The organism is Pontixanthobacter gangjinensis (assembly GCF_009827545.1).
GTDB lineage: Bacteria > Pseudomonadota > Alphaproteobacteria > Sphingomonadales > Sphingomonadaceae > Pontixanthobacter > Pontixanthobacter gangjinensis.
Genome location: NZ_WTYS01000001.1, coordinates 285,416 through 342,618, shown reverse-complemented (window position 1 = coordinate 342,618; position 57,203 = coordinate 285,416). Strand labels below are relative to the sequence as shown.

57 protein-coding genes and 1 tRNA gene (2 of these 58 running past the window's edge) are annotated in these 57,203 nt (G+C 55.2%); 42 read left to right on the top strand and 16 right to left on the bottom strand.

What is annotated here, in order from left to right; translation table 11 throughout:
- From GRI36_RS01660 to GRI36_RS01640, 5 genes are all read left to right on the top strand, one after another.
- Positions 1–1,283, top strand: partial view of a cytochrome b gene (locus GRI36_RS01660; RefSeq protein ID WP_160596886.1) — the 3' portion only. The gene continues 10 nt to the left of window position 1, outside the view; the window shows 1,283 of its 1,293 coding nt (coding positions 11–1,293); its start codon lies off the left edge, out of view; the stop codon is at positions 1,281–1,283.
- Between the two features lie 22 nt (positions 1,284–1,305).
- Complete coding sequence (locus tag GRI36_RS01655) at positions 1,306–2,163, top strand: cytochrome c1 (RefSeq protein WP_160596885.1); 858 nt, start codon at positions 1,306–1,308, stop codon at positions 2,161–2,163.
- Between the two features lie 93 nt (positions 2,164–2,256).
- Positions 2,257–2,793 (top strand): adenine phosphoribosyltransferase, encoded by a 537-nt coding sequence (locus GRI36_RS01650; protein WP_160598987.1) that lies wholly within the window; start codon positions 2,257–2,259, stop codon positions 2,791–2,793.
- A gap of 86 nt (positions 2,794–2,879) precedes the next feature.
- Positions 2,880–4,748: a cation:proton antiporter gene (locus GRI36_RS01645; RefSeq protein WP_160596884.1), complete on the top strand. Its 1,869-nt coding sequence runs from the start codon at positions 2,880–2,882 to the stop codon at positions 4,746–4,748.
- 7 nt (positions 4,749–4,755) lie between these two features.
- Positions 4,756–5,373: an OmpA family protein gene (locus GRI36_RS01640; protein ID WP_160596883.1), complete on the top strand. Its 618-nt coding sequence runs from the start codon at positions 4,756–4,758 to the stop codon at positions 5,371–5,373.
- On the opposite strand, the gene GRI36_RS01635 is transcribed toward GRI36_RS01640, so the two are convergent.
- From GRI36_RS01635 to cysD, 3 genes are read right to left on the bottom strand one after another with little or no spacing between them, the layout of a single operon-like run.
- Entirely contained in the window at positions 5,370–6,107 is a 738-nt protein-coding gene (locus GRI36_RS01635) for a 3'(2'),5'-bisphosphate nucleotidase CysQ (RefSeq protein ID WP_407985650.1), read from the bottom strand. The two genes, GRI36_RS01640 and GRI36_RS01635, sit on opposite strands and share 4 nt — an antisense overlap.
- A gap of 14 nt (positions 6,108–6,121) precedes the next feature.
- A complete protein-coding gene (gene cysN / locus GRI36_RS01630; RefSeq protein ID WP_160596881.1) occupies positions 6,122–8,035 on the bottom strand; it encodes a sulfate adenylyltransferase subunit CysN in 1,914 nt (637 codons plus the stop codon).
- Positions 8,035–8,946: a sulfate adenylyltransferase subunit CysD gene (cysD, locus tag GRI36_RS01625; protein WP_202392091.1), complete on the bottom strand. Its 912-nt coding sequence runs from the start codon at positions 8,944–8,946 to the stop codon at positions 8,035–8,037. The genes cysN and cysD overlap by 1 nt, the downstream gene beginning before the upstream one ends.
- A gap of 188 nt (positions 8,947–9,134) precedes the next feature.
- On the opposite strand from cysD, the gene GRI36_RS01620 reads away from it, so the two are divergent.
- Together GRI36_RS01620 and GRI36_RS01615 are read left to right on the top strand one after the other, a co-directional pair.
- Positions 9,135–9,208, top strand: a tRNA-Gly gene (locus GRI36_RS01620).
- A gap of 209 nt (positions 9,209–9,417) precedes the next feature.
- Positions 9,418–10,650, top strand: coding sequence for a tyrosine-type recombinase/integrase (locus GRI36_RS01615; RefSeq protein ID WP_160596879.1), 1,233 nt, complete (start codon positions 9,418–9,420; stop codon positions 10,648–10,650).
- Positions 10,651–10,743: 93 nt separating this feature from the next.
- Here the strand turns inward: GRI36_RS01615 and GRI36_RS13680 are convergent, their stop codons facing one another.
- Positions 10,744–11,145, bottom strand: coding sequence for a hypothetical protein (locus tag GRI36_RS13680; protein ID WP_202392090.1), 402 nt, complete (start codon positions 11,143–11,145; stop codon positions 10,744–10,746).
- On the opposite strand from GRI36_RS13680, the gene GRI36_RS01610 reads away from it, so the two are divergent.
- The 7 genes from GRI36_RS01610 (at position 11,137) to GRI36_RS01580 (ending at position 18,651) form a co-directional block, all read left to right on the top strand.
- Positions 11,137–13,947 (top strand): type ISP restriction/modification enzyme, encoded by a 2,811-nt coding sequence (locus GRI36_RS01610; RefSeq protein WP_202392089.1) that lies wholly within the window; start codon positions 11,137–11,139, stop codon positions 13,945–13,947. The genes GRI36_RS13680 and GRI36_RS01610 overlap by 9 nt on opposite strands.
- Positions 13,948–14,143: 196 nt before the next feature.
- On the top strand, positions 14,144–14,710 hold the full coding sequence (locus GRI36_RS01605) for a hypothetical protein (protein ID WP_160596877.1): 567 nt from the start codon (positions 14,144–14,146) through the stop codon (positions 14,708–14,710).
- Positions 14,711–14,782: 72 nt separating this feature from the next.
- Positions 14,783–14,971: a helix-turn-helix domain-containing protein gene (locus GRI36_RS14060; RefSeq protein WP_160596876.1), complete on the top strand. Its 189-nt coding sequence runs from the start codon at positions 14,783–14,785 to the stop codon at positions 14,969–14,971.
- A 3-nt stretch (positions 14,972–14,974) separates the two neighbouring features.
- Positions 14,975–15,262 carry a hypothetical protein gene (locus GRI36_RS01595; RefSeq protein ID WP_202392088.1) on the top strand — a complete coding sequence of 96 codons (288 nt, stop codon included), beginning with the start codon at positions 14,975–14,977 and terminating at the stop codon, positions 15,260–15,262.
- A 2-nt stretch (positions 15,263–15,264) separates the two neighbouring features.
- Complete coding sequence (locus GRI36_RS01590) at positions 15,265–15,486, top strand: hypothetical protein (protein ID WP_160596875.1); 222 nt, start codon at positions 15,265–15,267, stop codon at positions 15,484–15,486.
- A 284-nt stretch (positions 15,487–15,770) separates the two neighbouring features.
- Complete coding sequence (locus tag GRI36_RS01585; RefSeq protein WP_160596874.1) at positions 15,771–16,268, top strand: hypothetical protein; 498 nt, start codon at positions 15,771–15,773, stop codon at positions 16,266–16,268.
- A gap of 412 nt (positions 16,269–16,680) precedes the next feature.
- Entirely contained in the window at positions 16,681–18,651 is a 1,971-nt protein-coding gene (locus tag GRI36_RS01580) for a DEAD/DEAH box helicase (RefSeq protein WP_160596873.1), read from the top strand.
- 10 nt (positions 18,652–18,661) lie between these two features.
- Here the strand turns inward: GRI36_RS01580 and panC are convergent, their stop codons facing one another.
- On the bottom strand, positions 18,662–19,522 hold the full coding sequence (gene panC / locus GRI36_RS01575) for a pantoate--beta-alanine ligase (protein WP_160596872.1): 861 nt from the start codon (positions 19,520–19,522) through the stop codon (positions 18,662–18,664).
- Positions 19,523–19,572: 50 nt separating this feature from the next.
- Between panC and GRI36_RS01570 the strand changes: the two genes are divergently transcribed.
- The 5 genes from GRI36_RS01570 (at position 19,573) to GRI36_RS01550 (ending at position 25,639) form a co-directional block, all read left to right on the top strand.
- Positions 19,573–20,409 (top strand): division plane positioning ATPase MipZ, encoded by an 837-nt coding sequence (locus GRI36_RS01570; protein ID WP_202392086.1) that lies wholly within the window; start codon positions 19,573–19,575, stop codon positions 20,407–20,409.
- Positions 20,410–20,412: 3 nt separating this feature from the next.
- Positions 20,413–20,721 (top strand): J domain-containing protein, encoded by a 309-nt coding sequence (locus GRI36_RS01565; protein ID WP_160596871.1) that lies wholly within the window; start codon positions 20,413–20,415, stop codon positions 20,719–20,721.
- Positions 20,721–22,151, top strand: a complete 1,431-nt coding sequence (gene pgmG, locus GRI36_RS01560; RefSeq protein WP_160596870.1) for a phosphoglucomutase/phosphomannomutase PgmG — start codon at positions 20,721–20,723, stop codon at positions 22,149–22,151. Before GRI36_RS01565 ends, pgmG begins: the two co-directional genes overlap by 1 nt.
- A gap of 33 nt (positions 22,152–22,184) precedes the next feature.
- Positions 22,185–23,021 (top strand): DUF2059 domain-containing protein, encoded by an 837-nt coding sequence (locus GRI36_RS01555; protein WP_160596869.1) that lies wholly within the window; start codon positions 22,185–22,187, stop codon positions 23,019–23,021.
- Between the two features lie 182 nt (positions 23,022–23,203).
- A complete protein-coding gene (locus GRI36_RS01550) occupies positions 23,204–25,639 on the top strand; it encodes a ligase-associated DNA damage response DEXH box helicase (protein ID WP_160596868.1) in 2,436 nt (811 codons plus the stop codon).
- Positions 25,640–25,692: 53 nt separating this feature from the next.
- On the opposite strand, the gene GRI36_RS01545 is transcribed toward GRI36_RS01550, so the two are convergent.
- The 5 genes from GRI36_RS01545 to GRI36_RS01525 form a co-directional block, all read right to left on the bottom strand.
- Entirely contained in the window at positions 25,693–26,124 is a 432-nt protein-coding gene (locus tag GRI36_RS01545; protein WP_160596867.1) for an ExbD/TolR family protein, read from the bottom strand.
- A 236-nt stretch (positions 26,125–26,360) separates the two neighbouring features.
- A complete protein-coding gene (locus tag GRI36_RS01540; protein WP_160596866.1) occupies positions 26,361–26,810 on the bottom strand; it encodes an ExbD/TolR family protein in 450 nt (149 codons plus the stop codon).
- Positions 26,811–26,856: 46 nt separating this feature from the next.
- Entirely contained in the window at positions 26,857–27,390 is a 534-nt protein-coding gene (locus tag GRI36_RS01535; RefSeq protein WP_202392085.1) for an ExbD/TolR family protein, read from the bottom strand.
- Between the two features lie 85 nt (positions 27,391–27,475).
- Entirely contained in the window at positions 27,476–28,273 is a 798-nt protein-coding gene (locus GRI36_RS01530) for a MotA/TolQ/ExbB proton channel family protein (protein ID WP_160596865.1), read from the bottom strand.
- An 82-nt stretch (positions 28,274–28,355) separates the two neighbouring features.
- The gene (locus GRI36_RS01525) at positions 28,356–29,033 is read right to left on the bottom strand and encodes an energy transducer TonB (protein ID WP_160596864.1); all 678 of its coding nucleotides are present in this window, start codon (positions 29,031–29,033) and stop codon (positions 28,356–28,358) included.
- A gap of 482 nt (positions 29,034–29,515) precedes the next feature.
- Here GRI36_RS01525 and GRI36_RS01520 point away from each other — a divergent pair, with 482 nt between their 5' ends.
- The 3 genes from GRI36_RS01520 to GRI36_RS01510 all read left to right on the top strand — a co-directional run bounded on the left by GRI36_RS01520 (position 29,516) and on the right by GRI36_RS01510 (position 32,089).
- Positions 29,516–30,244, top strand: a complete 729-nt coding sequence (locus GRI36_RS01520) for a hypothetical protein (RefSeq protein ID WP_328598335.1) — start codon at positions 29,516–29,518, stop codon at positions 30,242–30,244.
- Between the two features lie 75 nt (positions 30,245–30,319).
- Entirely contained in the window at positions 30,320–30,739 is a 420-nt protein-coding gene (locus tag GRI36_RS01515; protein ID WP_160596863.1) for an acyl-CoA thioesterase, read from the top strand.
- Positions 30,740–30,766: 27 nt separating this feature from the next.
- Positions 30,767–32,089, top strand: coding sequence for a homoserine dehydrogenase (locus tag GRI36_RS01510; protein ID WP_160596862.1), 1,323 nt, complete (start codon positions 30,767–30,769; stop codon positions 32,087–32,089).
- On the opposite strand, the gene GRI36_RS01505 is transcribed toward GRI36_RS01510, so the two are convergent.
- On the bottom strand, positions 32,076–32,654 hold the full coding sequence (locus GRI36_RS01505) for a hypothetical protein (protein WP_160596861.1): 579 nt from the start codon (positions 32,652–32,654) through the stop codon (positions 32,076–32,078). The two genes, GRI36_RS01510 and GRI36_RS01505, sit on opposite strands and share 14 nt — an antisense overlap.
- Positions 32,651–33,217, bottom strand: coding sequence for a hypothetical protein (locus tag GRI36_RS01500; RefSeq protein ID WP_160596860.1), 567 nt, complete (start codon positions 33,215–33,217; stop codon positions 32,651–32,653). The genes GRI36_RS01505 and GRI36_RS01500 overlap by 4 nt, the downstream gene beginning before the upstream one ends.
- Before the next feature lie 91 nt (positions 33,218–33,308).
- Here GRI36_RS01500 and glpX point away from each other — a divergent pair, with 91 nt between their 5' ends.
- Positions 33,309–34,310, top strand: coding sequence for a class II fructose-bisphosphatase (gene glpX / locus GRI36_RS01495; protein WP_160596859.1), 1,002 nt, complete (start codon positions 33,309–33,311; stop codon positions 34,308–34,310).
- Positions 34,311–34,482: 172 nt separating this feature from the next.
- Complete coding sequence (locus GRI36_RS01490; RefSeq protein ID WP_160596858.1) at positions 34,483–35,418, top strand: ribose-phosphate pyrophosphokinase; 936 nt, start codon at positions 34,483–34,485, stop codon at positions 35,416–35,418.
- A gap of 27 nt (positions 35,419–35,445) precedes the next feature.
- Here the strand turns inward: GRI36_RS01490 and GRI36_RS01485 are convergent, their stop codons facing one another.
- Positions 35,446–36,432 carry a helix-turn-helix domain-containing protein gene (locus GRI36_RS01485; RefSeq protein WP_160596857.1) on the bottom strand — a complete coding sequence of 329 codons (987 nt, stop codon included), beginning with the start codon at positions 36,430–36,432 and terminating at the stop codon, positions 35,446–35,448.
- A 155-nt stretch (positions 36,433–36,587) separates the two neighbouring features.
- Here GRI36_RS01485 and GRI36_RS01480 point away from each other — a divergent pair, with 155 nt between their 5' ends.
- The 13 genes from GRI36_RS01480 (at position 36,588) to GRI36_RS01420 (ending at position 48,842) form a co-directional block, all read left to right on the top strand.
- Entirely contained in the window at positions 36,588–37,379 is a 792-nt protein-coding gene (locus GRI36_RS01480) for an inositol monophosphatase family protein (protein WP_160596856.1), read from the top strand.
- Positions 37,380–37,482: 103 nt separating this feature from the next.
- On the top strand, positions 37,483–38,076 hold the full coding sequence (locus GRI36_RS01475; protein ID WP_160596855.1) for an outer membrane beta-barrel protein: 594 nt from the start codon (positions 37,483–37,485) through the stop codon (positions 38,074–38,076).
- Between the two features lie 187 nt (positions 38,077–38,263).
- Entirely contained in the window at positions 38,264–38,467 is a 204-nt protein-coding gene (rpmI, locus tag GRI36_RS01470; protein ID WP_160596854.1) for a 50S ribosomal protein L35, read from the top strand.
- Between the two features lie 43 nt (positions 38,468–38,510).
- A complete protein-coding gene (gene rplT, locus GRI36_RS01465; protein ID WP_160596853.1) occupies positions 38,511–38,870 on the top strand; it encodes a 50S ribosomal protein L20 in 360 nt (119 codons plus the stop codon).
- A 141-nt stretch (positions 38,871–39,011) separates the two neighbouring features.
- Positions 39,012–39,872: an AraC family transcriptional regulator gene (locus tag GRI36_RS13995; protein ID WP_160596852.1), complete on the top strand. Its 861-nt coding sequence runs from the start codon at positions 39,012–39,014 to the stop codon at positions 39,870–39,872.
- A gap of 334 nt (positions 39,873–40,206) precedes the next feature.
- The gene (locus GRI36_RS01455; protein WP_160596851.1) at positions 40,207–40,539 is read left to right on the top strand and encodes a hypothetical protein; all 333 of its coding nucleotides are present in this window, start codon (positions 40,207–40,209) and stop codon (positions 40,537–40,539) included.
- Positions 40,540–40,600: 61 nt separating this feature from the next.
- Positions 40,601–41,701, top strand: a complete 1,101-nt coding sequence (gene pheS, locus GRI36_RS01450; protein ID WP_160596850.1) for a phenylalanine--tRNA ligase subunit alpha — start codon at positions 40,601–40,603, stop codon at positions 41,699–41,701.
- Complete coding sequence (gene pheT / locus GRI36_RS01445) at positions 41,698–44,097, top strand: phenylalanine--tRNA ligase subunit beta (protein WP_160596849.1); 2,400 nt, start codon at positions 41,698–41,700, stop codon at positions 44,095–44,097. Before pheS ends, pheT begins: the two co-directional genes overlap by 4 nt.
- 3 nt (positions 44,098–44,100) lie before the next feature.
- Positions 44,101–45,636: a peptide chain release factor 3 gene (locus tag GRI36_RS01440; RefSeq protein WP_160596848.1), complete on the top strand. Its 1,536-nt coding sequence runs from the start codon at positions 44,101–44,103 to the stop codon at positions 45,634–45,636.
- Positions 45,637–45,667: 31 nt separating this feature from the next.
- A complete protein-coding gene (locus tag GRI36_RS01435; RefSeq protein WP_160596847.1) occupies positions 45,668–46,234 on the top strand; it encodes a pyridoxamine 5'-phosphate oxidase family protein in 567 nt (188 codons plus the stop codon).
- Positions 46,235–46,240: 6 nt separating this feature from the next.
- Positions 46,241–46,942, top strand: a complete 702-nt coding sequence (locus GRI36_RS01430) for an endonuclease/exonuclease/phosphatase family protein (RefSeq protein ID WP_160596846.1) — start codon at positions 46,241–46,243, stop codon at positions 46,940–46,942.
- Positions 46,943–47,103: 161 nt separating this feature from the next.
- Positions 47,104–47,442: a P-II family nitrogen regulator gene (locus GRI36_RS01425; protein ID WP_160596845.1), complete on the top strand. Its 339-nt coding sequence runs from the start codon at positions 47,104–47,106 to the stop codon at positions 47,440–47,442.
- A 29-nt stretch (positions 47,443–47,471) separates the two neighbouring features.
- The gene (locus GRI36_RS01420) at positions 47,472–48,842 is read left to right on the top strand and encodes an ammonium transporter (protein WP_160596844.1); all 1,371 of its coding nucleotides are present in this window, start codon (positions 47,472–47,474) and stop codon (positions 48,840–48,842) included.
- Positions 48,843–49,008: 166 nt separating this feature from the next.
- On the opposite strand, the gene GRI36_RS01415 is transcribed toward GRI36_RS01420, so the two are convergent.
- The 3 genes from GRI36_RS01415 to GRI36_RS01405 are packed head-to-tail and all read right to left on the bottom strand — an operon-like array spanning position 49,009 to position 52,103.
- Positions 49,009–50,589, bottom strand: a complete 1,581-nt coding sequence (locus tag GRI36_RS01415; RefSeq protein WP_160596843.1) for a GMC family oxidoreductase — start codon at positions 50,587–50,589, stop codon at positions 49,009–49,011.
- 25 nt (positions 50,590–50,614) lie between these two features.
- Positions 50,615–51,589 (bottom strand): sterol desaturase family protein, encoded by a 975-nt coding sequence (locus tag GRI36_RS01410; RefSeq protein ID WP_160596842.1) that lies wholly within the window; start codon positions 51,587–51,589, stop codon positions 50,615–50,617.
- The gene (locus GRI36_RS01405; RefSeq protein ID WP_328598334.1) at positions 51,582–52,103 is read right to left on the bottom strand and encodes a hypothetical protein; all 522 of its coding nucleotides are present in this window, start codon (positions 52,101–52,103) and stop codon (positions 51,582–51,584) included. Before GRI36_RS01405 ends, GRI36_RS01410 begins: the two co-directional genes overlap by 8 nt.
- On the opposite strand from GRI36_RS01405, the gene GRI36_RS01400 reads away from it, so the two are divergent.
- From GRI36_RS01400 to hslO, 5 genes are all read left to right on the top strand, one after another.
- Positions 52,093–53,532, top strand: coding sequence for an amidohydrolase (locus GRI36_RS01400; protein WP_160596841.1), 1,440 nt, complete (start codon positions 52,093–52,095; stop codon positions 53,530–53,532). The two genes, GRI36_RS01405 and GRI36_RS01400, sit on opposite strands and share 11 nt — an antisense overlap.
- Positions 53,533–53,878: 346 nt before the next feature.
- Positions 53,879–54,670 (top strand): cold-shock protein, encoded by a 792-nt coding sequence (locus tag GRI36_RS13990; protein WP_160596840.1) that lies wholly within the window; start codon positions 53,879–53,881, stop codon positions 54,668–54,670.
- 154 nt (positions 54,671–54,824) lie between these two features.
- A complete protein-coding gene (locus GRI36_RS01390) occupies positions 54,825–56,015 on the top strand; it encodes an aspartate aminotransferase family protein (protein ID WP_160596839.1) in 1,191 nt (396 codons plus the stop codon).
- Positions 56,015–56,944: an ornithine carbamoyltransferase gene (gene argF / locus GRI36_RS01385; RefSeq protein ID WP_160596838.1), complete on the top strand. Its 930-nt coding sequence runs from the start codon at positions 56,015–56,017 to the stop codon at positions 56,942–56,944. The genes GRI36_RS01390 and argF overlap by 1 nt, the downstream gene beginning before the upstream one ends.
- A gap of 58 nt (positions 56,945–57,002) precedes the next feature.
- On the top strand, positions 57,003–57,203 hold the 5' end (the start) of the coding sequence (gene hslO, locus GRI36_RS01380) for an Hsp33 family molecular chaperone HslO (RefSeq protein ID WP_160596837.1). 693 nt of this gene lie beyond the right edge of the window; 201 of the gene's 894 nt are visible here — the first part of the coding sequence; its start codon is at positions 57,003–57,005; the stop codon falls past the right edge of the window.

Below are 57,203 nucleotides of genomic sequence, written 5' to 3'. Positions count from 1 at the left end.
CCTGGGCCCGCGAATATGAGCCAACCAATGGCTTCATGAAATTTATGGATGAGAAGCTGCCTTTGCCGCGTCTTGTCTATAGTGCCGTCGGAGCCGGCTATCCGGTTCCACGCAATCTGAGCTACATGTGGAACTTCGGCGTGCTCGCCGGCTTCTTCCTGGTAGTCCAAATTATTACAGGCGTCGTCTTGGCGATGCATTATGCTGCCAATGCGGAGGTCGCTTTTGCAACCACCGAGCACATTATGCGCGACGTGAATTATGGCTGGCTGATGCGCTATGCGCACGCAAACGGGGCGAGCTTCTTCTTCGTTGTGATCTACATGCATATCTTCCGCGGCCTGTTTTACAGTTCATATAAAGCGCCACGCGAAATGATCTGGCTGCTGGGCGTAGTTATCTTCCTGTTGATGATGGCCACCGCTTTTATGGGCTATGTGCTTCCTTGGGGCCAAATGAGCTTCTGGGGCGCGAAAGTTATTACTGGCTTATTTGGCGCTATCCCGCTGGTGGGTGAGCCGATTCAGATCTGGCTGCTCGGCGGGTTTGCCCCCGACAATGCGGCACTAAACCGATTCTTCAGCCTCCACTTCCTGCTGCCATTCGTGATTGCAGGTGTGGTTATCCTCCACATCTGGGCGCTGCATATTCCCGGCTCGTCGAATCCGACCGGCGTTGAAGTGAAGAAGGAAAGCGATACGCTTCCCTTCCACCCATACTACACCGCGAAAGATGGCTTTGGACTGGGCGTAGTGTTGATCTTCTTCATGGCGATGGTGTTCTTCCTGCCAAATGCGCTGGGTCACCCGGACAATTACATCGAAGCGAACCCGCTCTCGACTCCGGCCAACATCGTTCCTGAATGGTATTTCTGGCCATTCTACGCGATCCTGCGGGCTTTCACATTCGACTTCATCTTGCCAGCCAAGCTGTGGGGCGTGCTTGCCATGTTTGCTTCGATCCTTGTGTGGTTCTTCCTGCCTTGGCTCGATAAGTCGCCTGTGCGTTCGGGCCATTACCGTCCGCTGTTCCGCAAGTTCTTCTGGTTCGGCCTGATCCCGACAATCATTGTGCTAGGCTATTGCGGCGGCGCACACATGACTGTCTGGACGACAGCGCTCAGCCAGATATTCACGGCTTATTATTTCCTCCACTTCTTGGTGATTTTGCCGATTATCTCGTCAATTGAGAAGCCGGAACCAATGCCGTATTCGATCACAGAAGCGGTGCTGGGTTCGGATGAAGAGGCTGTTCTCGGCGACAAAACCTCGCCTGCGGTTTGAGTACGAAAGAAAGTATAGCGATATGATCCGTATCATCGGCGCACTAGTTGGCCTGGGCTTTGCCTTCGTCGTTCTCCTGTCCTTCGGCTTCGACACGTATAATGCGGCGACGACCAAGGCAGAGAAATCCGCTGAATATGTCTTCTATGAAGAATCGCATGGCCCTGATGGCGGCTTCGCTCATGATGGCGTGTTTGGCAAATGGGACTTGCAGCAGCTTCAACGCGGATACCAAGTCTATAAGGAAGTTTGTTCGTCATGCCACGGCATGAAGTTCGTCGCCTTCCGCGATCTTGCCGATCTGGGTTACAATGAAGATGAGGTAAAGGCGCTCGCGGCTGAATGGGTCACCGTTCCCGGTGTCGACGCTGACACTGGCGAAGCTATTGTTCGTCCGGGCTCCCCCACGGACTATATCCCTTCGCCATATCCGAACCAAATTGCTGCCGCCAAAGCCAACAATAACGCGATCCCGCCTGATCTATCGCTGATCACCAAGGCTCGCCATCATGGCCCCGAATATGTCTATTCGCTGCTCACTGGCTACAGCCAGCCATCAGCTGAATTGAAGGCGGAATTCCCAGATTTCGAAACTCCGGATGGGCTGCATTTCAACAAATATTTCCCCAATTTGAACCTTGCGATGGCACCGCCGATTACGGTTGATGGGCAGGTTTCCTACACAGACGGAACCGAACCAACGATCAGCCAGATGTCGGAAGATGTTGCTGCGTTTTTGACCTGGACGGCAGAGCCGACAATGGTCGAGCGCAAGCAGAAGGGCTGGCCAGTGTTGGGCTTCCTGCTGTTCGCGACGATTTTGGCCTTCTTTGCCAAGAAGCAAATCTGGTCCGCGGTGAAGCCCAAGAAGGCGAAATAGACCGCTGCATCCCAGACTAAAATGAACAAGCGCCCCCTGCACCAGATCGGTTCGGGGGGCGTTTTCTTTTGAGGCTAACCCATGCGTCCAGAATTGACTCCTGATGAACTCAAATTACTCATCAGAACTGTCCCTGACTTCCCCAATGCAGGCATTCAGTTCCGCGATATAACGACGCTGATCGGGAACGGCCGCGGCCTTGCGGCGACGGTGCAAATGCTTGCCGAAGCAGCGCAAGCGGCTGGCGCAGCGGGAATTGCGGGAATGGAGGCAAGAGGCTTCATCTTTGGCGCGGCAGTGGCGGTCCAATTAGAGCTGCCCTTCATTCCGATACGCAAGCCGGGCAAGCTGCCCATTGCAACAATCGGTGTTGATTACGCGCTTGAATATGGCAGCGACCGATTGGAAATTGATCCCGATGCGATCGAAGAAGGCGACAATGTCGTGATTGTTGATGATCTAATAGCGACCGGCGGAACCGCAGAAGCGGCCGCAAAGCTGTTGAGGATGGCAGGAGCAAATGTCGAACAATCCTTGTTTGTAATCGATCTTCCCGACCTCGGCGGCGCCAGATTGCTAGAAGATAACGGCGTGTCAGTATTCTCGATAATGCAGTTTGAGGGCGAGTAAGTCCTCCATAACACGACACATTTTGGAAAAAATTGCTGATTGGGACGTTGTAGCTTCGCTCAAGGCGTGTAGAGACTATAGCGGATATGGAAGAGCAAGCACTTGTAATCGCCTTGGTTGGCGTGTTGGGCATTGGTGCCCAGTGGGTCGCATGGCGCACCGGCTGGCCTGCCATCGTGCTGATGCTCGCAGCCGGATTTCTCGCTGGCCCGATCCTCGGCGTATTCGACCCGGAGCATGCATTCGGCGACTTGTTGGAGCCAATGGTCGCGATTGGCGTTGCGCTCATCCTGTTCGAAGGCGGGCTAAGCCTAGATTTCCGTGAATTACGCCATTCCGGGCAAGCCGTTTGGCGGCTTGCGACCATCGGTGTGGTGCTGGCATGGATATTCGGTTCGGTGGCCGGCAAATATATTGCGGGTCTTGAGTGGGAAGTCGCGATCCTGTTTGGCGGCATTTTAGTGGTTACCGGCCCGACCGTAGTCATGCCCTTGCTACGCCAATCGACCATCCAAACGCGGCCCGCATCGATTTTAAAATGGGAAGCGATTGTCAACGATCCAACGGGCGCATTATGCGCGGTGGTCGCGTATGAATATTTCCGCATTACCAACGAGCAACCCACGGCGACCCTGTTCCAAGTCGTTCCGCCAATGATCATCGCTGCGCTGGTGGCAGGGCTGATCGGATATGCCGCAGCGAAGGCGATTGCATGGTCTTTCCCGCGCGGTGCGGTACCTGAATTTCTGAAAGTTCCGGTGCTGCTTACGACAGTTATTGCCGTTTTCGTCCTGTCCAACCAGATTGAGCATGAGGCCGGGCTGGTCGCGGTTACCGTGATGGGCGTGGCTTTGGCCAATATGCATGTGTCCAGTTTGCGTAGCATCCACCCGTTCAAGCAAAACATCGCTGTTCTGCTCGTTTCAGGTATCTTTATATTGCTTTCAGCATCGCTCTCCCTCGATGACTTGGTCTATCTTGATCCACGCAATAACTGGGGCTTCATCGCGTTCCTTCTCGCGCTGCTGTTCGTAGTTCGCCCGGCGACAATTCTCCTCAGCCTGGCGTTCAGTTCGGTGCCGTGGAACGAGCGGCTTTTCCTCGCATGGATTGCGCCTCGCGGTATCGTACTAGTTGCGATCTCGGGCTTGTTCGCCCTGCGGCTGAGCGATCTTGGATATGCCGATGGTAACATTCTGATCGGTCTTAGTTTTGCAGTGGTTGTGGTGACGATCGTCGCTCACGGTTTCACCATCGATTGGGTGGCAAAATTGCTCAAGGTTAAGGGCAGCACAAGGCCGGGTCTGATTATTGTTGGCAGCACCCCTTGGACAAATGCGTTGGCTGTTCAGATGAAGGAACTCGATACGCCAGTGATGATGGTCGACCCCAGCTGGCAGCGGCTGGGACTTGCTAGAAAGAACGGACTGCCCGTCTATCACGGCGAGATCTTGAACGAGGCGACGGAGCATAATCTTGACCTGACGCCGTTTCAGGTGCTTGTCGCTGCAACCGAAAACGAGGCCTATAATGCGCTCGTTTGTAATGAGTTTGCGCATGAGATCGGCCGTGATTCGGTTTATCAGCTAGGCGAGTCGACCCGCGAAGACGACAAGCATGCGCTTCCGCCGTCGATCCGCGGCCGAGCCTTGTTCGAATCCGGCTTTGGCGTTGAAGATTTGAGCGAGCGCCAGCAGCAGGGTTGGGTTTTCCGCAAAACCACCCTGTCCGAAGAGTTTGATTTTGAAGCCGCGCAAGAAAAACTGCCGGATGCAGCGCATATGCTTTTGATCCTGCGCGAAAGCGGGACGATGCGGTTCTTTACCCACGTCGTCCGGCCCGAACCTAGGGCTGGCGATACGATTATCTCCTATTCCCCTCCGCGAGCGAAAACACCGCAAGAAGCGGCAGCAAAGAAGGCTGGGCGCAGCGGCACAAGCAACCAACCCGCATGAGCAAGATATGATCAAACCGAATTTTCAGCCAGCAATTTGGGCGCTCGTCGCTGCGACCGCATTAAGCCTTGGTGCTTGCAAGGACAAATCAAATGGACCGGGCGAAACTCCCGAGCCGATCGCTACTGAAACGGCTCCTACCGAGCAAAAATCAATCCTTAGTCCCGACGCAGCGATTAGGGTCGAAGTCGCTCCGCTCAAACCATTGCAGCTGCGCATTCCTTTTGATGACGGCGGTTCAGAGCTTGGCGATCAGGCGGTCGAAGTCTTGAAAGAAGCTTTGCTGTCTCCACAGATGAAGGCGGGAGGTGCGATAATTTTAGGAGGTCATACCGACTCAGCCGGCTATGACGAAGCCAATCTGCGTGCGTCGGAGCGAAGGGCGGAGGCGGTCCGGGAGTGGCTTGTAGAAAACAACACACCAGCTACGCGCATCTCGGTCATTGCATTTGGCGAGCGTAATCCGGCGCGGCCCAACGCGAATCCTGATGGTACTGACAATTTGGAAAATCAGGCGTTTAACAGGCGCGTCATGCTCGATATCGCCCTACCTGCCGAGCTTGCAGAGAGTGCGGAAGCGAAAGAGAAACCCACTCTGATCGAACAGGTCGCGGCCGACAATTAGGCGCCGCTAGCGACTATCGATAAAACTTGCTCGGCCAGTTCTGGCTGGCAGATCAGCAAATCGGGCAAATAACTATCGTCCTGATTGTACCGCAGCCGTGACCCATCGATCCGCGAGCAATGTAGTCCATGGGCCAATGCAACAGCGACGGGCGCGCAGCTGTCCCATTCATATTGCCCTCCCGAATGCAGGTAAATCTCCGCCTCTCCCCGGACGATCGCCATGGCCTTTGCCCCGGCTGAGCCCATCGGAATTGTTTCTCCGCCAAGTGCTTGCGCGACTGCCACGGCTTCTTTGGCCGGACGTGTCCGACTGATGACCAGACGGGGCTTTCCTTTGTGTTTGATCAGAGGCGCGACATTTTCTGTATCAAGCACGATTCCGCCATCAAGCCCGGGCAGAGCAACAGCGCCCGATGTCGCTACACCATTAATCGCCAAACCGACATGCACCGCCCAATCCGCCCGTTCCTCGCCATATTCGCGGGTGCCATCGACCGGATCGATAATCCAAACTCGTGATTTGCCGAGCCGGTCTTTGGTGTCTTTGCTCTCTTCCGACAGCAACCCGTCATCGGGTCGCTGTGCGCGCAAGGTGTGGACCAGAAACTGATTGGCGGTTTCATCGCCCGCATTGCCAAGCGCTTTGCCCCTCAGCATCCCGCTATCGCGAACTTGTAGCAGAATTTTTCCGGCGATCTTCGCGAGATGCGCGGCGAGCTGGGTGTCAGTCATACTCATGATGTTCCCTATTTCAGCGGCATGATCTGGCTGACGACATAATCGGCGGCTTCGTCCACTGTCATGGCCACCGTATTGACTGTAATCTCGGGCGTTTCTGGTGCCTCATAGGGGCTGTCGATGCCAGTGAAGTTCTTCAATTCGCCGCTGCGGGCTTTCTGATACAGCCCCTTAACATCACGCTGCTCGGCAACTTCCAGGGGGGTGTCGACGAAGATCTCGACGAACTCCGCATCGGGCAGCATCGCCCGCACCATATCGCGTTCTGCACGGAATGGGCTGATGAATGCGGTCATTACGATTAAGCCGGCATCGGTCATCAACTTGGCGACCTCGCCCACACGGCGGATATTCTCGATCCGGTCGGCCTCAGTAAAGCCGAGGTCCTTGTTCAGACCATGCCGGACATTGTCCCCGTCAAGCAGGAATGTGTGGCGGTTCATCATATTGAGCCGTTGTTCCACCGCATTGGCAATTGTCGACTTGCCCGAGCCGGATAGGCCAGTGAACCACAATACACGCGGTTTCTGGTTTTTCATATCGGCGTGATCATCACGAGTAATCGTTGTCGCCTGCCAATGGACATTGGACGCTCTGCGCAGGCTGAAATGGAGCATGCCCGCACCGACAGTGGCGTTGGTAATCTTGTCGACCAGAATGAACCCGCCCAATGACCGGTTGTCATTATAGGGTTCGAATGTGATCGGGCGCTCTGTATGAACTTCCGCAACGCCAATCGAATTGAGCTGCAACGTTTTGGCCGCCAAATGCTCCATCGTGTTGACGTTGATTTCGTATTTCGGCTCCTGAATCGTCGCGGTGACGGTTTGGCTCGCTAGTTTAAGCCAATATCCGCGCCCGGGCTTGAGCGCCTCTTCATCCATCCACACAATGGTTGCTTCAAACTGGTCAGACGCTTCGGGCGGATTACCCGCTGCCGCAATCACATCACCGCGGCTGCAATCAACCTCGTCATCCAGAGTGATCGTAACCGATTGACCCGCTACGGCTTCATACAGATCGCCATCAAAGGTGACGATGCTTTTGACCGTGCTGTTCTTGCCCGAGGGCACAATCCGCACCGCATCGCCCGGCTTCACAGTGCCGCTGCCGATCAGCCCCGAAAACCCGCGAAAGTCAAGGTTGGGGCGGTTGACCCATTGTACCGGCATCCGAAAGGATTGTTCCTGTGCCGCATCATTAGCCAATTCTACGCTCTCCAGGTGATCAATCAGCGCGGGGCCATCGTACCATAGCGTATTGTCTGAGGGCGCAGCAGTGATGTTGTCGCCCTTGAAGCCGGAAATCGGAATGGCAGTGAATGCTTCGATTCCGATCTCTTCGGCAAACGCAGAATAATCGGAAACGATTTGGTTAAAAACACCCTGACCATAATCAACCAGATCCATCTTGTTTACCGCCAGCACCAGATGCTTGATGCCCAGCAGGTGAGCCAGATAGGAGTGGCGGCGTGTCTGAACCAATATGCCCTTGCGCGCATCGACCAGAATAACGGCCAAATCGGCGGTTGAAGCGCCGGTGACCATATTACGCGTATACTGCTCATGCCCTGGGGTGTCCGCGACAATAAATTTGCGCTTTTCGGTAGCGAAGAATCTATACGCGACATCGATCGTGATGCCTTGCTCGCGTTCCGCTGCGAGGCCATCGACGAGCAGCGCGAAATCGATTTCCTGACCCTGTGTGCCAACCCTCTTGCTGTCTGCTTCCAACGCAGAAAGCTGGTCTTCAAAGATCATTTTGGAGTCATAAAGCAGCCGCCCAATCAGCGTGCTTTTGCCATCGTCCACACTACCGCATGTGATGAAGCGCAGCAGAGATTTGTTCTGGTGCTGGTCTAGATATGCATCGATATCTTCAGCAATCAGAGTGTCGGTTTCGTAGGAGGTGTCCTGCGTCATCAGAAATAGCCCTCCTGCTTCTTCTTCTCCATCCCCGCACCGCCTTCATCCTGGTCAATGACCCGGCCTTGGCGTTCGCTGGTGGTGGTCAGCAGCATTTCCTGAACAACCTCGCCCAGTGTTGCGGCTTCGCTTTCAACCGCGCCTGTCAGGGGGAAGCAGCCGAGTGTGCGGAAGCGAACCGATCGTTCGGTGATTTCAGGGCGATAACCCATCACTTCCTCCAGCCGCTCGATGTCATCCGCCATGAACAGGCCGCCTTCATATTCGAATGTCGGACGCGGTGCCGCAAAATAAAGCGGCACGATCTCGATTTTCTCGGCCATAATATACTGCCAAATATCCAGCTCGGTCCAATTGCTTAGCGGGAAAACTCGGATGCTTTCGCCTTTGGCTTTGCGTGAATTGTACAGGTTCCATAATTCCGGCCGCTGTTTTTTCGGATCCCAGCCATGGTTGGTTGTGCGAAAGCTGAAGATGCGTTCCTTCGCGCGGCTTTTCTCCTCGTCACGGCGGGCGCCGCCAAAGGCTGCATCGAAACTGTAATGATCAAGCGCTTGCTTCAAGCCTTGCGTTTTCCACATATCCGTGTGGAGCGCGCCGTGATCGAACGGGTTGATGCCCCGTTCCTGTGCCTCGGGATTTGTCCAGACGAGCAGTTCCATCCCGGCATCCTGCGCGGCTTTCTCGCGCAGCGCATACATATCCTTGAACTTCCATGTTGTGTCGACATGCAGCAAAGGGAATGGCGGGGGCGAGGGATGGAATGCCTTTTTTGCAAGGTGCAGCATCACGGCGCTGTCCTTGCCGACAGAATACATCATCACTGGCTTGGTCGCCTCTGCGGCAACTTCGCGCATGATGTGGATGCTTTCGGCTTCGAGCCGTTCAAGATGGGTCAGGCGGCGCATGGGCGTCATTTCCTGGATATGGGAAGGGATATGGTGCGCTCGCTAGCGCATAAGCGCGCCAAGGCAAGACCAGATTTGCTACTAGAAGGCATGGTAGCGCTGCGTATCAGTGAAGATTGGATCTTAGCCTTCAAGAAATTCCGTTGACGAAACCACCCAGTTGGTGGCAAGCGCGCTCCTCGGAACGGGCGGGTATAGCATAGTGGTAATGCTCTAGCCTTCCAAGCTAGCTAGAGGGGTTCGATTCCCCTTACCCGCTCCAACTTCACATTCATCCACGTTCGTTCTGGTATAGACATACTGCGTAATATCGCGGTATTCTGCCATTATTGCGCCGCAGCCATTCATCCCGAGCCATCTGCATCCACTATTATGTAGGGGTATTTTTGGGGGGTATTTGTGATCGGCCAGCCTGATACCCCCATCGGTGGGGGTATCCTATCGGTGAAAACGGGGATGGGATTCGCGACCATGGCACTTACAGACACTTCGATCCGGAACACAAAACCGGGCTTGAAGCCCCGTAAACTGGCAGACGGGGAGGGAATGTTCCTGCTCGTTACACCTGCGGGCGGCAAGCTATGGCGACTGAAATACCGAATCGATGGGCGTGAAAAGCTCTTGTCGATGGGTTCCTATCCCGAAGTCAGTCTTGCCGAGGCGCGCAACCGGCGACGGGAAGCGAGAGAGTTGATCTCCACGGGAAAAGATCCTTCGAGAGAAAAGCAGCGTTCTAAACGCCGGTCAAAGATCGATGCAGAAAATACCTTCAGTGCAATTGCAGCGGAATACTGCGCGAAGCGTAAGCGCGATGGCCAACGCGGCTGGGCACCGGCTACGGCTACTCGCAGCGAATATCTGTTATCTCTGCTTGAACCCGCGATCGGGCGCCTGCCTATCGCCGAGATCGAGCCAGCCGATATCCTAGCCGCAATTCAGCGCATTGAGGGCAGGGGCAATCTCGAGAGCGCGCGCCGCACCCTTCAACTTTCCAGCATGGTCTTTCGCTATGCAGTCGCCACGACTCGCTTGCGGTCTGACCCTACCCGTGATTTGCGTGGTGCGCTTACCTCTCCCACCGTTACGCATTATGCCGCTGTCACCGATGCCAAGGGGGCTGGAGCGCTGTTAAGGGCGATCGATGGCTACAAAGGACAGGGCTATGTGAAACTGGCCTTACAGCTTGCTCCACATGTGTTTGTGCGGCCGGGCGAGCTTCGCCATGCAGAGTGGGCCGATATCGATCTGGACTCGGCGCTTTGGATTATCCCAGAGGCCAAGACAAAGATGAGGAAGCCTCACTATGTCCCCCTATCGAGGCAATCAGTGGGAATATTGCAGGAAATGTTTTCCGCAACCGGACCGAGCGGCCTTGTCTTTCCGTCTATCCGCTCCCGCTCTCGCCCGATGAGTGACAATACCCTCAACGCTTCGCTTCGACGGTTGGGATATTCCAGCGATGAAATGACTGCCCACGGCTTCCGTGCAATGGCTTCCACCTTGCTCAACGAAAGTGGCAAATGGAACCCCGATGCCATTGAACGGGCGCTGGCCCATGGTGAAAGTGATAAGGTGCGCGCTGCATACCACCGCGGTGCACATTGGCAGGAACGCGTGAAAATGGCGCAATGGTGGAGCGATCATCTTGATCAGCTGCGTAAAGGGGCTGACGTTGTGCCGATGCCGACCCGCGAGGCCAGTTAAACTCCTTGCCGCTTGGCGCAGCCTCAGACTGTCGTTAAGCCCCGTGGGCAAAGGCAATCTAGGAAAATCAAGCGTATGGACGTTCAAGGCTACTTAGATGATATCCGCAAACTCCATGCTAGCGGGCAATCGACCGAGCACAGCTTCCGGCCTGCGCTTGAACGGTTGTTCAAATCGATCGATCCCGCGCTCACCGTAATTAATGAACCGAAGCAAATCACCGAAGTCGGCGCGCCTGATTTTGTATTTCAGCGCGGCGATGTCGCGATCGGCTGGTGCGAAGCCAAGGACATTGGCAAGGACATTAAGAAATTCGCAGCGGGCGATTACAGTAAGGGCCAGAAAGACCGCTACCGCAAAGGCCTTCCCAATCTGATCTACACAAACGGGCTGGACTTCGAATTCATTGTCGATGGCGATGCGGTAGACTTCATCACCATTGCCGACCTGATTCCGACCATGCCCGCAAGGCCCGAAGCATTTGCCATGTTGCAAGCCCGGCTGGCTGAATTTGCCAGTATTACCCCGCTTAGCGTTACCTCATCAAAGCGGCTGGCCGAGCTGATGGCGGGTAAGGCGGCGCTAATAAAGGAAATCATGGGCAATGCGCTGGTGGCCGATATGAAGGCCAAGGGTGCGGGTTTCGGCTCCACCGACCTGATCGGCCAGTATGAGGCGTTCAAGGCCAATCTGATTCATGACATTACCGTGGCCGAGTTTGCCGACATCTATGCCGAGACTATCGCCTACGGCCTGTTTGCAGCACGCCTGCATGATGAATCGCTGGATACTTTCACCCGGACCGAAGCGCTCGACCTCTTGCCAAAGTCCAACCCGTTTCTGCGCGCCCTGTTCGTCTATATCGCAGGGCCAAATCTTGATGAGCGATTGCGCCGCGTGGTCGATGATCTTTGCGCGGTATTCCTTGCTGCCGATATGGAACAGGTGCTGCGCCATTTCGGCAAGGTGACAAAGCGCGAAGATCCGTTCCTGCATTTCTACGAAACATTCCTGGCTGAATATAACCCGGCCAAGCGCAAGGCGCGCGGTGTCTGGTATACACCGGAACCCGTGGTGAATTTCATCGTGCGCGCGGTGGATGAGGTATTGAAAACCGAATTTGGTCTGGCCGATGGTCTGGCCGATACCAGCCGTATTTCGGTGGATTGGGATACCGGACAAAACGACCCCAAAACCGGCAAGCCTGCGACAATCAAGAAAGAAGTTCACCGCGTCCAGATACTCGATCCCGCAACTGGGACTGGCACCTTTCTGGCAGAGGCGGTGAAGCTGATTGCCGAGCGAGTGAAGGGCATCGCGCCGGGTCAATGGTCAAACTATGTCGAGAACGACCTGATCCCGCGCATCCACGGGTTTGAGCTACTGATGGCAAGTTATGCCATGTGTCACATGAAGCTCGACATGATTTTGACAGGACTTGATTACAAACCATCGGACAAGCCGCCACGGCTCGGGGTCTATCTTACCAACAGTCTGGAAGAGGGCGAGCGGGTGGAGCAAACCCTGTTCGGCCTTTCACGCGCTATCGCCGATGAAGCCAAAGCTGCTAGCGATATCAAGCGCAAAACTCCGATCATGTGCGTGATGGGCAACCCGCCCTACAACATCAGCACTGTTAATAACGGTGTATGGATCAAAGAAAAAATCAAAATCTATAAAAAGGGTCTAAGTGAGAAAAAGATAAATCTTGATGATGACTACATAAAATTCATCAGATTTGCTCAAAATATGATCGATAATAACGGTGATGGGATTATCGCTATGATAACAAACAATTCGTTTTTATCTGGTGTCACTCATCGTCGAATGCGATTTGAACTCATGCAAAGTTTTCAAAAAATAACGATCCTCAACCTTCATGGAGATAGCAACAAAAAGGAAACCTCTCCTGATGGCAGTGTTGATGAAAACGTCTTTGACATTCGACAAGGGGTTTCAATCGCAATTTTTCAAAAACTGCATCAATCCAATAGTGACTGTGTTGTGAAAAGTGCAGACCTCTTCGGAAAGAGGGGGGGTAAATATAAGTCTCTAGCTCGATTAGAGAATCAATCTACTAAATTTGAAGAAATTGAGCCAAAATCTCCATACTATTTCTTCACGCCTAAAGATTTTCGCGAGGCAGAAAAATACGATTCTGGATTTCGCATATCAGATCTAATTCCGCTATTTAACACCGGCGTAAAGACTGATCGTGACCCTCTTTTCTTGGGGTTTGAAAAATCCAAAATCCAAGAACGATTCAAAACGTTACTTGGTGGAAAATTCGACACCGAATTTGCTCGAAAATACAGAGTATCAGATTCTGGTAGCTACAAAATCACAAGATATATTACTGACGTTTCGTATGATGAGAGTAAGCTAACAAAAATTCTATACCGCCCATTAGATCAGCGTCATATATATTATGATGATGGGATAGTTAGCCGCGCTGGATATAAAGTAATGAGGCATGTCGAAAGTCAGCCAAATTTACTGCTCGTTCTGCCAAAATATGCGACCGACGAGCCCGGAGCAACAGTCGCTGATTGTATAGCAGGCCACAAATCGTTTGGGGCTTATGACATAAATTACGCATTCCCGTTGTATCTTTATCCAGATTTGAACTCTTTGGATAATGCCGTTGCACTCAATATTCATCCGAAGCTCTACAACAAAATCCGCAAGGCGGCTGGCCTCACTGGGCCGATACCCGCGCCAGATAGCGCTACAGTCGAAAGCGGCGCTTTCCGCGCGGCCAGCGGCGATGCCCGCCCAGATGAAGTGAAGGTCTTCGATTACATATATGGCGTGCTGCACTGCCCCTCCTATCGCGAAAACTATGCCGAGTTCCTCAAGATAGACTTCCCGCGCGTTCCCTTTCCATCATCACCCGAAATGTTTCGCACCTTAAGCGAACAAGGCGAAGCGCTGCGCCGTCTGCACTTGATGGAAGGTGCCACGATTGGCGAAGCGCCCTATTCTTTCGATGGCGAAGCACCAGAGGGGCAGGACTGCATGGTCGATAAACCTCGCTTTGAAGGTGGCAAGGTCTGGATCAATGGCAAAGGCACTGATGGCCAATATTTCGGCAATGTGCCAGAGGTTAGCTGGGGCTTCCCTATCGGCGGATACCAGCCCGCGCAAAAATGGCTGAAAGACCGCAAGGGCCGCAAACTGACCTATGATGACATCCGCCACTATCAGAAGATCATCAAGATACTGGCTGAAACTGATCGCATCATGCGAGGGATCGAGATGCCGCTCGATGAAGGTGCTAAGACTGAAACTAACTGAAACCACCCCCTTCGCCGATCGCACTCATAGCGAGCGTGATTCTGGCTTTTAGGACCAATTGCGCCTGACAGCACTTGTAAGCAGGCCGGTTTGCAAGCTAGCTCTCCAAACAGGGGATAGGCCGGCCAGCCGATAAGCACGCATCCCACGTGCTTCCCCACCTCACCAAGGGAACCGCGAGGGAGGCGGGAGATACGTGTTCGATTCAGAGCCATTAGTTGCCAATCAAGCATTCGCTAACTGGATGGAATTCCTTCAGTTAGCTCTAACCGCCTTCGAAGATAGAATGATCATCGCAAAATCTGCGAGTGTTGACGACGGACTTGCACATCTTTTTAACGCGTATGTTGAATTCTATCTTTCGCTCGTTGAAGCGAATGAAACTGTCGGGCTCCCTCTCACTAAGGCCGACATAAAATCGATTGTATTTGATTTTTGGCCAACGCGTGAGATCGACTTGGGGCTCGAAAGAGCACTGGCAACAAAGATTGCCTACGCGGACAACTTTCGCCTTTCTTCTTCAGGAACCAAAGATTCACGGATTGAGGCTGCTATGATGGTAGCCGCCGAAGTTGAAGGACTTGAAAGCTCAGACCCAGTTGAAACGGTTCGAAAGTCGATTCAGCGCTATCGCCGAAAGATCAAGGGTATGAGCGTATTTCAACTGGACCGTGAAACCCTAACGATCCAGCGGCTTGATGCCGAACGTTCCCTATTAGAAGGATTGCCAGGCAAAAAAGGTAGGCCAAGGAGATCAGACTGAAAATGGTGTCCCGTTTTCACCCGCCGCACTTGGAATAGTCCGCATTCGTTCAATCACGAATGAGGTGTAACTATGCAGTCCAAACATCCCGAAATAACTAAGCTCGCCTATAGCGTCCAAGAGGCTTGTGCTGCCACCAGCCTTGGCAGGACATCCATTTGGAATCACATCAAGGAGGGCCGCTTACGCGCCATTCGCGTTGGGGGGCGAACGCTCATTCCGGCCGATGCATTACATTCGCTAATTGAAGGGGGGGGCTGACCTATGCCCCAGAAAAACGAAACCCCGGCGGGCAAGGCCGGGGCTCGCGGCGACTTGATTGGTATTCGATCGCCCGAAATTCTTAGCAGTGCGGCAACGGCACGGCAATTCGATACTCACCGCGATGCAGCGCTTTTTCTATTAAACGGCGGCTATCTCCTCACTCGCAAGGCCGGGAGCTTTCTCGGCCAGCTTGTGGTGGATCAAAGCGAGCTGACTGAAAAGCAGGCTGACTGGCTGGACAAGTTGCTCGCTAAGCGCGGCCTGCCTTCTGTGACGCGGAGGGGCTAACCATGACTGACAGCACACCTTTGCGCCATGCTGGTTTGCGGCTGGGGCCGTTACAGCGCCTGTCAATTCGCTCGGTTCGCGCTGCGGGGCGAAAGGGCCTGATCGTGGACAGCGGACAGCGGCGCTACAATCCCAGTGGCAGGCGCGCGATAGTCTGGCTCGCTCGTGAGGTTTACCGCGTACCGCTCAAGCGATGTTGCCCTTCGGCAATGGTAGCTGATTGAAATGTGCTGCCACACTCTATCGGGCGCGCGTTATATGGCACAATCCATGCCAAACTCTTGAAATGGACCATTTCGGGGGTTTCCGCCCAACTATCCTACCCAATGAAACTTCACCGGATGGAGGGTGCGGTGAAGTTTCAAATTACGCTAATGTCATGGCACAAAATAGGGGCGGGGCGCGAAACTTTGCGAGCCGAAAAAGCCATGCATTGAACGTCAGCCAAATATCCAACCTGGTTGCAGCGACTGCCCATGCCAATGCACTTGGCCTGCCATTCAATCGAATGATCACGATTCACTGGGAAAGAGCGGGGATCGCCTTGCCTCAAATGCCCCGGGCGACGGGCCGTTTTACCGATCTGATGGCCAAGGCGATTGCTAGGCGTGGAGGCGCGACTGCATGGCTCTATACGCATGAAAATGGAGAGGCAAAGGGCGGGCATTGTCACCTGCTCGCCCATGTTCCGGCTGATAGGGCGAAAGCGATGCCCGCTATGCAAAAGCGTTGGCTTCGCTCTATATCGGGCCGACCATATCGGGCGCGGGTCATTCTTAGCAGACCGATCGGTGGACGGCTGGGGCTCGAAAAGACCAATCCTGATCTTCATGCTGCGAATCTAGCTGAAGCGCTCGCCTATTTGATTAAGGGGGCAAATGAAGCGGCGGCCCAGCAATTTGGCTTGAAACGGTTGGAGGCGGGTGGACTTGTGATTGGTAAGCGCTGCGGCACCTCTCAAAACATTGCAGCCAAAGCGAGGCTCGGCGCGGCTGTCATGAAGTGAAACTTCAAACTGATTACACGGACGGTTGCAGCGGCAGGACCAAAAAAAGTGGTCCATTGGCGCTTTGGCCTGCAATTGATGAAAACCTAGGACCCACGAAATTTACATCGACTTCGGTCAAGCCACCAATCAATTTGGGGGTATTTATGGGGGTATCTGGCAAACGCTGTAGTATCTAAATACCGTAATTCTGGGGTTTATGAGCTTCTATTGGATTCCCCTTACCTCCAGACCGTCCCCTCCAAGATTTCCTGCTCCCCAATGCATCTGTTCGCACTTGCACAAAAAAGGGGAAGCCAAACCGGCAGTATGTGTGTATAGCGCATTATTACAAGTCGCGAGGTGCGGCTGAAAAATAGCGTCTCCCAATGTCATACAGGCAATCAGGCGACCTTTAGACATTGCGAGTCCCATGAATTTTACCGAACTGCCGCCAATCCTTGGCGAAGCGCTGGCCGAACGCGGCTATGAGAAACCCACAGCCGTACAATCTGCTGTAATTGAAGCCGAAGCAGCGGGACGCGATTTGATCGTTTCCGCGCAAACCGGCTCAGGCAAGACGGTGGCTTTCGGGCTGGCGATGGCTGAACAATTGCTCGGGGAAGAAGGCAATGTGCCTTACGGTATTGCGCCGCTTGCATTGGTAATCGCGCCGACTCGTGAGCTAGCTTTGCAGGTAAGCCGTGAATTAAGCTGGCTTTACGCTAAAACCGGAGCGCGGGTTACCACCTGCGTCGGCGGTATGGACGCCTCCAAAGAACGCCGTTCGCTGCGCGGTGGCGCTCAAATCGTGGTCGGAACCCCTGGTCGATTGCGCGACCACCTTGAACGGGGCGCGCTCGATCTGTCGGCATTGAAAGCGGCAGTGCTCGATGAGGCGGATGAAATGCTCGATATGGGCTTCCGCGAAGACCTTGAAGAGATCCTCGATGCGACACCTGATGGCCGCAGAACGTTGTTGTTCTCCGCCACGATGCCCAAATCCATCGTGTCGCTCGCCAAGCGTTATCAGCAAAATGCTCTACGCATTTCGACCGTTGGCGATGACCGTGGTCATGGCGATATCACTTATCAAGCGGTGACTATCTCGCCTTCCGAGATTGAAAATGCCGTGGTCAATCTGCTGCGTTTCCATGAAGCGGAAACCGCGATGCTATTTTGCGCAACTCGCGATGCGGTGCGGCGCTTGCATGCGACTTTGCAGGAACGCGGCTTTGCGGTTGTGGCTCTGTCGGGCGAGCACTCACAACAGGAACGCAACCAAGCGATGCAGGCTATGCGTGACCGGCGTGCGCGCGTTTGTGTCGCCACCGATGTTGCCGCACGCGGTATCGATTTGCCCACACTCAGCCTTGTGATCCACGTGGAAGTTCCACGCGATGCAGAAGCTTTGCAGCACCGTTCGGGCCGGACAGGTCGTGCCGGTAAAAAGGGTACCGCGGTGATCCTGGTGCCGTATCCGCGCCGCCGCCGTGTAGAATCGATGCTTCGCGGGGCCAAGATTAACGCTGATTGGATTGGCGCGCCGACTGCGCAAGACATTCGCGTGCAAGACCGTGAGCGGTTGATGGAAACCTTGCTTGCTCCGGTGGAAGTCGATGAAGAGGACCGCAATTTGGCGCAGCGGCTGATTGCGGAACGCAGTCCGGAAGATATCGCCGCAATGCTGGTGCAATCGCACCGCGCCAAGATGCCTCAGCCAGAGGATCTGATTCCGAACACTCCCGAAGCGCGCAAAGAAGCGCAGCAGGATCGCCACCGTCCAGGATTCGAGGACACAGTTTGGTTCCGCATGGATATTGGCCGCAAGCACAATGCAGATCCGCGTTGGTTGCTGCCGCTATTATGCCGCCGTGGTCACATCACGCGCAACGAAGTGGGCGCGATTCGGATTGGCGGGGATGAAACATTCTTTCAGGTGCCAACTGCGATTGCCGACAAATTCGAAGGCGCCGTTCAGCGTACTTCAACTTCCGAAGACGATGACCGTCCGGTCGTAATTGAGCGCAGCGCCGGCGGCCCGCGCGAACAAGCGCGCCACAACAGCAAGCCCGGTGGCGGCCGCAAGCCTTATGGCGGGAAGCCGCGGCATGATGCCCGTAGTGATGCCCGTAATAATGATAACCGCTCTGGCGGTGGCTATAAGGGCAAGAAGCGTTCTGATGGTGGTGCCTCTTATAGTGGTTCTACTTATGGGGGCGGAGCTTCAGGCGACGGTGATGGCTCATCAAGTGGTGGTGCTGTCCGTCCCGGCAAGTGGGATCGCGAGAAATCAAGCGGTAAAAAGCCTGTCAAACAACGCGGGCCGCGTGTGGAGCGTGGCCATGCCAAACCCAAGGGCAAACCAGGCTATCCCAAGAGCGGCGGACGCAAATCGGACTAAGTGCTGGAAACTAGCGGGCCCCGACCGGCATATTGTCGATTAATCGGGTCCCGCCAATTCTTGCGGCAACGAGCAAGCGGCCTTTGCGGTCGCCTAATTTCTCCAGCAATTCCAGGCTGTCTGCATCGCCCAGATCGGCGTAATCGACCGAGCTGAAGCCGGCGCCTAGCAAAGCGTCCTCCAGCGCGGCCAATGTCCGGCCGACGTGCTGACCATCCTCGATTCGCGCAATCGCCTCGCGCATTTCGCGCGGCAAGGTCGCCGCGGCGGCGCGGCTTTCTTCATCCAGATAGCGATTGCGACTGCTCATCGCGAGGCCATCCGGCTCGCGCACAGTCGGAACGCCGATAATGTCACTCGCAAAGGGCCGCGTGAGGTCGAGGTCGCGGGCGATTTGCCTGATGACCGCCAATTGCTGCCAGTCTTTTTCACCGAAACAGGCGATGTCGGGCAAAACCTGATGGAACAATTTGCACACAACGGTAGCGACCCCGTCAAAATGGCCTGGCCGGTCCGCACCGCAAAACCCGCTGCTTACTCCGCTGACAGTGATGTTGCTGGCGAAACCGGCGGGATACATTTCCTGCACAGATGGTGCCCACAGCAGTGCGACGCCTTCGCTCTCAAGCATCGCAGAATCTTCAGCCAACTGGCGTGGATAGGCATCCAGATCCTCGCCCGGACCGAACTGAGTGGGATTGACGAAGATCGACACGGCAACGTGATCCGCCAACTTCGCTGCCTCGCGCATTAGCGTCAGATGCCCTTCATGCAACGCGCCCATTGTTGGCACCAAAGCGATGGTCTTACCGCCTTCGCGCAATTCGCTGACGGTGTTTCTCAACATTTCGAGGTGATTGACTGTTTGCACGGTTGCGGGGGCTCCGGTAGAAGTAGGGTTCAACGTTTCTAGCCGCCAATATGGCTGTTAAACAACCAGATTACAGGATGCCCACCTTGGCCCACACAACTCCGCACCGAATTACTTTCGCGAATGAGAAGGGCGGAACCGGCAAATCGACCACGGCCGTGCATGTCGCAGTTGCTCTGGCCTATGGCGGAGCGAAGGTCGCGGCGATTGATCTCGATCCTCGTCAGAGAACAATGGATCGTTATTTCGAGAACCGGCGGGAGCTGACCACGAATCGCGGGATTGAATTGCCGACAGCGCAATGCACGGTCTTTCAAGGCGAAACCGTAGAGGAGTTTGACGCGCTAGCGGCCAAAGTTGGTGAGGGGATGGATTTCCTGATAGTCGATACGCCGGGCCGGGATGATCTGTTCGCGCGCCATTCCGCGACCGAGGCGGATACGCTAGTCACCCCGATGAACGATAGCTTCGTCGATTTCGATCTGATTGGCCAGGTTGATGCAGAGACGTTCAAGGTTCGGCGCCTGTCTTTCTACGCCGAGTTGATCTGGGAAACCCGGAAAATGCGCGCGATGCAGAAGCGTAAGGAAATTGACTGGGTCGTGGTCCGCAACCGCAGCGGCCACACCGAGGCCCGCAATATGCAGCGAATTGAAAAGGCACTCGGCGAGCTGAGCAAACGCGCCGGCTTCCGTGTTGCCAAGGGGCTGTCCGAGAGAGTCGTCTATCGCGAGCTGTTCCCGTCGGGGCTAACGCTGCTCGACAAGGGGCATTTGGGCGAATTGGGCACCAGCCATCTGGTCGCACGGCAGGAAATGCGCAGCTTGCTCGCAAGTCTGCATTTGCCGAGCATCGCCAAGGCCGAACCCAGTTTGGAGCTGGCTTAGATTATGTTGAAAATACTATTCTTCGCGGCCATCGCATCTGCCGCCTGCAAGCTGATCTTTGGCCGCTGGCCGTGGCACCTGATGCAGACCAAAAGCACCCGTTCGCAAGCGCTTTTTCGCGCACGAAAACTGCTTGGGGTCAGCGACAAAGCGAATCGTCAGGAAGTTTTACAGGCACATAAACAATTGATCACTATGGTGCATCCAGATCGCGGCGGCACCAATGACCAGGTGCACGAGGCCAATGCTGCGCGCGATCTGTTGCTCAATGAATTGCCTTATCCGGCACCCGAATCCTCAAAGGACCCATAATGCCCCATCATTTCGACCCCACCGTCCTTCGCGAATATGACATTCGCGGTATTATTGGCGAAACATTGGGGGCGGAAGATGCTCGCGCAATCGGACGCGGCTTTGCAACTTTGTTGAAGCGCGCCCAGACCGATGCAGGTGGTTCAGAGGGCGTGAACCCCAAAATTGCCGTGGGCTATGATGGCCGCGTCAGTTCGCCCGTTTTGGAGCACGCTCTGGTTGAAGGCATCAATGCCAGCGGGTGCGATGCAGTCCGGATCGGGATGGGACCAACCCCGATGCTCTATTATGCGGCCGCCTCAGCCGAAGATGTGGATGGCGGCATTGAGATAACTGGCAGCCACAATCCCGCCAATTATAATGGCTTCAAAATGGTATTTCAGGGGCGCCCGTTCTTCGGGGAAGACATCCTGACCATCGGACGGATGGCCGAAGCAGGTGACTGGGATGATGGCGTCGGCACTTTCGAGCACCGCGACATCATGGCCGAGTATATTGATCGCTTGCTGGCTCCGCTCGCCGCTTTCACTGATGGACAATTGGATAGCCTCAAAATCGGTTGGGATGCCGGTAACGGCGCAGCCGGTCCCGCTCTTGAATTGCTGGCCGCCCGCCTGCCGGGTGAACATCATCTGCTGTTTACTGACGTCGATGGTAATTTCCCCAATCATCATCCTGATCCAACGGTAGAGGCCAATTTGGAGGACCTGCGCACGCTCGTCGCGGAAAAGAACCTCGACTTCGGAGTGGCTTTCGACGGTGATGGCGACCGAATTGGTGCAATCGATGGCGAAGGCCGCGTCATATGGGGGGATCAACTGCTAATGATTTATGCAGAAGACCTCCTCGCAAGATTACCTGGTTCCACCATTATCGCCGATGTGAAGGCGAGCAGCGCTCTGTTCGACCATGTCGCCGCGCATGGCGGGAAGCCAGTGATGTGGAAGACCGGACACAGCCTGATTAAGTCCAAAATGAAGGAAACAAATTCGCCACTTGCTGGCGAAATGAGCGGCCATGTGTTTTTTGCCGATGAATATTACGGATATGATGATGCGCTCTACGCTGGTGTCCGTCTGATGGCCGCTGCAGTCAATTTAGGCAAATCGGTTACCCAGTTGCGCAGCGATATGCCGCAAATGATCAACACGCCGGAAATGCGGTTCCAAGTTGATGAGAGCCGCAAATTTGCTGCGATAGACGAAGTTAAGGAGCGGTTGGCTGCGAGTCCGGCTCAAGTCGATGGCACCGACGGTGTCCGTGTGACCACTGATGATGGCTGGTGGCTGCTGCGTGCATCCAACACGCAAGATGTGTTGGTTGCTCGAGCTGAGAGTGACACTGACGAGGGGCTGGCGCGATTGATGGCGCAGATTGACGAGCAACTGTCTTTGTCAGGTCTTGAACGCGGAGAGACTGCAGGGCATTAAGCCCGCAACTGATTTTGATGTAAGGTCCGCAAAATGTTGAAGAAAATTCCCACAACTCTTAAACCCTTGGTCGCAGCCGGTGCATTTGCGCTTGTTAGCTTTACCTCTGCCGCACCTGTCGCGGCGCAGGATGATGTGTCTGAAGATATGCGGGCGCTTGAATTGATGGGCAGCATGTTCGGAACCCCACAGCCGCTGACAGCTGAACAAGAAAGCCGCCTGCCGGTTGCTCAATTGGTGGTCGGACAGATCTTCCCCGAAGGTACCTATGCCAAGATGATGGAAGAAACCATGAAGCCGATGATGGACGGCATTATGGACACAATGATGGGTATGCCCGCTAGCGAATTGGTGAAGCTGACCGGTCTGCCATATGATCAGGTCGACTTGCAGAGTGAAGGCACGATTGGCGAGGCAATGGCGATTATGGATCCGGATTATCAGGCTCGGGCCAAGATTGGCACGGATATGACGGTTGCCATGGTGACTGATCTGATGACAGAGATCGAGCCGTCGTACCGTGCCGGCCTGGCACGCGCTTATGCGGTGCGGTTTTCCGAGTTGGAATTAGCCGAGTTAAGCGCGTTTTTTAAAACCCCAACAGGCGCGCATTATGCGGCTGAATCGATGCTGATCTACACCGACCCGCAAGTTATGTCGGCTATGAACGAGATGATGCCGGCGATGATGGAAATGATGCCAATAATGATTGGCGGCATGGAGGAAGCGATGGCGGGCCTGCGCGAGCCTCGCAAATATTCCGCACTGTCCCGGACCGAAAAATTGCAGTTAGCTCAAATTTTGGGTGTTTCGCCTGCGGCACTGGCGGATGCCGAGCCCGCAGACGATGCTGAAGCTGAAGAATTTTAAGCGTTTTTTGCAGCTTTCCTACTCAGCAAAGGCATGCTCGAAGACGGGCATATGGAAGGCAATCACAAATATCGCGGGATTATCGGCCCAACTAGGGTAAATGAAGCCATCCGCGTGCATCAATTCTTGTTCTATAACTGTGTTCGATGTGTTCCACTCGCACTTGGTGCTAGGGCACAGTAATGACCGGATCTGCAGTCCCGAAGGAAATTGAAGACTGGTTTGCCGGGCGGGGTTGGACGATCCGCCAGCATCAAAGGGACATGTTTGCAGCCTCGCAAGCTGGCAAGCATGCCATGCTGGTCGCTGATACCGGGGCAGGTAAAACACTGGCGGGGTTTCTGCCGACACTGGCTGACTTTTGCCCCAGCCAATTTGGCGAAGTCGGTCCTCCAGACGGCTTGCACACGCTCTATGTCTCACCGTTAAAGGCCCTCGCGCATGATGTGCAGCGCAACCTTATCACTCCTGTGGAGGAGATGGGGTTGCCGATCCGAATCGAAACGCGCAGCGGTGACACTCCCTCGGATCGGAAGAAACGCCAAAGGTCTAAGCCGCCACACATCCTGCTGACAACGCCGGAGTCGCTGTCGCTACTACTTTCCTATCCCGACAGTTTCCTGATGTTCAGCGGATTGAAGCGAATTGTGGTCGATGAAGTGCACGCTTTCGCTACAGGCAAACGCGGCGATTTGCTGGCACTATCCTTGTCACGGCTGCAGGCCATTGCACCAGCAATGCAGCGTGCTGCGCTGTCCGCAACGGTGGCTGAACCCGCATCTTTTCAGCAATGGCTCGCCCCATGGGGAGACCTTGACCAGACCGCACTGGTGATTGCCGAAGCGGGCGCGGATCCCGAAGTCGAAATTCTTCTGCCAACGGAGGAACGTGTGCCCTGGGGCGGGCATGCTGCGACTTGGGCAATTCCGCAGCTGTATGAACAGATCAAGGCGAACAAGGTGACGTTGATCTTCGTCAACACGCGCTTCCTAGCCGAATATACCTTCCAAAACCTGTGGGATGTAAACGAGGATAAACTACCGATCGGGATTCATCACGGGTCACTCAGCCGCGAGGCGCGGCGCAAAGTAGAAGGAGCGATGGCCCGCGGCGAATTACGCGCATTGGTGGCAACAGCCAGTCTCGATCTAGGGGTCGATTGGGGAGATGTGGACTGCGTGGTGCAGATGGGTGCGCCCAAGGGATCTTCTCGGCTGCTCCAACGGGTAGGGCGGGCAAATCATCAACTTGAAAACCCGAGCCGGGCCTTGCTGGTGCCTGGCAACCGTTTTGAATTTTTGGAAGCAACCGCCGCCAAGGATGCGGTTGATGAAGGCCAGCGTGATGGCGAGGATTTCCGCGATGGCGGCCTTGATGTGCTGGCCCAGCATGTAATGGCCTGCGCCTGTGCCGGGTCGTTTCATGAAGTTGAATTGATGGCGGAGGTGCGTTCCTCTTTGTCATATGCCTGGATCGACAATGACATTTGGGACCGGGTTCTTAGCTTTGTCGCCAATGGCGGCTACGCCCTGCGTGCCTATGACCGCTTCAAGCGTATCGTCCGATTGAAAGATGGCACTTGGCGGCTGACACACCCTGAACACGCCGCACGTCACCGTTTGAACGCCGGTATCATCATCGACAGCGAGATGCTGACAGTGCGGTTCAAGAATGGTCGCTCGCTTGGACGGGTCGACGAGGGCTTCGCCGCTTCTCTTTCCGCTGGCGATACTTTTGCGTTTGCCGGGACTTGCCTTGAGGTCTTGCAAATTAAGGACATGGATGTGACCGTTCGTGCCACATCGAAATCGGCTTTGATCCCGTCTTATGGCGGCGCGAGGATGCCGCTGACAACGCATCTCGCAGCTAGGGTTAGGGCCTTGTTGGATGATCGCGCTGGATGGGGCAGGTTTCCCGACGATGTCAGGGAGTGGCTTGAGGCGCAGGATCACCGGTCGGTTATGCCGGCGCCGGGCAAGCTGCTGGTTGAAAGCTTCCCGCATCACAAGCGGTATTACTCGGTCTATTACACATTCGAAGGGTGGAATGCGAACCAGTCACTGGGAATGCTGATCACCCGGCGTATGGAGGAAAGGGGGCTGCAACCGGGCGGGTTTGTGGCGAATGACTATTCATTGGGTGTCTGGGGCTTAAAGCCGATTGCCGACCCCGTACCGTTGTTATCGCCGGATATCCTTGCGGATGAATTTGTCGATTGGGTTCAGGATTCGCATTTGCTGCGCCGCGCATTTCGAGAGGTGGCGGTGATTTCGGGGCTGATTGAACGCCAGCAACCTGGCAAGCGCAAGAGCGGCAAGCAGGTGACCTTCTCAACCGATCTGATTTACGAGGTGCTGCGCAAGCATGAGCCCGACCATCTGTTGCTTGAGGCGGCGTGGGCAGATGCGCGGGCTAGGTTGACGGATGTTGGGCGGTTGGCTGATTTGCTTGACCGCGCTGCAGGCGAGCTGGTTCATCTGGAGCTTGACCGGGTCAGCCCGCTTGCGGTGCCGACAATGGTGATGATGGGACAGGAGAGAGTGTCGCAGGGGTCGGTTGATGACGAACTCCTGCTCGAGGCAGAAGGCTTGGCAGGCCTGGCGATGAGTCCCGATTAATATCGCTCCGAGAGCTACAGGTCCGAGAGCTACAGGGCGATGAATTTCAGACCTCAGGCCCCTTCGAGCGAACGGAACCTGTCATTTCCCACAAAGCCGAATTTTGTGACTTGGCTTGATTTGATCAGCTTCAAAATTCGCGCCGCTGCGTAATAGGACGCATTGGCCTCGGGTTCGAATTGCAATTCAGGCTCAACCGGCATCATCCTGGTTTCGTAGAGCAGAGCGTTTAGCTGTTCTTCGTCTATTGCGGTGCCATTCCACAGGAGCTCATCGGCACCGGAAATGACGATCTTGTTTTTGATGATGTCGGGTGCTGGCAAAATAGTCGGCGGTGTACCGGGTAAATCAATGTCGACGGTATGCGTTGCGACGGGGATTGTGATGATAAACATGACGAGGAGGACGAGCAGGACGTCGATCAGGGGGGTCGTGTTCAAATCACCCATCGGTGAATTTTCGGCGGTTCTTGCTGCAAATGCCATGCTAACCCTCCTGCTATGTAACAAGATACCATATCGCAATTTTGGAGTTTGGCACGAGCTCTGACGGAACTTGTTGGCCTCGCCGACATCCTTCCGGCCTTGAAGTTGATGGTGCGCGGGTTGGATAAGTGGTCGAAGCCGCCGCAATATACGAGGCCGTTTCTTCTTGGCAGCAGGCAAAGAAAAAGGGGACAGATCGCTCTGCCCCCCTCTTCGAATTTATGAAGTTGAATTCGTTACTCGGCTTCTGGTGCCTTACCAAATGCACGGTATTTGTCGTTGCCGACAAAGCCGAATTTGTTCACGCCGGATGACTTGATAATGTCCAGTACTTGAGCCGAAAGAAGGTAGCTTGCTGAACCTTCGGGTTCGAACTGCAGTTCCGGCTCTGGTTTGATCGACTTGGTGATCTCCAGGTTGCGAACCAATTCATCCTGTGCCTTCGGCTCGCCATTCCAGAGAATCGCGCCTTCGGTAGTGAGCACGATCTTATTCTTGATAGGATCGATCTCATCTTCCGCTGGAGGATCAGGGTTCGGTGCTGGCAGATCAATATCTGTCGAGTGTGTTGCTACGGGAATAGTGATAATGAACATGATGAGCAGAACGAGCATGACGTCGATAAGCGGCGTCGTGTTCATTTCCATCATCGGCTCGCCATCGTCCCTGCCGCCTGACATTGCCATCTTGGGTTACTCCTAAATTTAATTCATTCCAGCCGAAGGCCAGACATTAGATGCCTGGTGCAACGGGGTTGGAGATAAAGCCGATTGTTGGGTATCCGGCCGCCTGAACGTTATAAATAGTTCCTGCGACACAGCGCCAAGGTGCGTCAACGTCTCCGCGAATATGAACCTGCGGAATCTTTTCCGGGTCATCCATAATGGCTTCGACACCGCCGGCACGTTCGACAATTGCTTCAAGCCGTTCAAAAGCTTGATCGTATAATTCACGCGCATCGACCGGTGTGGTGTTGTTGAAATAGACCCGGCACTCGCCTTCACGAAAAGCGCCTTCGAAGCCCGGTTCACCAGCACTACGGCCGGCTGCATCGGTCGTGCTGACCGTTAGCAGAAGATTCTCGACCTTATCTTTCGACTCTTGAGTCTCGATAACTGGAATATTGAGCTTATCGATGGTCTGAATTGCGACCGGAACGGCGATAAGGAAGATGATCAGAAGAACCAGCATCACGTCAACCAGTGGCGTGGTGTTGATATCTGACATCGGCCTTTCTTCGCCTCCGCCTCCCATGGAAACTGCCATTGCTAATTCCTATCCTGATTAATGTTTCTTCGGACTATCGGGGGGAGTGGCTGGGACTTTGCCCTAACCACTCCTCGATATCCTATCAGGCCTTGGGCTTAGCTGCAGGCGCTCCGGCAGCCGGCTTGGTGATCGGAGCTGTCTTAGCTGCTGCAGCAGGCTTGGCCGCAGCGGCTGGCACAGCAGGCTTAACCTGACCATTGGAGCTCAAGTTTGCGAGCAGGTCGGTCGAGAAGCCCGAAAGCATACCGGCGAGACGCTTGTTACGGGCCGAAAGCCAGTTGTAAGCAAGCACCGCAGGAACCGCCACTAGTAGACCAATCGCGGTCATGATCAGCGCTTCACCAACCGGGCCAGCAACTTTATCGATCGAAGCCGAACCGGCAAGACCAATGTTGATCAGCGCGCGGTAAATCCCGATAACGGTACCGAGCAGACCAACGAACGGCGAAGTCGCACCAACCGATGCAAGGAACGGCAGACCGCCAGCAAGCTTGGCGTTAATCGCAGCTTCCGAACGTGCCAGCGAACCGTGAAGCCAATCATGCGCTTCTGTTTGGTCAGTCATTTTGCCGTGCTGCGCATCAGCAGCAAGAGCGTCGTCAACCAACTGGCGCCATGCGCTGTTCTTGCCGAGTTTTGATGCACCTTCTTTGAGCGAGTTTGCGCGCCAGAACGGGCCGCGAACGTCGTTAAATTCTTTGAAAACCTTCTGCTGTTCGAGAAGCTTGGTAATCAGGATGTAGAATGAGCCAACGGACATGATGACAAGGACGCCGAAAATCGACCAGGCGATCGCCCCGCCTTGTTCCATGGCTTCAAAAAAGCCGAACTGGTTTTTCGGTGTCGCATCGGCGGCAACAGTAAGTAATTGAGTAATCATTGCGAGTTTCCTCTCAGAAAGAAGCGAATTTCAAAAATGGGTTGAAGAAGGCCGGCATCCTATAAATGGCGGCGAACTTCGTTTATCTCGGTATTTCCCAGCGCACTGCATTCGACCATGTACCTGCTACTTCATTACCATCACCATTTGTGGCAGCGTTGAAGCGGCCGCGACGGGTTATGAGCTTGCATGTAGTTTCATCTAGGTCGCTGTGTCCACTTGAGCCTGTGACAGTACAGTTCGTCACGCGGCCATCAGCACTAACACTGACCCGGAATCTGGTAACGCCTTCACGCTCTTCACGAAGAGCACGCGATGGGTAGTCACGCGGACTAGCCCAGCGGCCAGGGTTTCCACGAGGAGTCGGATCCTTCGGCGTAAACTTCGGCGGCGGCGGAGGAGGCGGCGGTGGAACCGGCACTGGGGCTGGCTTAGGCGCCGGCTTCAGTTCGATTACCTTATCGTCACGCGGCTTCGATTCCGTCTTAAACTCGGCCGGCTTCGCCATATTAAGCGGTGCAGGCGGAACGGTTGGCGGAGGCGAAACCGGAACTTCTTCCGGTGGAGGGGGAGGCGGTTCTTCCTCAGGTTCTGGTTCAGGCTCTTCAATATCGACTGTCGTCACGCGCTCGACCGCTTCCTGAAACGCCTCATAGGCGAGTCCGGTCACAAGCACGTATCCGATTCCGATATGGATAAGAGCCACGATAATCAGGGCAATAATCCGATTACTGCTCATCTGTTGGTCAGCATAAGCCATTCAGTAGCATCACTCCATCGTATTACGCCGGACCCGAAGCCCAGCAACTCATCCCATTGGCAGCATTCGATACTGCCAGAGTGTAATCCTGCTTGTCTACCCTCAGAAAGTCCATTGGACTGGAGGGCTAAACGCCGCCCCGAGACATTAAACACCCGGCTTGGCCTTAATTGCGATTATTATGTTATCGTTTCCGCAACAGATTTTGACCTTTAGCTATGATGGCGGACCCAAGCAAACGCTTTATGGGTTAACACCTGATTCACGGCCTATGCTATCTAACGCACGAATCCCACATTGGTTCAATTGCGCGGCGTAAAGAGGATAAACAATTGGTTAAAATAGCTTTATTAAAGCGAGCGTTGGCCGTTGCGGTCTTGATATGCGGATCCACGCTGCCCGTTTCGGGTGGTGTCGCACATGCATCTGGCCAGGATTTTACAGAAAATAATTCTCCAACGTATGCAGATTTAGCAGATTTAGTGGACGCTTCTGAGATCGTTCTCAAAGCCGAGATTCGCAAGCAGGCTGTGGTCGAACAAGAGCGATCACCTGGCCTCAAACCTGGGTATGTCCGCCTGTATATTGAAGCGCGGACGACCTCATTACTGACTGGCACTGCTCCGATTGGCGAATCGCTTCGATATCTGGTTGACCTGCCTTTGACCGCGAAGGGCAAGGCGCCCAATTTGCGCAAGACCGAAGTGTTGCTCTTCGCTCGCGCTGTGCCCGGCCGGGCAAGCGAATTGCAACTCGTTGCCCCTTCGGCTCAATTGCCCTGGACGCCCGAATTGGAAGAGCGGCTGCGCCCCGTTCTAGCAGAATTTGTTTCCAATGATGCAGCACCCAGAATCAAGGCGATTCGCGACGCCTTTTCAATCGACGGCAATCTAGCAGGCGAATCGGAGACGCAGATATTTCTGGAAACACACGATGATGGCCCGGTCTCCTTGACAGTCATCCGGCGTCCAGCACAGCGACCAATATGGGGTGTTTCCTGGTCAGAAATAGTCGATCAAGCGGCCCGGCCGCCACAAATGCACACGATTGATTGGTACCGGCTTGCCTGTTTCCTGCCCCCGCGCTTGCCCCGCGAAGCCAATATTTCCGCCCGTACAGCTGCGCAAAATCGTGCTGACGCAGATTATCAGTTTATCCTAGACGAGCTTGGCCCTTGTACCCGGAATCTCGATCTGATGGATAAGCGTTAGTATCCAATATCAACTAATGACGCCGTTAGAATAAGTGGTTCCTTTGGCGGCGGTGCTGCGTCTAAGGCGCAACCGATGAGCAATCCATTCCTCCATAAATTTCGCGTTCGCTATTCGGAACTTGACCCACAAGGGGTCGTTTTCAACGCAAGATACCTCGAATATGCCGACATTATCGTGACGGAATATTGGCGCGACCGGAGAATACGGATGTTTGGTGACGGCGCGCTGGAATTTCATGTGGCGCATGCAGATGTCGCCTTCCGCAAGCCGATACGCGCCGATGAATGGATCGAAGGCCGCGCCTGGACCACTCGTTTTGGCAACAGCAGCATGACTACGCGGATCGAATTGCATGGTGCAGTAGCTGATTCGGCAGCCGATGACAGGGATGATCTGCGAGCCGAAATTGAGTTGGTGAATGTCCATGTGGACCTTGCCAGTGGCCGTCCGTTGCCCATCCCGGCCAGCGTCCGCGAAGCCCTCTCGAAGTAGAATCCAAATTTGACCAAGGATATTTGCGTGACTGATCCACAGACGAAACCACTGAGAGTTGCCCTTGCCGGACTCGGCACTGTTGGGGCGGGCGTGATTCGTTTGCTCAAAGACAACGGCACCTTGGTTGCAGACCGTGCCGGTCGCCCGATCCAGATTGTATCGGTATGCGCGCGCGATCGAAGCCTTGATCGCGGTGTCGATCTGTCGGGCTTCGTTTGGGAAGATGACATGACCCAGATGGCCGAACGCGGCGATGTCGATGTTGTGGTGGAACTGGTTGGCGGGTCTGACGGCCCAGCTTTGACTCTTGCGCGCAATGCAATCGCAGCGGGCAAGGGGCTCGTCACTGCCAATAAGGCGATGATAGCGCATCATGGCCTTGAGCTGGCCGAAGCGGCTGAAGGGCGCGGCTGTGCCTTGAAATTCGAAGCTGCGGTTGCAGGAGGAATTCCTGTAATAAAGGGATTGAGAGAAGGCGCAGCTGCCAACGCTATCGAGCGGATTTACGGCATCCTGAACGGCACCGCCAATTACATACTTTCTACCATGGAAGCGAGTGGTGCCGATTTTTCAGATACTTTGGCCGATGCGCAGCGGCTGGGTTATGCAGAAGCCGATCCGGCCTTCGATGTTGAAGGCACCGACGCGGCGCATAAATTGGCAATACTTGCCGCGATTGCGTTTGGCGGAAAAGTCGATTTCGATGCGGTGGCGTGCGAAGGCATATCCAGAGTTCGTGCCGCTGACATCGCGCAGGCTGACGCGCTTGGCTATGTCATTCGGCTGATCGGCATGGCCGATGTTGACGAAGTGGACGGAGCTGAACCCGCTCTGCTGCAGGAAGTTAAGCCCTGTCTGGTGCCCAAAGGGCATCCGCTGGCCCATGTCACGGGTGCAACCAATGCGGTGGTTGCAGAAGGCAATTATTCTGGCAGGTTGCTGTTCCAAGGTGCCGGTGCCGGTGACGGACCGACGGCGAGCGCGGTGGTCGCTGATCTGATAGATATCGCCCGCGGCGAAGTGGGCGCGCCCTTCTCCGTTCCTGCGTCGCAGCTAAAACCCATGGCGCGTGCAGAGACCGGGGGACGCACCGGTCAAACCTATATCCGGTTTACGGTAACCGACCGGCCTGGCGTTCTGGCGGAAATTACTGCCGCAATGCGCGATGCAGATGTCTCGATTGAAAGCCTGATCCAACAAGGCCGCGCGAATAATGGCGGTGAAGTGCTGGTGGCAATGGTGACGCATGATGGACCCGAGCGGTGTGTTGCAAGGGCAGTTGAATTGCTACGCGATTCGGACAGTCTGACCGCGCCGCCGCTGGTGATGAAAATCATTCGAGACTGATCGCTGGCGGTACGAGCGCCGGAGGTAGTCCGAGTTCCTTCCTCTCGAATTCTGTCAACTCTCTCGGCTTGTCTTCGTCCTTGCCTGCTGGAGCGAGCCCTCGTGATATCAAATCTGCATCGGAACCTGCGGGCGCATCAGGCAGTGTGCTGAAATCGATCAGATAAGCGGCGGGCGGCGGACATGGGTTGAAGATAAAGCCGCACATCCCGGCAATGGTTGCCGGACCAGTAAAGATGCCGGGGCCAGCGACATTCGGCGGAGCGATATCACCGGCAAAGGCTGTTTCTTCGGCATAGCGGTCGAGCGCCGCTGCACGGCTACCGCTATAATAATAAGCCGAATCATCGAGTAGCTCGCCGCAGACGATTATTTCCGCGCCCTCTTTTTCCGTTGCCGCCGGTGCCTCGCACAGAGGCTGCGCGTCCTCATCAGCGGTTGAGGCCATCGGAACCAGAATATCGATCACCAATGTGCCGTCATCAGATGTATTTTTCTCATTTGCCAAAGCGGCGCTTGCGCTGAATATAACTGCCGAACCGGTTAGCAAAAATGCAAGTTTCATCGCTGATTGACCTCTTCGGGCGCTGCCTCTGGCGGCTCTTTTGGCAGAGGTAACAAGCGCGCTGTCCCTCGATCATCGCCTAACGGCGGCAGGCCCTTTGATATTCGGTCTGCGTCCGATCCGGGTGGGGCTTCAGGCAAAGCCGAGAAATCGATAATCAGGGCAGGAGGCGGAGGTGCTCCGAACCCGAAAGTGGCCTTTCCTTTGAAAATTCCCGGTCCTGCAACATCGGGCGCGGGTGGATTACCCTCATGCATAGTCTCACGAGCATAATCATCTTCCGCCCGCTCGTCTGACCGGATACGAAATTGCGATTGCTCCTGCTCTTCGGCGCAAACAACGATTTCGTCGCTCGACTGCTCTTCGCACTTTTTCTTTGGAGAGGGCGGGCCGTAAGCTTCCCGGGCGTTTTCGATTACCTTTTCCGCAGTTGAGGAAGGCGATTGCTGCTGCGCCGATAGCGGCATTGCCATCGCCAAACCGGCAATCACCAAGCCGGAGCAGAGACCATTGCAGGCGTTGGTGCAGGCGTTGGCTTTTCTGCGCGATGCTGTTCTCGACAATCCAGTCCCCTCTAGCTAAGCGCCAATCCAACTTGCTTCGGCATGAAACCGGAGTGCCCGCGCAACCCACGCTATAGGGACTGAATTCACTATGAACGATAACACCTCAAAGGTTGCGAATCCCGGCGCAACAGCCCCCAGTCAAGTACTCGACCGCGTTCTAGTCCTTGAAATGGTTCGCGTTACCGAGGCGGCGGCTATCGCAGCATCGAAGTTAATCGGGCGCGGCGATGAAAAGGCCGCCGATGCAGCCGCTGTGGAGGCCATGCGGGAGGCGTTTGACGAATTGTATATGGATGGCACCGTGGTTATCGGTGAAGGCGAGCGCGATGAAGCGCCAATGCTGTATATCGGCGAGAAAGTCGGTGGCGCACCGGGTAAGGGCCCTAAGATCGATATTGCGCTCGATCCGCTGGAGGGCACCACCATTACCGCAAAGGCTGGTCCAAACGCGCTTGCTGTGCTTGCTGCGGCGGAGGAGGGCTGCCTGCTCAATGCTCCCGATACCTATATGGATAAAATCGCGGTTGGCCCCGGCTATCCCGAGGGCGTTATCAGTCTCGAAAAGAGTGTTACAGAAAATGTCGAAGCGGTCGCCAAGGCCAAAGGCGTAGAGCCAGCCGAGATTATCGTGTGCGTGCTCGATCGTCCGCGTCATGCGGATATTATCAGTGAATTGCGCGCGATCGGCTGCGGCGTCTATCTGATTCCCGATGGCGATGTTGCGGGCGTTATTGCGACAACCGATGAAGACACCACCATCGATATGTATATCGGCCAAGGCGGCGCGCCCGAAGGCGTTCTTGCAGCGGCAGCCCTGCGCTGTGTTGGCGGCCAATTTAACGGGCGGCTTGTCTTCCGCAATGATGATGAGCGAGCCCGTGCCGCGAAGTGGGGCATTGAAGACCTCGACCGAATTTACAAATTGGAAGATCTTGCCAGCGGTGACTGTATCTTTGCTGCCACCGGCGTGACCGACGGTTCGCTGTTGGCCGGTGTAAAGCGGCTGCGTAGCGGCGTAATGACAACCGAAAGTGTGGTAATGCGCGCCAGCTCGGGCACGGTCCGCTGGATTAAAGGTGAGCACCGCTAGGGCTAGGGTCTGGGCTTAACCGTCACTGCCAACCAACCGGATTGGGAAAAGGAGGCAGAGCATCTGTTCCAAGCCTCCCCGCCCCGCTAAGCCGCTGATCATAACGAATCGCCCTGCGTTCTTGCCAGATTGAGGCATGTTGCGCGGGCACGCACAGTTCGGGGATATCTGCATGAAAATCTTGGCTGCCAATTCTAATTTGCCGCTGGCGCGCGCGGTCTCCGCATATTTGGAAATCCCGCTTTGCGATGTCAGCGTGCGGCGATTTGCCGACGAAGAGATTTTTGTCGAGATTCACGAGAATGTGCGCGGCGAAGATGTGTTTGTTGTTCAATCGACCAGCTATCCCGCGAACGACAATTTGATGGAATTGCTGATTTGCATAGACGCGCTGCGCCGTGCGTCAGCCCGCCGGATTACTGCTGTCGTTCCTTATTTTGGATATGCCCGGCAAGACCGTAAACCTGGCCCGCGCACGCCAATTTCTGCCAAACTTGTCGCCAATCTGATGACCGAGGCTGGGGCAGACCGAGTCTTGTCGGTCGATCTGCACGCAGGGCAAATTCAGGGCTTTTTCGATATCCCAACCGACAATCTGTATGCTGCGCCAGTGATGGCGGCTGATATTCAGGCGCGATATGGCGATCAGGATCTGATGGTTGTGTCGCCTGACGTGGGCGGCGTTGTTCGCGCGCGCGCTTTGGCGAAGAGGCTGGGCAATGCGCCGCTAGCTATCGTCGACAAACGCCGTGAGCGGGCGGGCGAGTCCGAGGTTATGAACATCATCGGTGACGTGGAGGGGCGCCACTGCATCATGATTGATGACATTGTCGATTCTGGCGGGACATTATGCAACGCGGCGCAGGCGTTGCTCGATTCAGGCGCAACCAGCGTCGCCGCTTATATCACCCACGGCGTGCTGTCTGGCGGTGCAGTGGCGCGGATTGATGCCTCGGCGCTGACCGAATTGGTAATAACCGATACGATTTTACCAACCGATGCCGCCAAGGATTCTTCTCGCCTACGCATTTTGACGATTGCCCCGCTGATTGGCGAAGCCGTGCGGCGTATCGCTGATGAAAGCTCGGTCAGCTCTTTGTTTGACTAGGCTGGCCGTCCGTTAGACGAGACTGCGCTAAGCTGGTCGTGCACTAAGTGTTACGAATTCTTCTTTCATCCATGGGCGGATAGCGTCGGGCGCGATTCGGTGGAGTATCTCCAGCCGTCTAGCTTGACGGATCTCTAGGCTAAGCGTGAGAAGCCCTTGTCTCGTCAACAAGAACTCCCGAGGGGTCCTGCCAAAGAATGCGATGAATTCGCGAATCTGGTGCGATTGGTCGAAGAAGCGGAGATAGATATCTTCGTCCTCTTCGACATCGGATACACCGCACAGCTTGGCAGCCAAATCAAGCGTCCGCGCACGGCGCATTACTTGCTTGGGAGTTAGGCCGAAATCACGTTTTATTATCCGCTGCAAGGTTCGCGCGGTCACACCGTTGATATCGGCGAATTCAGTGATCGATTGGTTGGGGTCTGCAAAACTGGCGACTTCGAATTTTTGCGATAGTTTGTCGGGCGTGCGTGATGCGCTTTTCGCGATATAGTGGCGAAACCAGTTCTCAATCGACAACAACCAATCTTCCGGGCTGATGCCGGGTTCATAAAGACGGGTCAATTCACCATCGTCAAAACCGACCGTAATCCGATCTAAAAGCGTTCCATCGTCAATACCCCACAGAGCATTGATTGAGCCGGGCCTGAGCATAACTCCAGCGACTTTGATTCCGCCAACATATCGCAACGGCATAGACTTAGAATGTTGTCCGCAAAGGAAACTCTCGTCACGGATTTCAAGAGGCCCGTCAGCAGTGCCAGCCGTCCAGTCGGCCCCGATAGCTGTCCGTACGTAGCCTGCGTCATTGCATAGCCAACCTTCATTGACTGCATCGTCAGGGGCATCAGCAATGGCGACCATGATGCGTGCAATCCACGGCTCCAAATCTGGCGATGGTGGACGGTTAAGCGCCAACGGTACGCCATCTCTTGTCGCACCAGTTTTCGGACGAAGACTATGGCCCTCGCCGACATTATTCTCGATTATCGGCTGGTCCCCTTCAGCCATGGTGCGATAGCCCGTTCTTTTTGCGGCGATTGCCTAGCTTGTGAAATTTGCGACTTTTGATTTACATTTCAATATGACACTGACGTCATTTGGCAAGCCCCCATGGCGCCCGGCATGGCTAAATCGCGTTCTTAAAATTGAGGAAAGTTTTGATAATGGATTTGACACGAGATATTGCATTGGCCGCACGACTTGCTGACGCGGCCGGAAATGTGATCAGGCCGCTATTCCGTTCAAATTTCACGCAAGAACAAAAATCGGACAAAAGCCCGGTTACCGAAGCCGATAAATCAGCCGAGGCGGCGATGCGTGCAATCTTGGAAGCAGAGCGCTCCGATGACGGTATTATTGGCGAGGAATACGGCAATCGGAACGAAGCCGCCGGACGTCAATGGGTGCTCGATCCGATCGATGGGACTGTCAGTTTTATGGCAGGTCGGCCGATTTTCGGCACTTTGATTGCTTTGATGCAGGATGGTTGGCCGATACTTGGCGTAATCGATCAGCCGATCTCTGGTGAACGGTGGATTGGTCAAATCGGGAAAGGCACGACTTTGAATGGGAAGCCTGTTCGCACCGCCCCATGCCGAGAAATAACAGCTGCCAAATTGGCGACTAGCAGCCCGCACTATTTCAAGGGGGAAGAGGTCGATGCCTACATGTCGGTTGCGAAAGTGGTTGGCAGCGATGCGAGGCAGGGGATGATTGTGTATGGTGGGGATTGCTACAATTACGGACTGCTCGCGGCAGGACATCTCGATATAATATGTGAAGCAGGTCTGGAAATTTATGATTACGCAGCATTAGTACCCATAGTCGAAGGCGCAGGCGGGATCATGTCTGATTGGCAAGGTAATCCCCTTGATGCAGGAAGCGATGGAAACGTCCTGGCGCTGGGGGATCCGGCACGACTGGAAGATGTGCTGGAAGCCATGGGGCCTAACTGACTGCCAAATTGTATTTCAGCGACAAAATGAAGGCGCTAACTTTACTGCGTTCGCGGAACGAATAATTAGCTGCCGGATCAATTATGATTCGGAGAGTATATATATGAAATACATAGTAATTGGGTTTGCTGCGCTGGCAGCTCTGTCGCAACCTGTACTCGCACAAGAAAACAGCGAAACCGGTGAACCAACTTCACGTGATGGCTTCCGTCTAGAAGCTCGCGCGATCTATGAAACGCCAACTGTCAGCAGCGTAATCGATGATGATGACGTCTTCAAACTTGGTAGTGCATTTGCTTTTGGCGGTGAAGCTGGCTTCGACCTGGCTGTGAGCGACTCAGTGGTCGTGGGGCCATACGTCAATTACGAATTGTCGAATGTTGAGTCATGCGACGGAATTGATTGCGTTCGTGCGAAGAACAATTTGGCAACAGGCCTGCATGTTGGTTACGCGCTCAACGCTGATGGCCAGCTGTACGGCAAAGTGGGTTACTCACGGCTCAAGCTTGAGGCTGAGGCTCTTGGCACCAAAATTTCCGAGTCGGGATCAGGCGTTGGCTTCGCAGTGGGTTACGAACATGGCTTCGGCGAGAATATGTATGGCCGGCTTGAGTTCGGCTATGCTGACAATGGCGACATTTTCGGCATCAATTTTCAACGCCGCCACGCAGGCGTCGCCCTCGGCGCGCGCTTCTAAGTAAAGGCATACCGGTCAAACGGAACGGCATCGCTTCACGGCGATGCCGTTCTTGCTTGCCTTATATGCTTTGCTTGTCTATTTGCGCGCACTTCACCGACACGTGATTCATCTTCCGGTCTGGCCGTTAGGGCTGCCAGGGCTGGTTGGACGTGTTCTTGACCCGACATCCTGATAGGAGACTGAAATGCCCAAGCTGAAGACCAAAAGCGGTGTGAAGAAACGCTTCAAAATCACCGCAACCGGCAAGTTGAAGCATGGTGTGGCTGGCAAACGCCACCGCCTCACGCATCACACTGCCAAGTATATCCGCCAGAACCGTGGCACCTCCGTTTTGTCTGAGAATGACGTGAAAGCGGTAAAGAAATGGGCCCCATACGGCCTTAGCTGAGCCCTAGAGGCTTGCCGGTTCGGAATTTAGGAGTACTTGAGAAATGCCACGCATTAAACGCGGCGTCACCACGCGCCAGAAACACAAACGCTTACTCGACCAAGCCAAGGGCTATCGCGGTCGCCGTAAGAACACCATTCGCATTGCACGCCAGGCCGTCGAAAAGGCCGGCCAATATGCATATCGCGACCGTAAGATTAACAAGCGCAACTTCCGCGCATTGTGGATCCAGCGGATCAACGCGGCTGTTCGCGCTGAAGGTCTGACGTATTCGCAGTTCATGCACGGCGTGAAACTTGCTGGTATCGAGCTGGACCGTAAAGTCATGGCCGATCTGGCGATGAATGAAGGTGCTGCTTTCAAATCTGTGATCGAGCAAGCCAAGAAAGCGCTTCCAGCGTAAGTCTTTACCGACAAATGAATTTATCGAAAGGGCGGTCCGCAAGGCCGCCCTTTCTTTTTGCGATGAAGATGTCTAACTGCGCTGGTGGTCGCATCACCGGATTGCAGTGGGGACAGCATCCGAATGGTAACGCAATGTCGCGTGGAAGCTCGCTTTCATAAACCGCCGAAACATTTGGAGCGGTTCTTCACGACGTTTTGTTTTGGTGCGGTTAAGGTGCCAGATGGCGTAACTGTGCGTGACGCAATGCAGCCTGAGTGGGGCACTTTGCGGTTTTTCTCCGACACCCCCCCAACGATCGAATTCGATGATGGCACCTCGTTGTCTGATGCCCGCTTCCTCGCATCAGGGCCAACGAGCAGAAAGCTAGATTACACCATCGGTGCCACCCGTTTCTGGGGCATCGGATTTCTGCCACTTGGCTGGGCGACGTTTGCCATGCCGCCTGCGCATTTGATGGCTGACCAAATTGTCGACGGTCTTACCAGCCCTCACCATTCACAGTTTCTCCCCCTCGCCAGCATACTTCTAAACACGCAGGCAGCGGAGCAGGAGCAACTTGAACAGATTATCCAATTCTTCAGCGAAGGTTGCCCGAGAGCAAAGCGCGAAGACCCGCGGATCGCCCGGATTCACCAGAGTCTTTTGACTGTTGATTCGCCTAATGTGGCAGTCATGGCTGAAGAATGCGGGGTTTCCGGCCGGACGTTGGAGCGTCTGTGCCGGCAAGCGTTTGGATTTTCGCCAAAACTGTTAATACGGCGCCAACGCTTTATGCGCAGTCTGGCTGACTTCATGCTTGATCCAGAAAGAAGCTGGAGCAACGCAATCGATTCAAGCTATTATGACCAGTCGCATTTTGTGCGCGATAGCCACCGGTTTCTGGGCATGACACCAAGAGAATATGCCGCGCTGGATCATCCGATATTGAGTGAATTCATGCGCAACCGAGTAAAGCGCCGTGGGTCACCCGTGCAGACATTAGATTCGCCTGTCGGTTGACAGGCGACCCAGTTTGCAGTGCCACAAGTTAGATTACGACAAAAATCGGCGCGGTAGTTCATGGTGGTAAATGCGAAAGTGGCCGTAAATTTTCACGAGCCACCCAAAGGGTTGGTGAGGTCTTTCACTACCTTCTATCGTATTCGTTGCATCCCGGATGGGCTGGAATCAGAATATTTGAAGGCGCACCACCAAACTACAAGATTAGTGATGGTGCTTCGGTGTCAGATACCGATTGCATCGTCATCGGCCCGAGCAGCCTGCTGCTCGAATTCACTGCCAACATTACGTGAATAGGGGTATTGGCCCGCTGCCATTGGGATGGGCCACCTTTGTGGGAAAGCCGGCAGATAACTATCCCAACACGGTCAGTAATGAGCGCAAGGCCGAAATATTCAGCCATTTCGCAACTCTTGCAGGCCATTTGCTGGATGTCGCCGATTTCCTACTCGACCCGTCGCTTGGATGGTTCGGAGCCATCGATCGATTTTATTTTGATCAATCGCATTTCGTCAAAGACTGCGAGGAATTCCTTGGGGTGCAGCAATCCCAATATGCCGTGATGGGCCATCCGGTAATTGTCGGTTGCATGCGGGAACGAGCGCGGGTTCGCGGGTCAGCCGCTAAGACATTGGACGAGCCAGAGCATGAACCGGGCGAACCCTGACATCTGAAGGGGCAAATGCAGCTTTGCGTTGCAGCGCAATAGGCGCTAGCGCGCCTTCGCTATGGATGAACTGCAAACACGAAAAGATACCGCGCTGATGGCGATTGCCGCAGCTGACACTCAAGATGCCTTGGAGGCGTTAAGGGTTGAGGCTTTGGGCAAGCAAGGCTGGATCAGCCAATTGCTGAAAACGCTCGGCAAGATGACACCGGAACAGCGGCAAGAACAAGCGCCCGCTATCCAGCAAGCTCGCGCCGAAGTTGCGGATGCGATTGTCGTTCGTAAGCAGGCTCTCGACAATGCAGAGCTCGACCGCCGTCTCGCCACTGAAACACTCGATTTGTCATTGCCTGCTCCCGATGCGCCGCGCGGCAGTGTGCATCCGGTCAGCCAAGTGATGGACGAGTTGGCAGAGATTTTCGCCGACCTCGGCTTTGCGGTCAAAACCGGCCCCGAGATCGAAGATGACTGGCACAATTTCACCGCGCTGAATATGGATGAAAATCATCCTGCGCGCGCGATGCATGACACATTCTACTTTCCCGACAAGGACGGTGAGGGTCGTTCCATGCTGCTCCGAACTCACACCTCGCCTGTGCAAATTCGCACGATGGTGAATGAAGGCGCGCCGGTGCGGATTATCGCGCCGGGCCGCGTCTATCGCAGCGACAGTGACGCAACGCACACTCCGATGTTCCATCAGGTTGAAGGCCTGGTAATCGATAAGGATATTCATCTTGGCCATTTGAAGTGGACTCTGGAGACTTTCCTCAAGGCGTTTTTCGAGCGCGAAGATATCGTGCTGCGCTTGCGCCCATCCTACTTCCCATTCACCGAGCCTTCGGTTGAGGTTGATGTCGGATTTGCAGTGGAAAAAGGCCGACGCGTGCTAGGCGGTTCGGGTGATGCTCCGGGTCACGCATGGATGGAACTGCTCGGGTCGGGTATGGTCAATCGGCGGGTTATCGAGTTTGCCGGACTGGACCCTGACGAATGGCAAGGCTTTGCTTTCGGTGTTGGTGTCGACCGGCTGGCGATGCTGAAATATGGCATGGATGATTTGCGGGCGTTCTTCGATGGCGATATTCGCTGGCTGCAGCATTACGGGTTCAGCCCGTATGATCAGCCGACGCTTTCCGCAGGTGTGGGAGCAAGCGCATGAAATTCTCGCTGACTTGGCTCAAAGACCATCTCGCAACCGATGCAAGCCTCGCTGACCTCGCGGCAGCGATGAACCGAATCGGACTGGAAGTTGAAGGCATTGAAGACCCGGCTGAACGTCTGGCGGGTTTTACTGTTGCCAAAGTCCTGACTGCCGCCAAACACCCCGATGCCGATAAGCTGCAAGTTCTGACGGTCGACACTGGCACTGGTGATCCACTGCAAGTCGTATGCGGGGCCCCCAATGCGCGCGCCGGAATGATGGGCGTGCTCGGTCAGCCGGGGGCAGTCGTGCCGTCTAACGGAATGGAATTGCGTAAATCAGCCATTCGCGGGGTCGAAAGCAACGGTATGATGTGCTCGGTCCGCGAGCTGGAGCTGGGTGAAGAGCATGATGGCATTATCGAATTGCCTGATGATGCGCCGGTCGGTCACAGCTTTGCTGATTACCACGGTTCAAGTCCCATATTCGATGTGGCGATTACTCCTAACCGGCCTGATTGTATGGGAGTGTACGGAATCGCGCGCGACCTGGCGGCAGCGGGTATGGGCACTTTAAAGCCTATCGCGAAGCCAGCATTTACGACGACGGGTGCATGCCCAACAGAAATCCGCACCGATGATGCGGAAGGATGTCCTGCGTTCTATGGCCGCGTCGTAACTGGCGTGAAAAATGGCGCCTCACCTGATTGGTTGCAACAACGACTCCAGAGCGCAGGCCAGCGTCCGATTTCTTTGCTGGTCGATCTGACCAACTATCTGATGCTCGCTTATGGCCGGCCTGCGCACGCATATGATCTGTCCAAGCTCAGCGGAGCGGTGTTTGCGCGCCGCGCCCAGGATGGCGAGCAAGTGCTTGCACTGAACGAGAAGACTTACACGCTCGATAGCCAGATGACTGTGATTGCCGATGATCAAGGTGTTCACGACATCGCCGGTATCATGGGCGGCGAGAATTCAGGCTGTAGTGAAAGCACAACCGACGTTCTGCTCGAGATTGCCTATTTTAATCCGGAGCGGATTGGTGCGACTGGTCGCAATTTGGGTCTAAGTTCTGATGCGCGGACGCGGTTCGAACGCGGAGTTGATCCGGCATTTCTTGAGCAAGGTTTGGACCTGCTGACAGGTCTGATTGTCGAGCTGGGCGGCGGAGCCGCGTCTGAAGCAGTACATGCCGGCTCGCCTCCATCAACAGCAAAGATCGTAACATTCGACCCTGCACTGACTCAGAAACTGGGCGGAGTGGCCGTCGATTTGGCCGAGCAGCAACGCATTCTGGAATCGCTGGACTTCACCGTTGATGATTCTTCCGCGGCCTGGGCCGTTACGGTTCCTCTGCGCCGCCACGACATAGAAGGCCCCGCTGATCTGGTCGAAGAAGTCGTTCGAATTTACGGGATCGATGATATTGCCAGCGCAGCGCTTCCAAGAGCGGAGGGCGTCGCCTCACCAACTGCATCGGCGGAACAGAAGCTGGAACGCCGCGTGCGCCGTGCCGCTGCTGGTCGCGGCCTCAACGAAGCGGTCACGTGGTCTTTCCTGCCGGTTCCAGAGGCAGAACACTTCGCGGACGGTTTGCAGCTTTGGGTGCTCGATAACCCCATCAGCGAAGATATGAAGGCGATGCGCCCGTCAATGCTGCCTGGCCTGCTTACTGCTGTGAAGCGCAATATGGATCGCGGGGCCAGCTCGCTTCGCTTGTTTGAAATTGGTCGGCGTTATTTCCGTAACACTGATGGTTCGAGCAACGAGAAGCCGACTTTGGGCGTCGTTCTGGCGGGCGAGAAAGTCGCACGCGGTTGGGCCGCGGGCAAGGCAGTGCATTTCGATGCCTTCGACGCGAAAGCCGAAGCTATCGCGTTGCTTGCTGACGCAGGCGCTCCTATTGAAAAGCTGCAAATAATGGGTGAGGCGGGCGCTCAATTCCATCCTGGCCAATCGGGCACTTTGCGACTTGGCCCGAAGAATATACTCGCCCGCTTCGGTGCCTTGCACCCTAGCACCTTGGACGCATTTGATGTGGACGGCCCTGTGGTAGCGGCTGAGATTTTCCTCGATGCTATTCCTGGTAAAAAGGGCAATGCAGGCTTTGCTCGGACTGCTTATGCGCCGCCGGTGTTGCAGAGCGTGATGCGCGACTTCGCGTTTCTCGTTCCTGCTGATTTGCCCGCAGCTGATCTGGCGCGTGTGATCAAAGGCGCGGATAAGGCCAACATCGTCGACGCGCGCATCTTTGATGTGTTCGCCGGTAAAGGTGTGCCCGAGGGTAAGAAATCGCTTGCAATCGAAGTTATTTTGCAGCCGTGCGAGAAGAGCTACAAGGACGAAGATCTGAAAGCGATTTCAGACAAAATTGTCGCTGCAGCCGGCAAACTAGATGCGGAGCTTAGGGGCTAATCCATGACCTCCAATTCCAAATCAAACAGGCGCACATTCGCGATCATTTCGCATCCCGATGCTGGTAAGACCACGCTGACCGAGAAGCTATTGCTCCAAGGCGGCGCGATTCACCTTGCTGGCGAGGTCAAGGCGCGCGGACAGGCCCGGCGCGCGCGCTCGGACTGGATGAAGATCGAGCAGCAGCGCGGCATCTCTGTCACCTCCAGCGTGATGACGTTCGAGCGTGACGGGATCACTTTCAATTTGCTCGACACACCCGGGCACGAGGATTTCTCCGAAGATACCTACCGCACACTGACTGCGGTCGATTCAGCGATTATGGTGATCGATGCAGCGAAAGGTATCGAGCCGCAGACGCGCAAGCTATTCGAGGTATGCCGCCTGCGCAGCGTGCCGATTATCACTTTCGTCAACAAGGTGGATCGCGAAGGCCGCCCGCTGTTTGAGTTGCTTGACGAAATTGCCGATATGCTCGCGCTCGACGTCAGCCCGCAAATGTACCCCGTCGGCATGGGCGGACAATTTGAAGGCATCCTCGATTACGCGACCGGCGCAATTGCGCGGCCCGAAGGACCATCGAAAGAGTTCAAAGGCAAGCGCGATGAAAACGCAGTGGTGCCAGAGCAATTTGCCGAAGAGGCTGAGCTGGCGAGAATCGGTTATCCCGAATTTGATCTTGAGGCCTATCGCAACGGCGATCTGACGCCGGTTTATTTCGGTTCTGCGCTCAAGAATTTCGGCGTGACCGAACTGATCGACGCGATCGCCAAATTTGCTCCGCCGCCGCGCCCTCAGCCTGCCGGAGAAGAACAAATCAGCCCCGACCATGACGAGGTGACTGGCTTCATCTTCAAGGTTCAGGCCAATATGGATCCAAACCACCGCGACCGCATAGCGTTTATGCGGCAAGTTTCGGGCACGTTTAAACGCGGGATGAAGCTGACCCCGTCCGGACTAGGCAAGCCGATAGCGATTCATTCACCGATCTTGTTTTTCGCACAGGACCGCGAGTTGGCAGATACTGCCGAAGCCGGCGATATCATCGGCATTCCCAACCACGGGACATTGCGGGTTGGCGATACGCTGAGCGAGAACAACAAAATCCGGTTCACCGGCCTGCCCAACTTTGCGCCGGAGATTTTGCGCCGTGTCCAGCTGAAGGATCCGACCAAGACCAAGCAATTGCGCAAGGCGCTCGATGATCTGTCGGAAGAGGGTGTGATCCAAGTATTTTACCCTGAGCTTGGAGCCAATCACATTGTCGGTGTGGTTGGTCAGCTGCAGCTGGAAGTGCTGATTTCGCGCCTGTCGGCAGAATATAAGGTGGAGGCTGCATTGGAAGCTGCGCCATTTGCAACGGCGCGGTGGGTCAAAGGATCTGATGAAGCGCTGCAGCAGTTCGAGAATTTCAACCGGGCCAATCTCGCGAAAGACCGTGATGGCGATATGGTATTCTTGGCCAAAAGCCCGTGGGATGTCGGTTATCAGGAAGAGAAAAACCCCGATTTGAAATTTTCCGCCACCAAGGAACGGTGACAAAGGGCTTTGCGGTGACTAGCATCGCCTAATGGCCGATTTCTCCGATACGCTTTCGCCCGATCACATTGCGATGATGACCAAGCAACCGGTGTTTTTCGTCGCGACAGCGGCGTCCGATGCGCGGATAAACCTCAGCCCGAAAGGCTATGATGCATTTCGCGTCCTTTCGCCTAATCGGGTGGCCTATCTTGATCTGGGCGGTTCAGGGAACGAGACACATGCGCACCTTTTGGCAGATGGGCGCATTACGATCATGTTCTGCAATTTCCAGCAACCCGCGCTGATCCTGCGCATTTACGGACATGGCAAGCCGGTTCTGCCGCAGGATGCCGAATGGGAAGGGCTCGCGGAAAGCTTTATTTTACTGCCCGGGACACGGCAGATATTCGATATTGTGGTGGAGAGCGTCCAGACGAGTTGCGGCTGGGGTGTCCCACTCATGGAGATGCAGCAAGAACGCCAGACTTTGAAGAAAGCCCATCGAAATTCTGACCCAAGCGAATGGGCTGCAAAACATGGAATGCGGCTCAGCAGCATTGATGGCCTGCCGGTGACACCAACCGACCGCTACATCGCTGGTGAGCAGCAAGACTGACCAGACGTGCAGCTCACTTTTGCAAGCTACAACATCCACAAGGCAGTGGGCACTGACAGGCGGCGCGACCCCGACCGAATTATTTCGGTCCTGCGTGAAATCGATGCCGACATCATTGCTATTCAAGAGGTGGACCAGCGCATAGGCGATAGGGCCAGTGTGCTTTCGCGGGCTGCGTTGGATGATACACATTGGAAAGTAGTGCCGCTGGCGAAGCGCCCCAGAAGTATGGGGTGGCATGGCAATGCCCTGCTCATCCGGCGCGAGTTTACGGTTCTGGACTGCGCGCCGCTTGATTTGCCAATGGTTGAACCACGCGGAGCGGTCTGTGCCGATCTTGATTGTGGCGGGCATCGGGTACGCGTTGCCGGTATGCATCTGTGCCTGTCTGGTCTGCGGCGGCGCGATCAGATTCAAGCGATCCTGCGGCATGTTGGTGGCCTTGCAGATGCCTGCCCAACTGTACTGATGGGCGATTTCAACCAATGGGGTCTGCGCAGCGGAGCAATGCAGGAATTTGGTAAGGATTGGCAGCACCTGACGTTGGGCAGAAGCTTCCCCAGCCGCCAGCCAATCGCCCAGCTTGATCGGATTGTTGCGTCGCATGGATGGCGTGTTGGTGAAAGCGGGGTGCATCATAGCGCTCTATCGGCACAAGCATCGGACCATCTCCCTGTGTGGGCCGACCTCGAACTGCCCAATATTTAACCAATGATTAAAATGTAGGCACTTCGATCCAATGCCTAAACCCAGGTAAAAGCCAGAGACCCTGCGGAATCCGTTGATTCGCAAAACTGGCACGTGTTTTGCTGCATGTGCGAAACCGGCATCGGACCGGAACGCAGTTGCAGTAAACTTAGGGGGCATCGATGAAATTCATCATCGCCGTAATTAAACCATTCAAGCTCGACGAGGTTCGCGAGGCGCTCGGTGCCATTGGCGTCGCGGGTATGACCGTGACCGAGGTCAAAGGCTTTGGCCGCCAGAAGGGTCAGACCGAGATTTATCGCGGTGCTGAATATTCGACCAACATGCTTCCAAAGGTGAAGCTCGAAATTGCCGCGAGTGACGACATCGCCGCCCAAGTGGTCGAAACTATCAAGGACACTGCCAGCACCGATGCCATCGGTGATGGCAAGATTTTTGTTATCGACCTTGCCGATGCCACCCGCATTCGTACCGGGGAAACCGGAGACACGGCGCTATGATCGCCGCACCTGACATGAAGGAAACTTCCATGATCCGCAAAATTCTCTGCGGCGCAGGCGTGCTTGGCACGTCGATGATCGCCGCAACAACCGCATTCGCCCAGGATGCCGCCGAGGCGGTTGCCGAAGCTGCTCCCGCTGTGGCCGAGGCAGCCCCGGCAGTTGCCAATCCGGGTAATAACGCCTGGATGATGACGGCCACCATTTTGGTGCTGCTGATGATCATTCCTGGCCTGACCTTGTTCTATGGTGGCCTAACACGTTCGAAGAACATGCTCAGCACCATGACCCAAATTGGCGCGACCGCCTGTTTGGCGATGCTCGTTTGGGTCATGTGGGGCTTCTCGCTCGCATTTGGCGCGACGACTTATGAAGGCACCTTGGGCCTTTTCATTAGCGGGGGAAGTTATTTCCTTTCGGGTATGGATGCCAGCACAACTGCTGCGACCTTCACTGATGAAGTAATCAGCGAGTATGTGTTCGTCAGCTTCCAAATGACCTTTGCCGCAATAACTGCAGCGCTGATTTTGGGCGCTACGGCAGAGCGGATGAAGTTTAGCGCAGTGATGTTCTTTGTGCCGATCTGGCTGACCATCGTCTACTTCCCGATTGCCCATATGGTTTGGGCTGGCGGCGGCTTACTGTTTGAAGCAGGCGCGCTCGATTTCGCTGGCGGCACCGTTGTTCACATCAACGCGGGTGTTTCCGGCTTGGTGCTCGCTTACTTGCTCGGCAAACGCCGTGGCTATCCAAATGAGCCAATGCCGCCGCACTCGCTGGTTATGACAATGATCGGTACCGGCCTGCTTTGGGTTGGTTGGTTTGGCTTCAACGCAGGTTCGGCTCTCGAAGCAGATGGTTCGGCCGGCCTGGCGATGATCAACACCTTCGTCGCAACCGCGGCTGGCGCTCTTGCATGGATGGTGATGGAGAAGCTCTCCGGTCACAAGGGCTCGGCGCTTGGCTTCTGTTCGGGTGTCATTGCCGGTCTCGTGGCGGTAACACCTGCTGCCGGCAATTCTGGTCCATTCGGTGCAATCCTGCTCGGGATTCTCTCTTCAATCATCTGCTACTACGCAGTATCCAAGGTCAAAGCGAAGTTTGGTTATGATGACTCGCTTGATGCGTTCGGCATCCACGGCGTGGGTGGCATCGTTGGCGCCATCGGCACAGCGATTGTTTACCAACCATTCCTTGGCGGCCCTGGCGACGGTTCAACCGGCGTTGGCGCACAGCTCTGGATCCAAACTGAAGGCGTTTTGGTCACGATCGCTTGGGCCGGTATCGGTACCCTCGTCGCCGGTCTGATTGTCAAATCCATCATTGGTTTGCGCGTTACCGAAGAAGCTGAAGTCGATGGTCTCGACATTAGCGAACACGGCGAGCGAGCCTATAATTAATCACCAGGTTCGGCGGGGTCGGGAGACTCTCTCTCCCCTCCCGTTCCCGCCGCACACGTTCCTCCTGCGAACAACACTATAAGGGCCGGAGCATTACGCTCCGGCCCCTTTTTTTGGTCTGCAGATTGAAGGGTGGTTCTGGCTCCGCCCACTGGCAGGATGCGAGCTAGCCGTTCATCAGGAAATCCGCACAGCGTTCGCCAATCATAATACTTGGCGCGTTGGTGTTGCCGCTGACGATCTTCGGCATCACGCTGGCATCTGCTACCCACAGCCCGTCGACACCCCGCGCTTTGAGCTTGGTATCGACCACGCTGGCTTCATCGCTGCCCATCCGGCACGTGCCGACAGGGTGATATACGGTGTCGGACCGGTTGCGGATCATTTCATCAAGCGCGGCATCATCATTCAAATCGAAAGGATGGCGGTCTTTCGGGGAATAATCAGCCAATGGCGATGCTTCGGCGATCCTGTGTGAAAGGCGAATGCCTGCACGCAGGACAGCCATATCGCGATCATCGTCTAAAAAGTTGGGGTCAATTCGCGGGGCATCCTTCATATCGGGCGAATTGAGTCTGACAGTTCCGCGACTTTCAGGGCGAAGCACACAGGCATGGAGCGAAAAGCCGTGTCCCTTCACTTTCTCGCGGCCGTGATCTTCCAACATTGCCGGAACAAAATGCCATTGCACATCTGGCGCCGGAGCATCGGGCATGACCGACCAGAAGCCGCCAGCCTCTGCATAAGGCGTTGTCATAATGCCGGTGCGCTTGCGGCGATGCTCGATTATCGCCTTGGCCATACGGGCAGTGCCAGCGACGCTATCGCCAATCGGATCCTTCGACTCCGTTTCCCAGCTCGATACGTAGTCGATGTGGTCCTGCAAGTCGCTGCCCACAGCAGGCGCATCGCGCACTACATCGATCCCGTGTTCGCGCAGATGTTCGGCGGGACCGATGCCCGAAGCCATCAGTATTTGCGGCGAGTTAAAAGCCCCAGCCGACAAGATGACACCGCGCCGCGCCTTGACCACTTCGCGCTTACGCCCTCGCTTGATTGCAACGCCGGTGACGCGTCCGTCTTCGATAACCAGTTTCTCAACCAGCGTTTTGGTGCGGACTGCCAGATTGGCCATATCACGCATCGGCTCGATATAAGCGCGTGCTGCAGACCAGCGCTCGCCATTGCGCTGGGTGACTTGGTAGACGCCAAATCCGTCTTGTCGCTCTCCATTGAAATCATTGTTCGTTCGAAGCTGCAGTGATTCTGCGCTGCCTACAAAGGCTGCTGTCGCCGGGTTGATCCACTTTTGATCGGATACGAATAGCGGACCTTCGCCGCCATGGAATTCGTCACCACCGCGCTCGTTGGTTTCGGCATATTTGAAGAAAGGCAGGACATCGTCATAAGACCAGCCGTCGCAGCCCATCGCTGCCCAATTGTCATAATCCCACTTATTGCCACGAATATAAACCATCGCATTGATGGCGGACGAACCACCAAGTCCCTTGCCGCGTGGTTGATACCCCACTCTGCCGTTCAGCCCCTTTTGTGGGACTGTGTCATAGCGGTAATTGGCATTTTTCAGCAGGAAAGGCATGAAGCCAGGGGTCTTGACAAGAATATTGTCATTCCGGCCCCCTGCTTCGAGGAGGCAAACATTGTGCCGGCCATATTCTGACAGCCTGCCAGCAACCGCGCTGCCAGCGCTGCCGCCGCCAATGACGATGTAATCGAATTCCTGCATAACCTCTCCTTTTTTGGGGCACGGCCTAAGCCGCCTCTCCATTCGGATTGTGTTTTGTGTCTGGTAAGACGGGCGGCGTGGGTCGCTGTTCCGTGGGGCGCTGTTCAGTGGACTGGCGTGCCAGCCAGCGCGTCAGCATTATCTCGGAAGTTTCGCGGCTGCCGTCGTGACTCCAACCAGGTTCGCGCAACAAATACGACAATTTATGCCGCCAAGGCGCGCTCCACAGGTCTTGGAGAATCCCGATCCATTCATGGAATACGGACCACAATAGATTGAAGCTGCCCAATTGTTTCACGATGCCATAGCGGATGCGAACCTTGCTTGTTTCCTCTTGGAAGGTTCCGAACAGCTGGTCCCAGATGATGAAAACCCCCGCATAATTGCGGTCAAGATAGAGCGGGTTGGTTGCATGATGTACGCGGTGGTGGCTGGGCGTGTTCATTACCGCCTCGAACCAGCGCGGCATTTTGTCGATGGCTTCGGTGTGAATCCAGAATTGATAGATCAAGTTGAACCCGCCGACCAAGACAATCATTAAAGGATGAAATCCGAGCAAGACGAGTGGCAGCTTGAACACAAAACCAAGCGTGAATGCGCCGGTCCAGGTTTGCCGTAACGCTGTGCTGAGGTTGTAATGCTGGCTTGAATGGTGGTTGACGTGGCTGGCCCAGAACCAGCGAATGCGGTGACCGGCACGGTGAATCCAGTAATATGCCAAATCATCGAAGATAAAGCAGAGTGGCCACAGCCACCAGATTGCCCACCATTGATCGCCGAAGTCCACAATTCGGTATTCATAGACAAAAAGGAATACGAGCAGCGCCATCCCGCCAAACAACACGCCAGCAATTGTGCTGCCGAGGCCGAAGGCAAGCGAGGTCAAAGTGTCCCGCGCCTCATAGGCTTCTGGCCGCCGTTTGCGGGCCCAGAACATTTCAAGCAGCACCAACAGGACGAAACCCGGGACTGCAAATTCAGTAGGTGAGAAATCAGGCATCGGACAAGGTCTTCATACGGCGGAGGCTAGCGGCCCAGATTTGTGCATTTGCGCCCAGATGCAAGGTCACAGACCCAAACGGCTTGTCACCAGGGGTAATTGTCAGGAACTCCTGATCCAGCCGTGCATCACTGCTTCGTTCTAGCAGGCGGCCCGCGAAATGCGAACCATGACGGCGCAGTACAATAATCCTGCCATCTGCATCGCGCAGCAATGCGCCATATCCAGCCTTGTCGATAGCGATGTCGATTGCTTCAAACCCGCTTACGGCTTCATCAGCCAGTTCGCGCGCGCGGTCTTCGCTGCGGATCCTTTGATCCCCGCCAAGATCCATCTTCTTGGCAAGCCATGCCAGAGCGAGAATCGCGATGAGGGAAATGCCGATTTGCAATAGCTGTCCCGTGAACTGTTCCATCGCACCGTTACTGACATAGATGTCAGTTTGCGTCGAGACTTGCGTGCCGCCCAGCTCAGGATAAAGTGCTGTAAAAGGGGTAGAGGCAATGAGCTTCACAAAATTTCTTACAGGCAGCTCGTTAGCGGCGGTTTCTGCAATCAGCGGCCAGGCGGCCAGCGCTCAAGATGTCACAGACCCGATCGCTGCGGTCGAGGCGCAGGAAGAGCGGACCACCCGCGTTGCCAAGCAAATCTGGGATTATGCGGAGCTGGGTTATCTCGAATTGCGCTCCAGCGGATTGCTGAAGGCCGAATTGGAAGGTGAAGGTTTCAAGCTGAGGCTGGGTGTGGCCGATATTCCGACGGCCTTTGTGGCCGAATGGGGCGAGGGTGGCCCGGTCATCGCTCTGCTTGCAGAATTCGATGCTCTGCCGGGCATCAGCCAGTCTAACGCGCCAACCCGCGAGATTCTGGAAGGTAAGCACGCCGCCCATGCTTGCGGGCATAATCTGTTCGGCGCTGGTTCGCTGACCGCGGCAATAGCGATCAAACAATGGCTGGAAGAAACCGGCACTCCGGGCCGCGTTCGCCTCTATGGCACGCCAGCCGAAGAAGGTGGCTCTGGCAAAGTTTATATGGTCCGCGCCGGCTTGTTCGATGATGTCGATTTCACCATCGACTGGCACCCTGATGACGAGAATTCCGCGGCTGCCCGAACTACTTTGGCCAACCGCTCGGCCAAATTCCGCTTTCGGGGCGTGTCCGCGCATGCAGCGGGTGCGCCGGAGCGCGCGCGATCTGCGCTCGACGGGGTCGAGGCGATGAATATGATGGTCAATATGATGCGCGAACACACCAGCATGGATACGCGAATCCACTATGTTATTACCGAAGGTGGTGCGGCACCAAATGTGGTACCTGATTTCGCCGAGGTTTTTTATTATGTACGTCACTCTGACGCGGATGAGGTCCGGGCGCTGTGGACGCGCCTGGAGGCTACAGCGAAAGGGGCCGCACAGGGTACCGGCACAACCGTTGACTGGGAAATAATCCACGGCAACAATCCGAAGCTGGTCAATGAGACGTTGCAAATGGCGCTTGACCGGAAGCTGCGCGAGATTGGAGGCTTTACCTATAATGAGGCTGAAAAGCGCTGGGCGGCGGAGATTTCCTCAAGCCTTGGCGATGCGGCAAAACCGATGGACGAAGTTGGCACGATAAAGCCCTATGAGGTCACGCTCGGATATGGCTCAACCGACGTCGGAGATGTTTCCTGGGCAACACCTACGGTCAGCCTGCGCGCCGCAACATGGGTTCCCGGAACCAGTTCACACAGCTGGCAATCTGCCGCTGCTAGCGGGCATTCAATCGGCGCGAAAGGGACCCAATTTGCTGCAAAAGCGATGGCAGTGATGGCGGTAGAGCTTTTCACGAACCCTGATTTGCAGACTGCGGCGAGGGCCGAGTTCGATGCGTCTCGCGGGCCTGATTATGTCTACGAATCGCTCTTGGGTGACCGCGCTCCGCCGCTCGATTTTAGGAAATAGACCAGCTTTTGGCCTACTTTTGACGGCTGCCAAAATTTGCGGTCTGACTATGACCGGTTCGCAAATTTCACAAAAATTGCCCGCTGGGAACTGCGCCAATTCGTCGGCTATGGCGAAGATAATGGCTCTGTAAACCCGTGGTCTTTCAAATTGGAAATGCTACAAAATGCGCCCACAAAATTGCGGGATATGAAATCATTCGCATGGCGCGTGGTTTTGCGTTATGGTCTGAAGCGACCGGACTGGGGATTCCGATTCCCCGGCCCACAAGATTGGAAGCGTGTTTTTCGTCCACGTCGCTTCCTGATTGCACATTGGGCGAAGATACGAAGGTACGATTTAGATTATGGGTTATGATAAAGGGCGCCGTGGTCGGGGCCGTGATAAGCGCGACGGTTTTGGAGAAGATAGTTTCGATCCGTTCGGCGGTGGCGGCGGCAATAGTTTTGGCGGCGGCGACAGTTATGGCGGCGGTGGAGGTGATCGCTTCGGCGGCGGCAATCGCGGCGGCGGTGGCGGTGATCGCTTCGGCGGCGGCAATCGTGGCGGCGGTGGCGGCGGCGGCGGTTTTCGTCAAGGCGGCGCAGGGGCCGGTGCAGCCGGCGGTGCGAGCCGTATGCCCGCACAGGTCGTGGGAACCGGCAAAGGCGTTGTGAAATTCTTCAACGGCGACAAGGGCTTCGGCTTCATTCAACAAGAAGGTGGCGGCGAAGACGTTTTCGTTCACATCAGCGCGGTTGAACGTGCAGGCCTCTCCGGCCTCGCAGAAGGTCAGGGCCTTGAATATAATCTGGTTGATCGTGGCGGGAAGACTTCGGCGCAAGACCTTCAAGTTGTCGGCGATGTTATCGAAGTTGCAGCAAGCAGCGGCGGCGGTGATCGCAGCGAGCGCAGTGCTGCTCCTCAACGCGAACTCACCGGCGAAAAAGCAACTGGCACGGTCAAGTTCTTTAATGCCATGAAGGGTTTCGGCTTTCTCGTGCGTGATGATGGCCAGCCCGATGCATTTGTGCATATCAGCGCGGTCGAACGTTCTGGCCTGACGGCAATCAACGAAGGCGAGCGTTACCAGTTCGACCTTGAAGTTGACCGACGAGGCAAGCACTCGGCAGTCAACCTTTCACCTGCGGAAAGTTGATCGCAGATAATTGACTGCCGGCGTTTGCAATCCGTCCGATTTGACGGGCAAGAGCAAATGCATAGACATTATGAATGGCGGCTCCTTTGGGGTCGCCATTTGTCGTTTGTGTCCCTAAGTTTGGTGCAATTTTTTCAAATCAGGAAGTTTCGTAATGGCCATCACCCCGCTCATGCCCGTCTATCCACGCTGCGGCGTTCGCCCGGTGCGCGGGGAGCATTGCCATCTGATTGACGAGGACGGCACGCGCTATCTCGATTTCGCCAGCGGTATCGCGGTGAATCTGCTCGGCCATTCGCACCCAGGACTAATCGGAGCCATCCAGAAGCAGGCCGAGACATTGATGCATGTCTCTAACCTTTATGGCAGTCCGCAGGGTGAGAAGCTGGCCCAAATGCTGGTAGACAACACTTTTGCAGACACGGTGTTTTTCACCAATTCGGGCGCGGAGGCGGTTGAAACGGCGATTAAGGCTGTGCGGGCATATCACCAATCAGCTGGTAATGAGCACAGGTACGAGATCATCACCTTCACAAATGCTTTCCATGGCCGGACCATGGCCACAATCAGCGCGTCTAACCAGACCAAGATGCACCATGGTTTCATGCCATTGCTTGAAGGATTCAAATATTGCGAGTTTGACGATTTGGAGATGGCGAAATCGTTGATCGGACCAAATACTGCAGGTTTCCTGGTCGAACCGATTCAGGGTGAAGGCGGGATCCGTCCGGCCTCTGAGGAATTCATGAAAGGCCTTCGCGCATTGGCGGACGAGCACGATCTGATGCTTGCGCTCGACGAGGTTCAGTGCGGCGTTGCGCGCACAGGCACACTATATGCCTATGAGCAATATGGCATCCTTCCCGACATCGTCGCGACCGCGAAGGGCATCGGAGGAGGGTTCCCGCTTGGTGCTTGTCTGGCGACCGAGAAGGCTGCACGCGGGATGACATTTGGCACACATGGCTCGACCTATGGCGGCAATCCGCTGGCAATGGCTGCGGGCACTGCCGTTATGGAAGCGGTCGCAAATGAGGAATTCCTCGCCAGCGTGCGTGACAAGGGTGAACGGATTCGCGCACGCCTCGAACAATTTATCGGCAACTACCCTGATTTGTTCGAGCTTGTTCGCGGGAAGGGTCTGATGCTTGGCCTCAAGATGAAAGTCGAAGCCCGTCCGTTTTTCGTCCATCTGCGCGACAACCACGAATTGCTGATGGTGGCGGCTGGCGACAACACCCTGCGTTTGCTGCCGCCGCTGGTGATCGGTGATGAAGAGATCGAAGAATTTTTCGAAAAACTGTCGGCGGGTGCAGCTGACTACGAAATTCCCGAGGCGACATAGTGACTATTCGCCATTTTCTCGATTTGTCCGATGCGGGCACAGATGCTTTGGCCACAATGTTAGGAGACGCGCACGAACGCAAGATTGCGCGTGTTTCTTCGCCGAAAGGTAAGGCTGACTCGGACAAGCCGCTGGAAGGCCATGTGCTGGCAATGATCTTCGAGAAGAATTCAACGCGAACGCGAGTCAGCTTCGATATGGCGATGCGTCAATTGGGCGGAAGTGCAGTCATTCTGGAAGCGGGAACCAGTCAGCTCGGCCGGGGCGAAAGCATCGCTGATACGGCGCGAGTTCTGAGTCGGATGGCGGATGCAATCATGATCCGCACTGGCGATCATGCAAAGATTGAAGAGATGGCGCGCTTTGCCACTGTGCCGGTGATCAATGGCCTAACCGACCGGTCGCATCCGTGCCAGATAGTTGCCGACCTTTTGACCATTCTTGAAAACAAGAAGCCTTTGCCGGGCCTGGAGGTTGCATGGTTCGGTGATGGCAATAACGTACTGCATTCGATTCTAGAGGCCGCGGCCCTGCTGAAGTTCAATGTGCGCGTTGCCACGCCTCTGGGATATGAGCCGGAACAAGAATTTGTCGATATGGCACGTGCCGCTGGCGCACGCATTGATTTAACCAGTGACGCGCAAGAGGCCGCTGGCGGGGCTGATGTTATCATTACTGATACGTGGATTTCCATGGGCCAGACGAATGCCGAGGACAAGCTTGCGGCGATGGCTCCATTTCAAGTGAACGAAGCGCTAATGGCGCATGCAAAAGATGATGCAATCTTTCTCCATTGCTTGCCTGCTCATGTTGGCGATGAGGTCAGTGAAGCTGTATTTGAGAGCGCCCAATCGCGGGTCTTTGACGAGGCTGAAAACCGCATTCACGCTCAAAAGTCGATCTTGCTTTGGGCTTTGGGGAAACTTTGAATTTTGCGATGTGGTGGCTTGGTCTGGCTTTCTTGACCACCCTACCCATATTCACAGAATGACCGACAATTCTGACACTTTCAGTGACCAACTACTTGGCTTCACACTGCCACATCGTGATGCTCGCGGCCGGACTGTTCGCATCGATGATGTGCTCGATACGATCCTGTCTGCCCATAATTACCCACCTGCGATTACGCATCTGCTTGCGGAGGCTCTTGTCCTGACAGCCTTGATCGGGAGTCTGCTGAAAGATGAC

Coding starts and splice junctions, on each gene's coding strand:
- GRI36_RS01490 (WP_160596858.1), top strand. CDS start 34,483: ATGAAAATCTTGGCTGCCAATTCTAATTTGCCGCTGGCGCGCGCGGTC.
- GRI36_RS01515 (WP_160596863.1), top strand. CDS start 30,320: ATGAGCAATCCATTCCTCCATAAATTTCGCGTTCGCTATTCGGAACTT.
- GRI36_RS01530 (WP_160596865.1), bottom strand. CDS start 28,273: ATGATTACTCAATTACTTACTGTTGCCGCCGATGCGACACCGAAAAAC.
- cysD (WP_202392091.1), bottom strand. CDS start 8,946: ATGCGCCGCCTGACCCATCTTGAACGGCTCGAAGCCGAAAGCATCCAC.
- cysN (WP_160596881.1), bottom strand. CDS start 8,035: ATGACGCAGGACACCTCCTACGAAACCGACACTCTGATTGCTGAAGAT.
- GRI36_RS01580 (WP_160596873.1), top strand. CDS start 16,681: ATGAATTTTACCGAACTGCCGCCAATCCTTGGCGAAGCGCTGGCCGAA.
- GRI36_RS01635 (WP_407985650.1), bottom strand. CDS start 6,107: ATGACTGACACCCAGCTCGCCGCGCATCTCGCGAAGATCGCCGGAAAA.
- GRI36_RS01505 (WP_160596861.1), bottom strand. CDS start 32,654: ATGAAACTTGCATTTTTGCTAACCGGTTCGGCAGTTATATTCAGCGCA.
- GRI36_RS01590 (WP_160596875.1), top strand. CDS start 15,265: ATGACTGACAGCACACCTTTGCGCCATGCTGGTTTGCGGCTGGGGCCG.
- GRI36_RS01645 (WP_160596884.1), top strand. CDS start 2,880: ATGGAAGAGCAAGCACTTGTAATCGCCTTGGTTGGCGTGTTGGGCATT.
- GRI36_RS01475 (WP_160596855.1), top strand. CDS start 37,483: ATGAAATACATAGTAATTGGGTTTGCTGCGCTGGCAGCTCTGTCGCAA.
- GRI36_RS01570 (WP_202392086.1), top strand. CDS start 19,573: ATGGCTGTTAAACAACCAGATTACAGGATGCCCACCTTGGCCCACACA.
- GRI36_RS14060 (WP_160596876.1), top strand. CDS start 14,783: ATGCAGTCCAAACATCCCGAAATAACTAAGCTCGCCTATAGCGTCCAA.
- GRI36_RS01440 (WP_160596848.1), top strand. CDS start 44,101: ATGACCTCCAATTCCAAATCAAACAGGCGCACATTCGCGATCATTTCG.
- GRI36_RS01565 (WP_160596871.1), top strand. CDS start 20,413: ATGTTGAAAATACTATTCTTCGCGGCCATCGCATCTGCCGCCTGCAAG.
- GRI36_RS01655 (WP_160596885.1), top strand. CDS start 1,306: ATGATCCGTATCATCGGCGCACTAGTTGGCCTGGGCTTTGCCTTCGTC.
- rpmI (WP_160596854.1), top strand. CDS start 38,264: ATGCCCAAGCTGAAGACCAAAAGCGGTGTGAAGAAACGCTTCAAAATC.
- GRI36_RS01535 (WP_202392085.1), bottom strand. CDS start 27,390: ATGGCAGTTTCCATGGGAGGCGGAGGCGAAGAAAGGCCGATGTCAGAT.
- pheT (WP_160596849.1), top strand. CDS start 41,698: ATGAAATTCTCGCTGACTTGGCTCAAAGACCATCTCGCAACCGATGCA.
- GRI36_RS01545 (WP_160596867.1), bottom strand. CDS start 26,124: ATGGCATTTGCAGCAAGAACCGCCGAAAATTCACCGATGGGTGATTTG.
- pgmG (WP_160596870.1), top strand. CDS start 20,721: ATGCCCCATCATTTCGACCCCACCGTCCTTCGCGAATATGACATTCGC.
- GRI36_RS01410 (WP_160596842.1), bottom strand. CDS start 51,589: ATGCCTGATTTCTCACCTACTGAATTTGCAGTCCCGGGTTTCGTCCTG.
- GRI36_RS01555 (WP_160596869.1), top strand. CDS start 22,185: ATGTTGAAGAAAATTCCCACAACTCTTAAACCCTTGGTCGCAGCCGGT.
- GRI36_RS13990 (WP_160596840.1), top strand. CDS start 53,879: ATGGGTTATGATAAAGGGCGCCGTGGTCGGGGCCGTGATAAGCGCGAC.
- GRI36_RS01525 (WP_160596864.1), bottom strand. CDS start 29,033: ATGGCTTATGCTGACCAACAGATGAGCAGTAATCGGATTATTGCCCTG.
- GRI36_RS01640 (WP_160596883.1), top strand. CDS start 4,756: ATGATCAAACCGAATTTTCAGCCAGCAATTTGGGCGCTCGTCGCTGCG.
- GRI36_RS01610 (WP_202392089.1), top strand. CDS start 11,137: ATGTTGCAAGCCCGGCTGGCTGAATTTGCCAGTATTACCCCGCTTAGC.
- GRI36_RS01585 (WP_160596874.1), top strand. CDS start 15,771: ATGATCACGATTCACTGGGAAAGAGCGGGGATCGCCTTGCCTCAAATG.
- GRI36_RS01550 (WP_160596868.1), top strand. CDS start 23,204: ATGACCGGATCTGCAGTCCCGAAGGAAATTGAAGACTGGTTTGCCGGG.
- pheS (WP_160596850.1), top strand. CDS start 40,601: ATGGATGAACTGCAAACACGAAAAGATACCGCGCTGATGGCGATTGCC.
- GRI36_RS01595 (WP_202392088.1), top strand. CDS start 14,975: ATGCCCCAGAAAAACGAAACCCCGGCGGGCAAGGCCGGGGCTCGCGGC.
- GRI36_RS01615 (WP_160596879.1), top strand. CDS start 9,418: ATGGCACTTACAGACACTTCGATCCGGAACACAAAACCGGGCTTGAAG.
- GRI36_RS01425 (WP_160596845.1), top strand. CDS start 47,104: ATGAAATTCATCATCGCCGTAATTAAACCATTCAAGCTCGACGAGGTT.
- GRI36_RS01480 (WP_160596856.1), top strand. CDS start 36,588: ATGGATTTGACACGAGATATTGCATTGGCCGCACGACTTGCTGACGCG.
- GRI36_RS01400 (WP_160596841.1), top strand. CDS start 52,093: ATGAGCTTCACAAAATTTCTTACAGGCAGCTCGTTAGCGGCGGTTTCT.
- GRI36_RS01415 (WP_160596843.1), bottom strand. CDS start 50,589: ATGCAGGAATTCGATTACATCGTCATTGGCGGCGGCAGCGCTGGCAGC.
- GRI36_RS01390 (WP_160596839.1), top strand. CDS start 54,825: ATGGCCATCACCCCGCTCATGCCCGTCTATCCACGCTGCGGCGTTCGC.
- rplT (WP_160596853.1), top strand. CDS start 38,511: ATGCCACGCATTAAACGCGGCGTCACCACGCGCCAGAAACACAAACGC.
- GRI36_RS01485 (WP_160596857.1), bottom strand. CDS start 36,432: ATGGCTGAAGGGGACCAGCCGATAATCGAGAATAATGTCGGCGAGGGC.
- GRI36_RS01420 (WP_160596844.1), top strand. CDS start 47,472: ATGATCCGCAAAATTCTCTGCGGCGCAGGCGTGCTTGGCACGTCGATG.
- GRI36_RS01540 (WP_160596866.1), bottom strand. CDS start 26,810: ATGGCAATGTCAGGCGGCAGGGACGATGGCGAGCCGATGATGGAAATG.
- GRI36_RS01435 (WP_160596847.1), top strand. CDS start 45,668: ATGGCCGATTTCTCCGATACGCTTTCGCCCGATCACATTGCGATGATG.
- glpX (WP_160596859.1), top strand. CDS start 33,309: ATGAACGATAACACCTCAAAGGTTGCGAATCCCGGCGCAACAGCCCCC.